We start from the raw sequence: 55170 nt of genomic DNA on the forward strand, positions 1-55170 counted from the left end.
ATAAAGGTATTGTTATTAAAGTAGAAACGTTGAAAGACGGTAAGCAGATAGCAACCAAAATTATTAGATAGTTATTAAGGGCTTTTAGACGTAATGGTGGATGCGCTTAAATGTGTATCCACCATTTTTATTTTAGAATGTTTGTATGCATTAGTCTCTGTCTGTCATTGTATTTTTATGCTGCATTTATTTTGTTCCTTTTGTCCGTCGCTTTTTATCTGTTGATTATTTGAGCATACGAAAAGTTAATACTTTCACATCCTTTTTACCTACATCCTAATTAACAATCTTTTGTTGTAGTTGTATTCATGAAGATTTATATATGTTAATAAAATTATGGGTTTTATATATTTAAATTTTTTATGTATAAAATAATGATTTTGTTTTGTGGAATGTATTTTTTTCGTATCTTTGCAGGCAAAACTATCAAACTTATAAAAACTAATATCAAAAAACAAGGTAATAACAATGTAAATGTTTGTTTGATGAGCCTTTATTATGCGATATAGAGTACGTAAGGGTCCGGCGCTTGGCTGTTTTGGACACGCCATAATTGCGCCCTTTATGGTGGTTTTGTCGTAAGATGAATTTATATTTTTTATTTTTAATTAAATTAATAACATTTATGTCTGGTAATTTGAAAACTTTTCGAATTGTGCTTTTAGTGCTTTTCACTTTTGTGGTGAGCGGTCTTTCTGCACAAACAGTTAAAGGTAATGTGAAGGACACCAACGGTGAGCCGATCATCGGTGTGACTGTCCAGGAGAAAGGTACCAAGAATGTCGCCGTGACAGATCTTGATGGAAATTTCTCTATTAAAACAACCGGCGACGGACAGTTGCAGTTTTCATACATCGGTATGAAGGCTAAGACTGTAAATGCTGCCGGAAAATCAAACATCAACGTTGTACTTGAAGATGAGGCAACAAATCTTGATGACGTTGTCGTTATCGGTTATGGTACGGTTAAGAAAAGAGACTTGACTGGTTCTGTTGCATCAGTTAGTGCTGAAGACATCGCAAACATTCCTGTTTCAAGCGTAAGTGAGGCTATGACAGGTAAAATGGCCGGTGTTAACATCACAACAACAGAAGGTTCTCCTGACGCCGACATCAAGATTCGTGTGCGTGGTGGAGGTTCTTTGTCTCAGGACAACTCACCTCTTTATATAGTAGACGGCTTCCCTGTTGAGAGCATCAGCGACATCGCACCCAGCGAAATTCAGAGCATCGACGTGTTGAAGGATGCTTCGTCTACTGCTATTTATGGTGCGCGTGGTGCAAACGGTGTAATCATCGTTACAACAAAGAGCGGTAAAGAGGGTAAGACTCAGGTTAACTTCAATGCATCTCTGGGATGGAAGAAGGTTACTAAGCTTATCAAGACAATGGATCCTTACAACTATGCATATTATCAGTATGAACTTGGTAATGATGCTTACGGAAACTATGATGACCTTGATATCTGGAAGTCAATCGAAGGACGTGACTATCAGGATGAACTTTTCGGACGTACTGGTTTGCAGAAACAATACAATGTTAATGTTAGCGGTGGTTCAAAAGAAATCAAGTATAACGTAGGTTTCTCTCACAACGATGAAAAGAGCATCATGCTCGGTTCTGGTTATGCAAAGAACAACGTTAACGCAAAAATCAATGCTACACTTAACGAATGGTTGACTCTTGACTTCAACGGCCGTATGGCTTTCACAAAGCTCAAAGGTCTTAATGGTGGTGCTGACACCAACGAAAGCAATGCAGCAAACTCTGCTGTAGCAAACTCTGTTAAGTGGAATCCTGTTGAGGCTTTGGTTTCTGTAGATGATGACAGCGAAAACAGTTCTAATACACGACGCAATCCGGTTGAGCGTATCAGCGATACATATAAGTATCAGGAGCGTTTCTCTCAGAACTATAATGTAGGTTTGAACTGGAAACCTTTCAAGAACATTACATTCCGTACTGAATTCGGTTACGGCTGGAAATATAATGATACAGACCAGGTTTGGGGCGCAAGAGCCGTTACAAACTCTAAATATGGATATAACGGACAGCCGCAGGCTATGTTTGTAAGACTGGAGAATAAGAACTGGCGCAATGCTAACACTGTTACTTACGATAACAAAAATTGTTCGGTGGCCGTGATCATATTAACGTAATGATCGGTCAGGAGTGGAGCAGTTCACGTGATATTACACGTACAAATGTTTCTGTTGCATTCCCAGAGGAAATGACAATCGATGAGGTTCTTGCAAATACAGCAGCAGGTACAGCTCTTCCAAACGAAGGCGATATTGAGGCACAGGAAAACATCCTTTCATACTTCGGCCGTATTAATTATACAATGGCTGACAAATATCTTGCAACATTCACTCTCCGTGCTGACGGTTCAAGTAAGTTTGGCAAGAATAACCGTTGGGGCTGGTTCCCTTCACTTGCATTGGCATGGCGTATGTCAGAAGAGAACTTCATGAAGGGTGCATCTGACTGGCTCTCTAACTTGAAGCTTCGTCTGAGCTTTGGTACAGCAGGTAACAACCGTATTAATTCAGGATTGCTCGAGCCCTTATATTCAATGGCTTCTAATACATCAAAGGCTCCCGAGTTCAACGGCGTTACAGGTTCAATGCTTGAGCATGGTAAATATCTTTATAATCCTGACTTGAAATGGGAAACAACCATAACACGTAACTTGGGTATTGACTTCGGCTTCTGGAATAACAGAATCAGCGGTACTTTGGATTTCTACTGGAATACAACAAAGGATTTGCTTATGGAAACAGTAATTCCTTCAAGCACAGGATATGAAACTCAGTTCCAGAACTTTGGTAAGACATCAAACAAGGGTGTTGAACTTGCAATCAACGCTGTACTTGTTGACAAGAAGAACTTTGGATTGAACTTTAATTTCAATATTTCTTACAACCGCAACAAGATTGAAGAACTTAACAGCGGCAGCCCATGGCAGAGCTCAAGTTGGAGTGGTAAGACTCTTGAGCAGTATGAGGACTTCCGTGTTGTTGCCGGTGGTCGTCTGGGAGAACTTTGGGGATACAAGACAAATGGTTACTATACCGTTTATGATCCTGCCACAGGCACAGGTGACCTCGTGCTGAATGCAAATGGAACATGGTCTTTGCGTGAAGGACTGAAAGACAACAGCTATACTTACTTTGGCGGTCTCTATCCCGGCGTTCTTAAAGTGCAGGTTGACGAAAATGGTGATCCTATAAAGCAGCGTCTTGGCAATACTGTTGCTCCTACAACAGGTGGTTTCGGATTTGACGGTCGCATAGGTAACTTTGACTTCAACGTATTCTTCAACTATTCTCTTGGCAACAAGCTGGTTAACGGTACAAAACTTGCAAACTCTTTCTATGCAGGTTCAAGCAAGAACTACAACCTGGTTGCAGACTTTAATCTTGAGAACCGTTATACATGGATCGACCCTGAGACAGGTCTTAACTTAGGCCGTCCTTCAACAAACACAATTGCTGCTTATGGTAGCGCTGAGGCTGTTATGGCACGTCTGAACGAAATCAACCAGGGTAAGGTTATGTATAACCCTGCAGGTGTTTCAAAGATGTACCTTATTGATTATGCAGTTGAGGATGCTTCATTCTTGCGCGTACAGAATATTACAGTAGGATATACACTTCCTAAGAAGTGGGTTAAGGCTATGAATATTGAGAATATCAGACTCTATTTCACAGGTTATAACCTCTTCTGTATCACAGGATATGATGGCTATGATCCTGAAGTTGATACAAGCAGTAAGAAGACTCCTATGTGTCCTGGTATAGATTATGCGGCATATCCTAAGAGCCGTACATTTGTAGGAGGTATTAACGTAACATTCTAAATTTTAAGAATATAGAAATTATGAAAAAGATATTTTCAATGATGATTCTTTCTGCGGGAATTTTGGGACTTTCATCTTGTTCTGATTTCCTGGATCAGAATTCTCCTTCGGAAATGAATCAAACAACTGTGTATAACTCAACATATTACACAAGTTTGCGTGTGAATAAACTTTATGGTGGTATGGGTCAAGACCGTACTTATTCACAGGATTGGAGTATTACAACCAATATAAACAGTGATATCGAGCTTGTAGACGGTCTAGGAAACGGTGCTTATGAAGCAGGTAACCGTGGTGCCGGAAACTATAATGTTTCTACAGGATGGAGCACTCTTACAGATGAGTGGACAGCAATGTATGGAATCATTGAGGATGCTAATGATATTATTGAAGGCATTCGCCAAAGCCCACTTTTTGTTGAAGGCAATGATTCATACCAGGAAATGGGCCGTTATCTCGGTGAAGCTTTGACTATCAGAGCTATGGTATATTTTGACATGTTGCGTTACTGGGGTGATATTCCTATGAAACTCGAAACATCTCAGCCTGATTTGAGCAATGCGTTCATGGCCAAGACTGACCGCGATGTTATTATGGACACATTAATGGTTGACCTTGAGGAAGCTACAAAACTTTTGCCTTGGGCTGGTGAGAATGGATATACCACAGAGCATGTAACAAAGGGCTATGCTCACGCCCTGTTGGCACAGATAGCCATGACACGTGCAGGTTATGCTATACGTGAGAAGGCTAAGGACGGATATGAGACAGCTAGTTATTCAGATCCTGTGTATCCGACACAGCGTCCTGGTGCAGAGGAGCGTAAGGCTCTTTATGAGAAAGCATTGAAGCATCTTACAGCCGTTATCGTATCTGGCAAGCACCAGTTGAATCCTTCGTTCGAAAATGAGTGGTATCTTATCAATCAGCAGACATTGGATTTGACATATCAGGAGAACTTGTTCGAGATACCTATGAAGTATAACGTTACAAGTGAGCTTGGTTATACAATTGGTGTGCGTATTACAAAGGATAATGCTACATTTGGTAATGGTAACTCTAGCGGTAAAGTTAAGTTGACAGCTCCTTTCTTCTATTCTTATAAGCAGAACGATACACGCCGTGACGTAACTGTTGCTCCTTACGAAATCACTACTACAAGCGGTAGCGACAATAGAGCTGAGCAGGCTGTTGAAAAGATGCTTAAGAATGCTCCATTTGGACTTTATGTAGGAAAATGGAATCCAAGATGGATGTCTGAAACATGGCTTTCTGACAACCAGAAGATTGACTCAAAGCACATGACTGGTATCAATCCTGTTAAGATGCGTTATTCTAATGTACTGCTTTTCTATGCAGAGTGTATGAACGAATTGGCTGGAGGTCCTGATGCAACATATCCTGATAATGCTGGCTTGACAGCCCGTCAGGCTTTGGCTCTCGTACATGAGCGTGCTTACGATGACGAGCATAAGGCTGAAGCTCAGGCTTATGTGGCTTCTCTGCCGTCAGATAAGGAAGGATTCTTCAACGATGGTATCGTACAGGAGAATGCATGGGAGTTTGCAGGTGAAGGCTTCCGCAAATATGATCTGATTCGTTGGAACCTGCTTGTTCAGAAGATTTATGAGTTTAAGCAGACATATCTGCGTCAGCTTGCTGATGGAACATATCCTGAAAAAGTGTTCTTCAACTATACAGATGACTCAAAGAGTCGTATCGATTTCTCTTCTGTGACATGGTATACACCTGTCGAGGAAGTTAATGAGGCAGATTATCAAGACAGCTGCGACTGGTTCGGAAAGGCTGATCTTGAATCAGGAACAGATACTCAGGTAAATACAAACCTTCCTTCTATATGTAGCGGACTTGTTGGCAATGATGTAAATTCGATGGATGCAGGTGTTGCAGTTAAGAATCGTTATTTGATGCCTATAAGTTTGACAACAATCTCTGACTCACAGGGATACTTAAGTAACTCATACGGTTATTAATTTACAGTAAATTAAAAAAGGATGAAAACTATTAATAAATTTTTCAGTTCAATACTGATAATGTTTTTAGGTCTCTCTGTGGTTTCTTGTACAGACGGAAACGACTGGGGCTTGGACAGTGCTTTTGACAGATTGTTTGGAGTTGGAGAGGACGACATTACTGTTGAAACAACTGCAACAACTGCAACTGTTACTTTCTCGGCAATGTCTGCCACAAAGGACTCTTTATATTTTGTTATCGAGGTCAGCAAAGACTCTTTGTATGACGAAATCGCAATGGGCGGTGAGCGTGCCAAAGTTTTTGGACTGAACAAGGAAATCAGAAAGTCTCCTGTTGTTCTGACAGGTCTTGACGGTGACTCTAAGTATTATATGCGAATAAAGACAATGTCTGATACAAAGGCAGAGTCTAAGTGGGTTTATTATAAGGAAGGCGAATCTTTTAAAACTCAGGCAGAGCAGATCTTTGATGAGGTGCTGGCTGATGACTATACAGATTCTGAGGTTACATTACGTTGGAATGCACCGGCTGATTCTGTAACAAACATCCTGGTTGTTCAGGGCACTGACACAACTGACTATGTGTTGACTGAAACAGATAAGGCAGAACAAACTCATACGTTTACAGGTCTGACTCCTCTGACAACTTACACCTTTATAATATATAATGGTGAGGCTAAGCGTGGTACACAGACTGTTACAACTTCTGCTGCACCTCCTGCTGCAAGTTATACAGAGTATCTTGATGCTGACATTGAAAGATTCAACCAGGCTCTTATGGATGAAATCCTGTCAAAAGCTCAGGCTGCAACAGGTTCTGGTAATGTAAGCGTTACAATTGTATTCCCGGCAGACAAGACAATTGAGGTTATTGGTGATGATACTCAGAGCGATCCGGGTGCACTTACAGTTCCTGACGGAATGTCTGTTAACTTCTTTGGCCGTGGTGGTGGTGAAACACCTGTATTGCGTCTGCTGAAGAGCATTGACATCGCTGGTTCACATAACTTCATAACATTCCAGCATCTGAAGATTGTTGATGACGGTTCTGGCGCTAACTATCTGATTAACCAGAGCAAGGCTTGTACTGTAGACAAGATTGAATTCACTGACTGTGAAGTTTCTGGTATGAAGAATACTTTCTTCCGCCTGCAGGGTAGCGAGGCTAAGGTTATCAACAATCTGGTTATCGATAACTGCTTGATGCATGATCTTGGCTCAGGATATTCATTCATACATGTTGATGACAATGGAAACCAGGCTGTATATGTTAACAACATTAAGATGACAAACAGCACTTTCTGGAATATCTGTGTTACGGGTAAGACCTTTATCTATAGTGAGAAAGTGAACATGAACTCAATCTACATGGAGTATTGTACTTTCTATAACAACAACGGTAGTGGTCAGTACTTTATCGATTTCAACGATAAGACCTATGGTCCTGAGACGTTCTCTGTATTTAACTGCGTATTCGGTAAGACTCCGGATGAGGCAACAAACAAGAACATCAGAGCAAAGATTGAACCTGAAGTTGTGAACTCATATTGCGCAAGCGACTTCTATAAGTCTAAGGGCTTCCCCAACATAACAATTCTTGATTACACATCAGATAAGTTGTTTGTTGATCCGGCAAATGCAGACTTCCACTTCATTTCAGGAACATTAGATAATTCAGGTGCTGGTGATCCAAGATGGTGGCCCGCAGCAGAATAATCATTCATAAAATCAAAGAGGGGCAGGGCTTTTCTGCTCCTCTTTGATTTTCGTTTATTAGCATAGTTGGGTATAATATTATAGATAAATTTTTTTACTCATCTCACGGGCTTTATCAGTTCGTTGTTTTAATAATAAAGAAACTATTTTTCGTTGTTTACATTTTATGTATAAAACAAGTTTTATTTTTAAGGTATTATCATTATTGTTGTGCTTGTCTTCTTTTCAGACAGCATACTCGCAGGATAAGCCGATAGCCTTTCCAGGTGCTGAAGGTTTTGGACGTTATACCACAGGTGGACGAGGTGGTGCTGTATACCATGTAACCAATCTTAATGACAGCGGTACAGGATCATTTCGTTGGGCGTGCGAACGTAGTGGAATTAGAACCATCGTTTTTGATGTGTCTGGCACAATACATTTGAAGAGTGAACTCAAACTGCGTAACGGTAACGTGACGATTGCCGGACAGACTGCTCCTGGTGACGGTATATGCATTGCTGATCATCCTTTTGTAATAGCTACGGATAATGTTATTATGCGTTTTTTGCGTTTCCGACTTGGAAACAAATATGTAGATGACCATGAAGGCGATGGTCTTGGAGGTACTGACAACAAGAATATAATTGTCGACCATTGTTCTGTAAGCTGGAGCATAGATGAGTGCTTGTCTGTATACGGAAGCGAGAACACAACAGTTCAGTGGTGTATTGCTGCGCAGAGTCTTCGTGAGTCCGGCCATTCAAAGGGTGCTCATGGATATGGCGGTAACTGGGGAGGTTCTGGTGCAACTTATCACCACAATCTTCTTGCTCACCATGAGTCACGCGCTCCGCGCCTTGGCCCGCGCCCTGATACACAGACAGACGAGCGTATGGATATGCGCAACAATGTTATATACAACTGGGCCGGAAATGGATGTTACGGCGGTGAAGGCATGAATGTTAACATTGTGAACAATTATTATAAGCCAGGACCTGCTACAAATACAAGGAAGACTGATATGCAGAAGAGGATAGCAGGAATCGGCATCCGTACTTCTGAATACACAGATCACGATACAGACAAACCTAATGAATGGGATGTAATGTGGCACGTCTGGGGCGACTTTTATGTAGACGGAAATGTAAATCCTAAATACTCTGATGTTACTAATGACAACTGGACATACGGTATTTACAATCAGATAAGCAACAGCGGCAACGACAATACGTTCACACAGGAAACCCGCGACACGATGCGCTTGTCAGAACCATTGACGTTTGAGGCCGTAACAACACATTCGGCTGAGATGGCTTATGACAGGGTGCTTGCCTATGCAGGAGCGTCACTGCACAGAGACTGGGTTGACGAACTAGTTGTAAACGATACGCGTAATGGCGGTGCGTCATGCACAGGTACATCCAGTGCAACAAGCAAGTTGCCGGGCATTATTGACAGCCAGGACGACTTGAAGCAGGCTTTCCCTGATGCAGGAGATGATTGGAGCGCATGGCCTGAACTGAAATCTGAGGCAGCTCCGTTAGATACCGATGGCGACGGTATGCCTGATGCATGGGAAGACGCAAACGGACTTGACAAGAATAATGCCAGTGACGGAAAGACCATAGGAGCTGACGGATATTCAAATCTTGAGAGATACATGAACAGTATTGTTGCCGAGATAATGGAGGCTGGCAATGAAGGCGGAACGCTTCTTAGCGGCAATCAGATTTATGATGATGACAACGACCCGTCAGATGGTGATACTGTTGTTTATGAACTTTCATCAGATACATATCTTAATTCTGATTCTGGAAATTCTGCTTTATGGATTTTCAACAACGGTTTCAGCATTTCTAATGATGGCGGTAAAGGCTATTCGAAAGGCGAGCAGGGCTGTGTCAAGTATTCAAGCGGAGTGCAGTTTACTGTGAACATTCCTTCAGGCAAGAAGGTTACAAAAGTAGGCATCTATGGATACGACAACTATGCTGACGGCGACAGCTATCTCGCAGAGCTTAACGGCATGGAATATTCAGAGACTGACTATGTGTTCCCTGCAAAAATAGGCACAACTCCGGTGTATAAGTCTTATGATATAGAACTTGTTTCACCTGCCGAAGGCACACTTACGTTTAAGGCAGCCGGCAAGCAGTGTGTATGGAAACTTTCTCTCACAACAACAACTCCAACCGGCATCTCTGAAATCAATACTGATGAAAAGAATGCAGGAAAGATATATAATCTGCAGGGTGTAGAAATGAAAGGTTCATTGCAGCCCGGAATATATATCCGTAACGGTAAGAAGTTTGTTGTTAAATAGAATGTTTAAACAGCAGATAAAATAATTATTAAGGCAGAAGTCATTATCATAATGGCTTCTGCCTTTTTGTTTTAATAAGCGTTTGTAGGAAGTTCTTATTTTCTGTTTTGTCAGAATTATTCAGACTGATTTTGGGTTAGTAGACAATAATCCGTTCAATATAAAGCACCATTTTGGCTTGATTATGATGACTGACTTGAAGCCAGTTGATTAGGCTTGGTTCCCTGTTTTGGTTCATTTGCATTTTGTTTTGTATATAAACAGATGAACCATATAAAAAACATTTTGTGATATTTTTACTTTTCTTTGGTTTTAAGTATCTTTGCATATGTGATAAATCGTGACTTTATTTAAAGTCTTTTTGAGTTCTTGTAAACTGTTTAAAATCTATAATACCAAGAAAACGATGAAAAAGCGAAATCTATTTGTTGTAGCGGCTGTCTTTTGTTCTGTTGTTTCTGGTGCTCAGACTCTTCCTTACCAGAATCCTAATCTTTCCGCAAAGGAACGTGCTGCTGATTTATGTTCAAGGTTGACGCTTGAGGAGAAAGCCAAGCTGATGCTCGATCTGTCAGAAGCAATACCCCGATTAGGCATACCCGGATTTGCATGGTGGAGCGAAGCCCTTCATGGCGTCGGACGCAACGGTTATTGCACGGTGTTCCCTTCATGTATCGGAATGGCTGCGTCTTTCGACGATGTGTTGCTCGAGCGTATATATACGGCGGTGAGCGATGAGGCACGTGCAAAGAATACGGCACAGAGAAAGAAGGGCAGCGTGGGCCGTTATCAGGGTCTTTCGTTCTGGACTCCAAACGTAAACATTTTCCGTGATCCGAGATGGGGACGCGGGCAGGAAACTTATGGGGAGGACCCATATATGAACGCGCGCATGGGACTTGCCGTGGTGCGTGGCCTGCAGGGACCGGCCGGACATAAGTATATGAAGCTTTATGCCTGCGCAAAGCATTTTGCCGTGCATAGCGGTCCTGAGAAGACGCGCCATCATTTTGACATCGAAAACCTGTCGCCACGTGATTTGTGGGAGACTTATTTGCCGGCCTTCAAGGCGCTTGTGCAGAAGGGAGGCGTAAAGGAGGTTATGTGTGCATATCAGCGTTTTGAGGGAGAGCCCTGCTGTGGCAGCAACAGGCTGCTTAGGCAGATCCTTCGTGACGAATGGGGATTTAAGGGGCTTGTGGTGAGCGACTGCGGCGCCATCAGTGATTTTTGGACTCCTGGCTGCCATGAAGTTTCACCCGATGCTGCTTCAGCCTCAGCCAAAGCCGTTATAAGCGGCACCGACCTCGAATGCGGAAACAGCTATAAGGCTCTGCCTGATGCCGTAAAGGCCGGAGCCATAACGGAGCAACAGATAAATACAAGTGTAGAACGGCTGCTTGAGGCACGTTTTGAACTGGGCGACTTTGACCCCGACTCCCTTGTTGAGTGGACCCGCATTCCTGAAAGTGTTATAGCGAGCAAGGCCCACAAGAAGCTGGCGCTCGACATGGCACGCGAGCAGATGGTGCTGCTGCATAACAAGAACAACACTCTGCCGTTGGCAAAGAACGCTTCTGATATTGTAGTTATGGGACCTAATGCTGCCGATTCGACAATGATGTGGGGCATATATTACGGTCAGCCTACACACACCATCACGGTGCTTGAGGGAATGCGCAACAAGCTTGGCTCTGGCGTAAGATATGTCAAGGGATGCGACATAACGTCAATGACCGAGAGTGAGAGCATTTTTGGACGCATGACAGGACTTGACGGCAAGGCCGGAATGACAGCAAAGTTCTGGAATAACACCGATATGGATGGACAGCCTGTTTATGAAGGCAATTATTCGAGCCATCCTCAGTTTGACACCGGCGGCAACACCGTATTTGCTCCGGGAGTGGAGCTGAAAGATTTTTCTGTCAGGTTCAACGGAAACTTTACGGTTGACAAGACAGAGACGCTGTGTGTGAGATATCTGAATGACGGACGCATACGCCTTATTGTCAACGGAGACACTTTGGTAAACAGAAATAATAAGAACGAGGTGAGGCTTAATGAACGCCGTATTAAGGTTAAGGCCGGCGCCAACTATTCTGTGCAGCTCGACTATATCCAGTTTGGCAATGGCGCTTCGCTGAGTTTTGACGTATCAAGAATGCAGACACTCACAGTTCCCGGTGTGCTCAAGTCTGTTGGTGATGCATCCACTGTTGTGTTCGTTGGCGGTATATCGCCCAATCTGGAGCGTGAGGAGGCTAAGGTTACGGAGCCGGGATTTGACAATGGCGACCGTACCAGCATTGAACTTCCCTTAGTTCAGCGCGAACTTATCAAGGCTCTTCATGATGCAGGCAAGAAGGTTGTGCTGGTCAATTGCAGCGGCAGTGCGGTTGCGCTTACACCAGAACTCGAGACATGTGATGCAATTCTGCAGGCATGGTATCCCGGTGAACAGGGCGGTACGGCTGTGGCAGATGTTCTGTTTGGCGATTACAATCCCGGCGGCAAGCTTCCTGTTACATTCTATAAGAACGACAGTCAGCTGCCTCCGTTTGACGATTACAATATGGCAAACCGCACCTACCGCTATTTCAAGGGCGAACCGCTGTTCCCCTTTGGATACGGATTAAGCTATACGACATTTGCTGTAGGCGAGCCGTCTTATGACGCCTCAACCGGTAAGATAAAGGTGAAGGTTGGCAACACCGGCCGTCGTGACGGAGTAGAAATCGTGCAGGCATATATGCGCAACACGGCAGATGCAGAAGGACCGCTGAAAACATTGCGCGGATTTGCGCGTGTTGAGCTTAAGGCAGGCGAGACGAAGACCGTAGAAATAGATTTTCCGCGTGAAGCTTTTGAGGGCTGGGATGCTCAGAGTAATGCCATGAGAGTGGTGCCGGGCAGGTATGACATCATGGTCGGAACATCGAGCGCTGACAAGGATCTGAAGCGTATAAGCGTGGATGTGAAGTGATAAAACAGAAAACTCGTTTGGCAACACGACATTTTCTCGAGTAAAAAGTCATGACATTTTAAAATAGCGAAATAGCGATTCAGATGGCTGTCATTGGCCTAAAAACATTCAAAATCTATGGCTTTTAGCAGCCTGAAAGGTGAGTTTTGATATGAAAACCATAGACTTTTGGCTATAAAACAAGCCTTTTGACACTGCAAAACATGCCATTTTATGTTATAAAAGCATACCTTTTACACGCTGAAAGGTATGCTTTTGCTTTTATTATACAGTGTGAATTAATGCCCGAATGTTATAAAGTATTGATAACCAATGTTTTATCTTGTATACTGTAAAATGCAGGATTTTAAGGCGGGGATGTCTTTTATTTTCGCGACGGCCTTTCTGCGCACGTTAAAGGTTTTGATTTTAGAAAACTTTTGCATCCCTTCATTTAGTTTTATGTGTTGTAACAAGACGTAATTCATATAGACTACTCAGTCTGTTTCATTCCGGTTGAATATATTAAAATAAAAGGGATGCAGCCATGACAGCTGCATCCCTTATGATGTATAATCTGTTGTTTAAGATTATTTGTTAACGAATTTCTTGCCGTTCTGAATCAGAATGCCCTTTGTGTTCTTGCTTACGCGCTGACCTGCGAGGTTGTAAACAGGAGCATTTGCGTCAAACTTCTCAACTGTTGTGCCGCTGATGCTTGTGCCTGTTTCGTCTTTTACATAGAGATAAGGCATTATACCCTGCTCATCTGCATAACTTCCGAATGATTTATAGTTTACAGAATACTGAACGTATTTGTTTACACTAACGTTAGTAATTTTAAATGTTCCGTCTGCATTAGCGTCTATAGTCCAAACATCTCCTTCTGTTGATGTGTCAGAAACGTTGAAACTGTTATATGAATCTTTCTGATAGAGATATTTTCCATTGTTCTGTTTGATTGTGTAACCGCCGTCAGTAGCTTCAATAGTGAAAGCATTTGTATTGTCTTCAGAAAGTTCGATAACACCATTTTCTTCCTTTGCGCTTTCAACATAAAGGTAACCGTATGTTGAAGTTATCTGCTGTGCCACATTATAGACACCGTCATTTAAAGCAACAATCAAATATTCTTTTCCGCTTTCAATTTTGTCAGCCTTTTTATATTTTGCTGTTACAATAGGTTCAGGTGTATCGCCTTCAATGTAAACAACAATAGATTTAATCTGTGTATTACCACCGATGTTTAAAACAACACTGTTTGATGAACCTGTCCATGTTGCGCTATTACCAACGACGCTGAGTTCACCATTGTCAACTGTATTGTTGGCATTCCATTTACCTGCGTTAAATTCTATGCCTGAAAGTTTTTTACCTTCTGGGGCAGTGATGGTCAGTGTTCCTGTATACATACGAAGACGTGGGCTTGATGACCAAATACGATTCTCGTTATTGCCGCTTGTTTTTGCTGAAACTGTTATTGATATTCCGTCGATAGAACATGTTGTTGCTTCTGTGAAATCGCCATCGTGAGAGTCATTGCTTGATGTTCCTGGCAGGCTCGGGAACAATGTCGCATAGTCATTATCAAAGTCGAATGTAGTTTGCGCAAATCCTGTTCCGCATATAAGGGACAGGATTGCAACTAAAGATAAGCGTAAAATTTTCTTCATAATCATAATTTTTTTAATTATTAATGTTGTTATATGTTTTACAAAAATAGAGATTTTATTTGTATTGGACAATTCTTTTTATGTTAAAATGTGGTTAATATTCTTTATCAAAAAAAGAGTGAGCAACATTAATGTCCTCACTCTTTTCATAAAGGTCTAATAAAACGAATCTTATTTTATAACTTTATCAGTCTTTGTCTTTCCGTTTTCGTAGGTTATCTTTCTGATATTTATGCCTTTAGCTGGTGCATTTAACTTGGCTCCGCCAAGTGTGAAGTATTCAATCTTCTTTATTTCAGAAGTGGTAACTTCATTGCTTATGCCTGTAGATACACACGAAGGATAATACTCGTCAACGGTATTTATGGCATCCGTGTTCTGAGATTTCATGATATTCTCAACGATAGAGTTGATATAAACCTCAACGTTGGTGTACCATCCTTTCTGTGTGTCTATAGTATACAGACTTGCATCTGAGGCATCGTTGGGATTAAGGCCGTTGGCAATTTCCCATTCGTCGGGCATTCCGTCGTTGTCGCTGTCATAGCCGTCAGGGCGCTGACCGGTGGGGAAGTTGGCTTCGGTGTATCCGTTAACATCAGAAACAAGGTCTACAAGACCTTCCTGCTTGGTTACAGAGCCTGTATATGTAGCCGTACCTGTCTGGGCTTCTTCCATATAGCGGGCGTCAACCTCGTCGCGATAAAGAGATGCACCGCAGTAGAGCATGACCTTGCTGAATGCGTTTTCTGCACTGTGGGTTGTAACCTCGCCCATTGGAGCTGGCTCGTCCATCTTTATTCTGACGCACATTTCGCCGTCGCTGTTTGCTACGTGTTCAACTGCATCTCCGTAATAGTTGTTTACGTCCTTAGAATATTCTTCGCCATTGATGGTGTATGTGCCGTCGTCATAGCTTACGCCGCTCCAGTCTCTGTTTTGAGTTATTGAACCTCCGTGAGTTTCTGTTGTGTTGCCTGCAATGTAGTAACGGCTGGTCATACCGAAGATTTTCGGATGTCCTTCAGAGTTTCCATCAGCAGCAACTGAAATTTCTGTAACCTTCTTTGCTTTGCTGTCCGGTGTAGACGGACCGCCCTTATAGTAGTTGTTCACTATATTAATTTGTCCGCCGCCGGGGCCTCCGTAGCAGCCGTTGCTGTTGCCCCAGTTATACATCACACAGTTGCGGAAGTCTACATTTTCGGCCTGAACAGAGTTCTTCCAGTTATATGTGCTGTACAGTTTGTTGCCCGTGTATCCGCTCCATTCATAGCGTGCGCCGTTGAAACGCGGAACGCGGTTGGTTACGTGTGCTATCATGTTGTGGTGAAAGCTTGCCAGCTTACCGCCCCAGATGCCTCCGTAGCCGTGTGCGCCCTTGCCGTGTCCGGCGTTGTTAAGGCTCTCGGCAACAGTACACCATTGCATTGTAAAGTTATTGTTGTCGTAGAATGAGGCAACTTCGTCTATACTCCAGCTGAAAGAGCAGTGGTCAAGAATAATACCTGTTGTTTCTCTTTGCCATGTTGCGTCTGCTCCGTCGTTCTTGTCTTTTTCCTGTCCGCGGCGCACGCGTATAAATCTTATGACATTGTTTGCTCCCGGTCTTACAGTATAGTATCTTAAAGTTATTCCGGGGTAGGGTGCTGTCTGTCCGGCAATGGTGGTGTTTGCGCCGATGCTGATATCAGATTTCAGAGGTATTACTCCGGCAACATCAAATACGACAATCTTCTTAGAAGATCCGCTGACAGCAGATCTGAAAGAACCTGTACCGCTGTCGTTCAGATTAGTTACATGTACAATCTTTCCTTCGCGTCCGCCCGTTACGTAGCGTCCGTGACCTTCAGCTCCGGGGAATGCGGGAGCTTGCGCAGAAACAGCAATGGCACTCGCTGCCATTGCTGTTGTCATTAAGAGTTTCTTTTTCAATTAAATGATGTTAGAATTATCTTTTGTTATATCTGTTTTAATAAATGTCAGATGCTTTTAAGTAGATTTTGTCTTGCTGCTGATTACTGATTGAGCTTGGCAACATCGTAGCCCATACGCTCCATCTCCAGTGAAGCCCAGATAAACGGACCAACGCCTTTTCCGTCGTTGTCGCGTATAGGTTCACTCATGTAGTAGTTGAACGAGCCGTCGCGGCGGCGTCCTTTTGCGTTGTCGGGGCCTAAGCCTGACACTTCGCAGCAGCGTGTAAGTGATACAGTCTTGTCTGCATTCACCTTGATGAACTCTTTCAGTATACCTTTATAGCCTTTCAGTCCGGCTTCTTTCATGTCGTTAGAGAAGTAGCCGAGGCGTGAGCCTTTCAGCAGGACGTATGTAAACATTGAAGAAGCTGTTGCTTCGAGATAGTTGCGCGGATCTTTAACGTCGAGCACATCATACCATAAGCCGGTCTTCTTGTCCTGATATTTTACGGTTGCCTTCATAACGTTGTTCAGCATATCAATCAGTTTACCTCTGTTCTCATAGTTTTCAGGGAGAACGTCGAGTACTTCGAGTATAGCCATTGCAAACCATCCTTGAGCGCGTGCCCATGTATGTTTAGACAAGCCTGTTTCAGGATTAGCCCAGAACATCTTCTGAGTTTCGTCCCATGCATGTTTCCACAGTCCAGTCTTTTCATCGTATGTACGGCTGTATGTCTTTGAAATCTGCTCGAAAGTGTCGTCATAATACTTCTTTGCCTTTTTCTCGCCTTTCAGTATAGGTGCTCCCATTGTGTAGAACGGATGTCCCATATATACACCGTCGAGCCATACCTGGTGTGCATATATAGCCTTGTGCCACCACACTCCGTCCTTTGTGCGAGGCTGCTTTTCGAGCTGTTTGAACAGAGTTTTCAGGGCTTTCTCATTCTTCTTCTCGGGGAAGAGGTTGTTCATGCGCAGGATATAGCGTGCCGGACGTGTGTTGTCCAGGTTGAAGTCTTCATATTTGTATCCTGTGATGTTGCCCTTTTCGTCAATCATCTTAGCCGGGTATTGCTTCAGATAGTCTATGATGCTCTCGTCTTTGTATGCCAGATAGGTGTCGAGCATTGATTCGAGCTCTATTCCTACAACATATCCCCATTTTGGCTTTTTTGCGAAGTCAATCATGCATGGGTCTGGGTTGCGCTGCATTTCAGAGTGTACCATCCACTCGCTGTAGTTCTTGAACGGAGCCTCGGCAAGGATAAGTGAACCGTTGATGAAGAGGTTATCGTAGTTCATGTCGCGGGTTTTGCCCTTTATGTAAACCGGCTTGTCATAAACGCCGTCAAACTTACAGTTCTTCAGATTGATGTTGTATACATTGGTCAGTGAGTCGAATGCTACAACCATGATTCCGTATTTGCTCTTCTGGCAGGTTACGTTCTCCATGTAGACGTTGCGTACTGTCGGGTAGAATCCGCGACGGCCAATTTCTTTCGGCTCATAGTCAAGATTGATCTTGAGCACAGCCTCTGCGCACTGGCCAACTTCAACGTTGCGCATATAGATGTTTTCAATCACGCCGCCACGGCATGAGTTTGTCTTTATTCTGAGAATACGGTCAAGGTTTGGGCTGTCCATTTTGCAGTTTTCAACAAACACATTGTTGCATCCGCCTGAAATCTCAGAGCCGATAACCACTCCTCCGTGTCCGTCTTTCATTACGCAGTTGCGCACAATTATGTTTTTGCTCGGACGTCCTACATAACGGCCCTTGCCGCCTTCGCGTCCGTCCTCGTTGCGTCCGCTCTTGATTGCGATGCAGTCGTCGCCAGTGTCGAACACGCAATTCTCAATAAGAACATTCTCGCATGATTCAGGGTCACAGCCGTCTCCGTTAGGGCCGTCGTTGTGTACGGTTACGTTTCTTACGGTTATGTTCTTGCTTAGCAGCGGGTGCATTACCCAGAACGGTGAGCGTACCATAGTTACGCCTTCAATCAGAATACCGTCACACTGATTGAAGTTTACCATCTGAGGGCGCAGACCTTTTTTCGGGCCGAATATACGTTTTTCGATAGGCACTCCGTTTTCTGCCATTTTCAGCAGGTCGGCGCGTCCTCCTGGATTCTGCTGCTTTTCCTCAACAACAATGTCCTTGCTCTTAGGAGTCTTTCCGCTCATCAGCCACCATGTGTCGTCAGAACCGTTACCGTCGATAGTTCCTTCTCCGGTTATCGCGATGTCTGTTTCCTTGTAAGCATAAATCAGCGGTGAATAGTTTATGCAGTCGAGTCCTTCCCAGCGTGTTTCAACCAGAGGATAAAGGCTTCTGTCAAATTCGAAGAATAGGGTAGCACCCTTTTCGATTACAAGGTTAACGTGGCTCTTCATTCTTATGGCGCCAGTCTTCCATGTTCCTTGTGGGATTACAACACGTCCGCCACCGGCTTTTGAGCAGGCCTCTATAGCCTTGTTGATGGCTTTCTGGTTTTTTGCCGCACTGGCCTTTAGCGATGCTCCATACTTTGTTATGTCAAAAGTACGGTCGGCAAACTTAGGCATCCTGATGCTTTCTTCAATTTGTTTGTACTGCGTTTCCCATACTGATGCCGTCATGGCAAGCGGAAACAGTAGGCATAGCAATAATGTCTGTAATTGTTTCATAAAAACTAAGTTTGTAATGTATACGTAAAGTTAATATATGTTATTATTTTTTTGATTGTTGGTACAAATATAGTGAATATAATTTGAATACGAAAGCTTGTGTGTATTATTTTGTTTTATTTTTGTAATATGCTTTGATTTACAGCACTTTGCAATATGTAATGCAGAATGCCAAAATGTAAAATATTTAACATTTTATGTAGCCTAAATGTTAAATATTAGTTTTTAAATCAAAAAACTTGCAATTGTCATTGAAATGCCTTATATTTGCGACATCTTATTTATGATTTCGAAGTTTTAACGAAATCGTCAGAGGTTGACAGCATCCTGCGTCAACCTCTTTTTGTTTTTGCCCGTGATTGTTTGTCTGTTATGAAAAATATTGTTACTTTTGTATATCGTTAACCAACATAATATATTATGAAAAAAATCAGGTTTATGTTTGTGCTGTTGTTGACAGCATTCTTTTTTTCTGCATGCGACAAACCCTATGATGATTCGGAAGAAGGCATAGATGACGGAACGGAGATTGTCGGCGGAACGGATAAGGACACCGGTTCGGATGATGAAGATGAAGGCGATGGTGAGTATGATGATGATACAGGCATTTCTTTTGGTGATGTTGTGGATGTAGAGACGTTTATCAGTAAGCCTATAGTTGATCAGGTATGGGTGAAGGGCTACATCGTAGGTTCGGCAACTGGCGCCAATGGTAAGAAACGATATGATTTTGAACCTCCGTTTGATCACGATACAGCATTACTCTTGGCTGACGATCCTGCAACAGCAGACCTTTCTCATGTCGTTTCAGTATGCCTCACGTCATGCTCAAAGAAAATACGTGAGGAACTCAATCTAAAGGAACATCCTGAAAATCGCGGCAAGGTGTTGTCTGTGTTTGGTTTCCGCGAGACGTATCTTGCCATTCCCGGAATAAAGAAAATAGATGCTTACGAATTTTCGAATTAGGATGTTGATGTGTCTTATGTTTTCGGCTATTGAAGAATTGTCTATGTCATTTTTGCATCTGATCTTGATAAATCCTTGACTGATAGGGCGATAAAATAATTGACAACGCCTCACGGCGTTGTCAATCTCGGATAAACTTATATAATTAAAACACGATAATATAACGTCTTGTCAAATGTAGCGTCAATGTGTAATACTCACGTCAACTGCATATAGCGATATTACACAGCTATGCAGTGACACGGCATTTATTAGTCTGATATTAATTTTATAAGATTGACCATAGCCCCTTACATCGAGAGAATAGGTCTTACATCATAAGGCAGGTATTCTGACTTTGTTCCACTTTCAAGCACCTTCCCGTTTTCACAGTGGCATGTTACTTTTAAGTTATAAAGGAACTTACAGCTGCGGGACAGTCGGAGATTTTCACCCCGTTCCCTTTTTAATCGAGTCGTATCGAACCTTAATCATCCGCAAAGATACATATAGTTTGTCAAAGTTCAAAAGAAAAAACGTTATTTTTCTAAAATATTTGTGCGTGTAAACATTTCTTCTTATATTTGCACGTACAATATGATTGTTTAATATTAATTTAATTTAGATAAAGCCTATCGAAACACTGTTTACCTAAAATTAAAAAATAAGAATAAAGAAATGGAAAATATAAGTAGGTTGACTGATGAGGAGTTAGCTATTTCTTATGTAAGGGGAAACAACAGGGCTTTTGATGAGCTTTTATCAAGAAATCAGAGCAAATTGTTCTCATACATATTGTTTGTCGTCAGAGACGAGGACAAGGCCAACGACCTGTTTCAGGAAACTTTTGTGAAGGTTATAACAAAGCTGCATCAGGGCAGGTATGTTGACAGTGGAAAATTCGGAGCGTGGATTATGCGCATCGCGCATAATGTCATTATGGATTGGTATCGTGAGCAGCGTTCGCGTAATCTGATTGAGCCTACTGACGAGAACGATCTCTCTAATCTCAGCGGCAATGAAATACTGGACAGCAACGTTGAAAACCGTTATGTAAACGATCAGATAATGGTTGATGTCAAGAATATGATGAATATGTTGCCTCCCACGCAGCGTGAGGTTGTGTTCATGAGGTTTTATCAAGATTTGTCGTTTAAGGAGATTGCCGAGACTACGGGAGTCAGCATCAATACTTCATTGGGCAGGATGCGGTATGCTATCCTCAATCTGCGCCGTATGTCAAAGGAACATAATATAGCGCTCCAGCTTGACTGACCGGTCAGACTTGCGCCGTTCTTAAGATTTAGTCAATATTGAATAACTTTAATAATATAGACAAGCCGATTTAATTCGGTTTTTTACTGTATGATGTTGCGGACAATAGGTTGTCTTAATCTGTTGGCAACATAAAATGGCGCAGACTGTATTATCCGTCTGCGCCATTTTATATTGTATATTATTTTATGCTTATTTTCTGCGTCCAATATTGAGCGTTTAGAGTTGCTTCAGGTCGTGTATGGTGGCAGCCGGATCTTTTGATTTGAATATATAGCTTCCGCTGACCAGAACATCCACGCCGGCTTCAACGAGTCTTGGGGCTGTTTGGCTCTGTACGCCTCCGTCAACTTCGATAAGTGCCTTTGAGCCGGATTCTTCTATCAGTCTTCTTAAACGCTTTACTTTGTCAATGGTGTTTTCTATGAATGCCTGACCTCCGAATCCGGGGTTTACACTCATTATTAGCACCATGTCAACGTCCTTTATGACATCTTCGAGCAAACATACAGGTGTCGACGGATTTAGCGTTACGCCGGCTTTCATGCCTGCTTCATGTATTTCATGTATTGTTCTGTTAAGGTGTGTGCATGCCTCGAAGTGCACGTTCATCATCATGGCTCCTGTCTTTGCTGTCTGCTTTATGTATCTTTCAGGTGCTGTTATCATGAAATGCACGTCAAGCGGCTTTTTGCATGTTTTTGCGACAGCTTCAATTACTGGGAAGCCAAATGAAATGTTTGGCACAAACACTCCGTCCATAACATCAAGATGGAGCCAGTCAGCCTCGCTGTTGTTTATCATATCGATGTCTTTCTGCAGATTAAGAAAATCGGCAGAAAGTAATGAAGGTGAAATTAATGTTGCCATAAATGGTAGGTTTCTAATTCAGACAATAAGCTTCGTTTTTCCGTTAAGTTTTATAGACCTGTAGGTATAAGCTATCTGCTTGATAATGTTTAGCGTATTCTTAGACGGCTTGTTTTCTTCTTTGGTAAAATATTTCATAGGCAAATTATTTTTAATTCTATTATTGTAACGATGATAAATCGTTTTTATTACTCTTTTATATGTCTTTTTTTCTGATTTCGTTTGACAGAAGCTGTTGATGTTTAAAATATTATTGAATTACATTTAGATATTAGGGCTTTTCTGTGTGTTTTATGCTCTTTTGTTGTTGCTCTGGTGTTCTTGTTTTTATATATAAATGTGCTAACGTTGTAAACATAACTTGCCGTATTGTGTTAAAACTGCAACTTTTTTGATAAAAATGTGCCAAAAAGTTTGTTGCTTATAGAATAATGTTTATCTTTGCAATCGGTTAAGCTGGGGTATCCGCTTGATTTGTTGGTGAGTGTGCCTTTGTTTTATGCGGCATACGTATAAATAGATAAAATTTACTGAAAACAATATTTGCATAGTTATGGCTTAATTCACAAAAGCAGAATATAGCGGGCTATTGTACTGTGTGAAGAAGAATTATACATTTTTTGAGGCCTGCCGAAACGGCAGGCCTTTTTTATTAAGATTAGTTTATTAGGTAAAAATTTCGTGGCGTGTATGCCTTAATAGACAGAATATTTGTATCTTTGTTACATGGCAGAATTCATCAGTAATGTATTTAAAGGAATTTGTCATAGCTAATTTATTTATGTCTGAAACGAAACTGTAGTCATGATAATAAAAGTTTGTGGATTGCGCGATCCTGAAAATATACGTGCCGTCATGGGGCTTGGCGCTGATATGATAGGCTTGGTATTTGACAGAAGAAATCCGCGTTATGTCTCTTCGATACCCTCTAATGTCGGCTTGTTGCCTGATTATGCAAGTATACAGGGGCGTGATCTGAATGAGGATGGAAAAGTGGCAAGAGTAGGAGTCTTTGGTAGCGATATGCCCCAGAACATTATAACGATGGCTTATAATTATAAGCTCGATTATGTTCAGCTGTATGGCAAAAACGACGAGATAATGATAAACAATCTCCGGTTGACTCTTAGGGATGAGATATGTCCGGGAATAAAGTTCATTAAGGCTATTGGCATTGCTGATATGGAAGATGTCGGACTGTGGCGTAAGTATAAAAATGTTGCTGACATGCTGCTCTTTTATCCTAAAAAACAGTATGGCAATGATGTTGACACAAAGTTTGACTGGAGCCTGCTTGACTATTATGACGGAGATATACCGTTTATTATAAGCGGCGGAATAGGACCTGATGACGTGGAGAAAGTGTTTTCGTTGACTCATCCTTGCATGGCAGGAATAGACATTAACAGCCGTTTTGAAACTTCTCCGGCCGTAAAGGATATTTCTTTGTTGAAGCCGTTTATAGAAAGTATAAGAAATGGATAGCAGCATAGCCCTGTTGCTTTTGATATTGTTTTATGTCGTCGGAGGCGGCAGTCGCTTACAGGCTGTTTTAGCTTTTGTATTAGTTTAGCAGATAAATGTTTTTGACAGAGGAAGGTTATATATAAATAATTTGCAATGACGTTAAAAGATTTTTTAAACGAAAAGGATATATTTGCGGCAAATGCCGGTATGGAACTTGTGGAGGTGAGAGAGGGATATTCACGTGCAGTAATGACGGTTGGCAAGTCGCATCTCAATGCCGGTGGCGTTTGTCAGGGCGGTGCGCTTTTTACACTTGCCGATTTGGCTCTGGCTGCAGTAATGAACAGCCATGGACAGCTGACGCTTAGCATAGAAAGCACGATAACGTTTCTGCACAGTGCCGTAGAAGGTGATGTGCTTACGGCTGAGGCAACAGAAACATGCAATCATCACAAAATACCTTATTGCGAGGTTAAGATATGCAATCAGGACAATAAACTAATTTGTAAGTTTACAGCCATAGCTTACAGGAAAAAGACTGACTTCAAGTTTGACGCTTTGATGTAAAGCGTCAGACTGATTGCTTTGATTATTGCTTGGCAATCAGTCTTCAGACAGGTCTGCCACCATCTTTCTGTACATGGTATACATGTGTGTGCGTGATATGTAGCCCAATAGGTGGTTCTCATTGTCGAGCACAGGCAGCATGGCAGAGTCGGTCTGGTCAAACTTTTTCATCACAATCTCCATTGTGTCGTTCACGCTTAGCGTTGCTTCTGGCTGAGACATCAGTTGCTTGACCTTGAAGTGATGATACAGCTCAGTCCTGAACACAATGTGGCGAAGCTTGGTTATGTCTATTTCGCCAAGCAGGTTGCCCGCATCGTCGAGCACAGGCAACACGTTGTTGTGGCTCTTGCTTATTGCGTGTACGAGCGAAGCCAGGTTGAGCTCGGGAGACACGGCCGTGAAACTCTTGTCAATCACGCTGTCAAGGCTCATAAGCGTAAGCACGGCCCTGTCCTTATGGTGCGTTATCAGTTTTCCCTGACGTGCCAGTCGCATGCCGTAGATGCTGTGAGGCTCGAATATTATGATGGTAAGATATGCACAGATGCTTACAATCATCAGAGGAATGAACATCTGGTAGCCACCGGTTATTTCGGCAATGAGGAAGATACCTGTAAGCGGTGCGTGCATCACTCCAGCCATTACGGCCGACATTCCGAGCAGTGCAAAGTTCTTCTCAGGCAAGTATATTCCTATTTCATAAATGTTCCATACTCTTGCAAAGAAGAAGCCTGCAAATGCTCCTATAAACAATGAAGGAGCGAATGTTCCGCCGCATCCTCCTCCGCCGTTTGTGGCAGAGGTGGCAAACACCTTGGTGAGAAGAACCATTCCGATGTATGGCAGGAGCATTTCGCTGTTGCCGTAGAACGGCGAGTTGTGCAGGATGGTTTCCCATTCGGCTTCAGTCTTTCCGTTTAGCAGGATGTTTATGCTGCCGTATCCTTCACCGTAAAGTGACGGAAACAAGAATATCAGCGGGCTTAACACCATCGCGCCGAGCAGAAGCTTTAGCATGGGGCGGTTCTTTATGCGGCCGAAAACAGACTCGCAGGCGGTCATGGTGCGTATGAAGTAAAGGCTTACAAAGCCTCCGAATATACCTAGCAGAATGTTTGCCGGCACGCGTTCAACGGGCCATGCGCTGTCAAGATGGAAGAAAAACAGCGGGTCGCTGCCAGTGAATATATACGTGAAACATGTGGCTGTTACGCTTGATATCAGTATTGGCAGCAGCGATGCCATGGTAAGGTCTATCATCAAGACCTCGAGCGTGAACACAAGTCCGGCTATCGGGGCCTTGAATATTCCGGCTATCGCTGCGGCGGCTCCGCATCCTACAAGCAGCATCAGTGTTTTGTTGTCCATGTTGAACAGCTTGCCGAGATTGCTGCCTATTGCCGAACCTGTAAGTACGATAGGTGCCTCGGCTCCTACGCTTCCGCCGAATCCGATAGTTATGGCCGACGCTATCACCGAGCTCCAGCAGTTGTGTCCTTTCAGCCTGCTGCGCTTGCTGCTGATGGCATAAAGAATGCGGGTGATACCGTGGCTTATCTCGTCTTTGACGATGTAGCGGACAAAAAGTGAAGTAAGGTAAATACCTATCACCGGATATACAAGATACATCCAGTTGAATGTGTTTGCATCAAATTTAGATGTCAGCAAAAGGGCAATTTCCTCAATAATCCAGTGCAGGATGAATGCTGCTATGGCAGCAAAAAATCCTACAAGAAAGCTTAAGAACAGCGTGAATTGGCGGTCTGTTATATACTGCTTGCGCCATGATATGATACGCTCCATCAGTGTCTGTTCGCCTGAAGCCCCTTCTGCAATTCCGTTAATACGACTCACTTTGTGTCCTTTTATTTCAGATTATAAAAACTTATTTTCTTATTATATCTATCTCTCCGTTGTTCTTTATCTTTATTATGCTCGACGGAGTGTGCGGCTTATGTTCCTGTCTGCGGCTGAAGCATACGTAGTCTACAGCGTTAAGCAGCTCTTCAGAAATGTCGCAGTAGTTTTGCGCTGCCGGCTGGCCGCTGATGTTGGCGCTTGTAGACACAATGGGCTTTTGGAATCTGTAGCACAGTTCTTTGGAGAATTCTTCGTTGGTTATGCGCATTGCTATGCTTCCGTCTTCTGCAATGAGGTTGGGCGCCAGGTTGACAGCTTCGTCAAAGATGACTGTAGTTGGCTTTGTGGCAAGCTCCATCACGTTCCATGCCACTTCAGGTGCATTGCGTACATATCGTTGAAGCCTTGCGTCTGAGTCTACAAGGCAGATGAGAGCCTTTGAGTCGTCGCGCTGTTTTATCTTATATACCTTCGCCACAGCCTCGGCATTGGTAGCGTCGCATCCTATGCCCCATACGGTGTCGGTGGGGTAGAGAATCACTCCGCCGTTTTTCATTACTTCAACTGCTTTTTTTATGTCGTCCTGTCTGTTCATTGCCTTAAATTATTTAAATGTTTTTATTGCTGTTCATCAAGTTGTTTTCAAACATTCCGGCGTGTTCGCCGGTGTTTTTACAAACTGCAAATATACATAAAAATACGATACACATAAAATATTACGTGCTTTTTTACTTTTTGTATTATATATTTATTGTGATTGGTCAATAAATGAAGTTCAGACAGCTGCAATGTCTGTTTTATTGTGTCTTTATTATATTAATTAAGGTGTTATTTTTTTGTTTGTCGTCTTTTGGATGATAGTTGTCGTCTTTTAGACTGCTGTAAGGCTGCTATGCAATACAGACGAGTGGAATATATACGGATAAGCCGTGAACTTTTTGTTCCGAAAGTTCGTCAAATTCTTATGTAGAAAAAGTAATGTCGTTTTTGAGACGCGAAAATCGAAAGCAAATCGTGTGTTTTATGTTTAAGGAAGTGCCAAATCTTGATGTGTGCGGCTTAAATTGTAAGTAAAATCTTGTGTATTGGTTTCAAATCATTAACCTATTGTTTTCAGGTCGTAACTCGGCCACTTTTGCATCGAAAGTGGCCCGTTTTCGTCACCTAAACAATAGGTTTTTCATTGCCAATCCGGCATATCATAAAGTCGGATGCTTTTATGCTGTTGTATGTATCATCCTTTTTCACTTAAATATGCAACAAGGCGGCTCAATGGTTTAGCCAAATCCATTATATGAATGCAATAAAAAAGGCCCACAGGCAAATAACCTGCAGGCCCATTGATATAATATCAAATTATGTTTTAATGTTACTTTCTGAGTTATTCCTGGATATCCCATCCAATGGCACTTGCGCCGAGCACGGCTGCTGAAGAACCGTCGAGGCCGCTTATAAGGAACTGTGCCTTGCCTCTGAATGTGTGGAACACGTGTTCATCGTAGCTTTTCTTGATCGGGTCCATAATCAGGTCGCCGGCTTTAGTGAGTCCGCCGAAGAAGACAAAGGCTTCGGGTGAAGCGAAGGCTGCAAAGTCGGCGCAGGCCTCTCCGAGCATCTCGCCTGTAAAGTCGTACACTCTTTTTGCAAGCTCGTCACCTTTTCCTGCTGCAACAGAAACGTCAAACGATGTTATGTCTTCCGGTTTCATGTCGCGCAGCAATGAAGGCTCGTTTGATGTTGACAGAAACTCGCGTGCTGTGCGTGCAACGCCGGTGGCAGAGCAGTATGCTTCAAGACATCCCGTGCGTCCGCAACCGCATAATCTTCCGTTTTCACGTCTCATTATGACGTGGCCAAGTTCTCCTGCAAATCCGTCGCATCCGTAAACAAGCTGTCCGTTGATTACTATGCCTGAACCAACACCTGTGCCGAGTGTAAGCATGATGAAGTTTTTCATTCCGCGTGCCACTCCGTATGTCATTTCGCCTATGGCTGCGGCATTTGCATCGTTTGTTATGGCTACGGGAATGCCTAATTTCTGGCTGAACATCTCTGCCAGCGGAACTACACATTCATGTCCCCATACGAGGTTAGGTGCGTATTCTATTGTGCCTTTGTAGAAGTTGGCATTGGGGGCGCCTATGCCCATTGCCTTAATTTTGTCGATGCCTCCGACTTGGTCGATTATTATCTGCAGTGCGTCTATTGAAGCGTCGACGTATTCGCTCACTTGCGAGTACGATTGTGTTTTTATTGCTGTTGTTGCCTTAATGTCACCACGGCTGTCGACGATGCCGAAAACAGAGTTCGTGCCACCGAGGTCGAGGCCTATGACGTAGGGCTTTAATGCTTGTGAAATCATGATATTTTATTTTAAATAATAATTCTAGCAATGCAAAGTTATCAAATTTATTATACGTAGCAAAGTTTTGTATATAAAATTTGTTCCTTTCATAAAAAATTAGCAATTTTGCACCCGTTATGCCGTTTCAATTTCATCTTGACATACTTGACTGGATTTTCAAGGGTATACTCATAGGCATTGTAGCGTCTGCGCCTATGGGGCCTGTCGGGGTTCTTTGCATTCAGCGCACGCTGAACAAAGGGCGTTGGTATGGCCTTGTTACCGGTATCGGAGCCACAATCAGCGACTTTATCTATGCGCTGATAACGGGTTTTGGCATGAGCTTTATTGTAGACATAATCAACAATAACCAAAATCGTTTTGTCTTTCAGATACTTGGCAGCATAATGCTCATGGCGTTTGGTATATACTGCTACAGGTCTGACCCTACGAAGAAAATACATATCAGCGGCAGCAAAAAGGGCAGTCTTATTCATAACTGCGTAACGGCATTCCTTGTAACTTTTTCAAATCCGCTGATTATATTCCTGTTCATGGCAGCCTTTGCCCAGTTTGCCTTCGTAATGCCAAAGCATCCGCTACACATGTGTGTAGGCTATCTCAGTATTATATGCGGAGCCCTGTTGTGGTGGTTTGGTCTTACATGGCTTATTGACAAAGTCCGCAATAAGTTCGACAACAGCAGCATCGTTATAATCAACAAGATTATCGGCAGTGTTGTCATTATCTTCTCGTTGCTGGTGCTTATCGGCACTGTGTTCAATCTGTACACTTTCCACTATTAGTGTGCATGAGCCGTAACCGTTAATTGCCGGCGCAACAGTTTTGTGTTGAACTTTATTTTATCTAAAACATGTTTATATCACAAGAATTAAGAAAAAAGAACATAGCCGAGTATCTGCTCTATATGTGGCAGGTGGAAGACATTATCAGGGCATATGGCTGCAGCCTTAGCGCCATACGTCATGATTATATCGACAAATTCAACTATGACGAGGAACAGAAGGAGGAGATGACCGACTGGTATGGAAACCTGGTTAGGATGATGAATCAGGAAGGATGCCGCCAGAAAGGACATTTACAGATAAACAAAATCGTAATGCAGCAGCTTGTCGAGCTTAACGCGCAGTTGCTGCAAAGCACAAAATTTCCGTTCTATACTACGGAGTATTATAAAGTCCTGCCGTTTATTGTTGAGCTGCGCAAGAGGGGAGCAGACAACGAGGAGAATGAAATTGAAACCTGCTTTAATGCCCTTTATGGCGTGATGATGCTCAGACTGCAGAAAAAAAAGATAAGTCCGGACACGGAGCATGCAATAAAAGAGATAACGACATTCATCGGGATGCTCTCGGATTATTATATCAAAGACAAGAATGAGCCCCTTGAGTTTGACTGACAGTCAGCTTAGCTTTTAACTAAAGAAACTTTTATACTATGAATATATTGATTACAGGTTGCAACGGACAGTTGGGCAACGAGATGCAGCTGCTTGAGGACAAATATCCTCAGCACCGCTTTTATAATACAGACGTAAACGAACTTGACATCACCAATCAGCTGGCTGTGGCTGACTTTATCAACCGCAATGCCATCGACGGTATTGTAAACTGTGCGGCTTACACGGCTGTTGATAAGGCTGAGTCGAATCAGAAACTTTGCACGGCACTCAACACGGAGGCTCCGGCATACCTCGCCATGGAAATAGAGAAGCGTGGCGGATGGCTGATACAGATATCTACAGACTATGTGTTTAACGGAAAGAGCTTTGTTCCTTACACCGAAACAGACACACCGTGTCCTGACAGCGTATATGGAAGCACAAAGTTGGCAGGCGAACTTGGCGTCAGCAAATTCTGTAAGCGCACGATGATAATACGAACAGCGTGGCTTTACTCAACGTTCGGAAATAACTTTGTGAAGACCATGCTGCGTCTGGGACGCGAGAAAGAGCAGCTTGGCGTGGTGTTCGATCAGATAGGCACACCTACGTATGCACGCGATTTGGCTGTTGCAATAATGGCTGTCATTGAGCAGGGCATTAAGCCGGGCGTGTATAATTTCTCTAATGAAGGCGTCTGCAGCTGGTATGACTTCACCAAAGCCATTCACCGCATAGCCGGTATCAGCACTTGCAAGGTAAGGCCACTTCACACAGCCGAGTATCCCACACCTGCGGTACGTCCGCATTACAGCGTGCTCGACAAGACGAAGATAAAGAATGAGTACGGACTGGATATCCCTTATTGGGAAGAAAGTCTTGCCGACTGCATTGAAAAGTTGCTGAATAATAACTGATACGAATTTTTTAAATAATCTGTCTGACGACAGAAATCCTGATTTTAAGTTGAGACGGCAGGCCGCATGACTTGCCATGTTGCATGTGAGCAGTTGCAGCCGGAAAATCGTCTCGTGCTTATTTTCCAATTACAAGATAAAAGTATATGAATAACGAGATTGAAAGAAGAAGAACGTTTGCCATAATTTCTCACCCTGATGCCGGTAAGACTACGCTTACGGAGAAGTTCCTGCTATTTGGAGGACAGATACAGGTGGCAGGAGCCGTAAAGAACAACAAGATACGCAAGACGGCAACTTCAGACTGGATGGATATAGAGAAGCAGCGTGGTATTTCTGTTTCTACTTCGGTTATGGAGTTTGATTATGAAGGTTATAAGGTGAACATTCTCGACACACCCGGTCACCAGGACTTTGCCGAGGACACTTACCGCACGCTTACTGCTGTTGATTCGGCTATCATTGTTGTCGACGGAGCAAAAGGTGTTGAGGCTCAGACCAGAAAGCTGATGAATGTGTGCCGTATGCGCAACACGCCCGTTATAATATTCATCAACAAGATGGACCGTGAGGGACGTGACCCGTTCGACCTTCTTGATGAGCTTGAACAGGAACTCGAGATACATGTGAGACCTTTGTCGTGGCCGATAAATCAGGGCGCGAAGTTCAAGGGCGTATATAATATATATGAGGAGAAACTCGACCTGTTTACACCCGACAAGCAGCGCGTGACAGAGAAAGTTGAAGTTGACGTTAACAGCGAGGAACTTGAACAGCATATCGGTGAGGCTGACGCAAGCAAGCTTCGTGAAGATCTTGAGCTGGTTGAGGGTGTATATCCTGAGTTTAATGTAGATGACTACCGCAATGCAGAAGTAGCTCCTGTGTTTTTCGGTAGTGCGCTGAACAACTTCGGTGTGCAGGAACTGTTGAATTGTTTCGTTAAGATAGCTCCGAGTCCTAAGCCTGTCAAGGCTGAGGAGCGTATGGTTTCGCCTGATGAGCCTAAGTTTACAGGCTTTATTTTTAAGATTACAGCAAACATCGACCCCAACCATCGTTCTTGCATCGCTTTCTGTAAGGTCTGCAGCGGTAAGTTTGAGCGCAATCATCCTTATCTGCATGTACGTCAGGGAAAGACTCTCCGCTTTTCGTCGCCGACGCAGTTTATGGCGCAGCGCAAGAGTACTATCGATGAGGCGTATCCAGGCGATATCGTAGGATTGCCCGACAATGGCATCTTCAAGATAGGTGATACGCTGACAGACGGAGAGATATTGCATTTCAGAGGATTGCCGTCTTTCTCTCCTGAAATGTTCAAGTATATAGAGAATGACGACCCGATGAAGAGCAAGCAGCTCAACAAAGGTGTAGATCAGCTTATGGATGAGGGTGTGGCGCAGATGTTCGTCAATCAGTTTAACGGCCGAAAGATAATCGGCACGGTAGGACAGCTGCAGTTTGAGGTTATACAATACAGACTTGAAAATGAGTATAATGCAAAATGCCGTTGGGAGCCGGTTCATCTGTATAAGGCATGCTGGATAGACTCTGACGATCCTGCAGAGCTCGATGCATTTAAGAAACGCAAATATCAGTATATGGCTAAAGATAAGGATGGCCGCGATGTGTTCCTGGCTGATTCTGGTTATGTCTTGCAGATGGCACAGCAGGACTTTAAGCATATCAGATTCCATTTTACTAGTGAATTTTAATATTCAAGTATAGGCGTGAAATTCCGTGAACGCATACAGACGTTTCCGGCTATTTCACGCCGTTAACCCTTAAAATCTATATCATGCATTTTCCTTTCTTCCGTAGACACAAACGCTCTTCTGTTGAAAAACTTGCAGAGAAGGCAGGTGTCGTTTTTGGTGAGAACAATTCTTTTGCTTCATGTTTTTGGTCTTCTGCCGAGCCTTATCTGATAAAGATCGGTTCCAACTGTCAGATAACGGCTGACGTTAAGATTTTCACTCATGGCGGAAGTAAGGTTGCCCGTACAATTTATCCAAAGTTTGATTGTTTCGGAAAAGTTGAGATAGGCGATAATGTGTATATCGGCAACAATTCGCTCATCATGCCCGGAGTAACCATTGGCAGTGATGTGCTTATTGCTGCAGGCAGTGTTGTCTGCCATTCTGTTCCTTCTGGAGTGGTTGTCGGTGGCAATCCGGCACGCATAATATGCAAGGTGGAAGAATATATAGAGCGCAATAAACCTTATAATCTTGATACAAAGGGACTGTCGAGAAGAGAAAAAAAGAAGGTGATAATGGCGGCAGGAGAAGATATGTTTATTAAGAAGAGAATGATGAAATAATAATTTTTGTACAATTAACGTGATGAGTTACGAACATTTATATGATATTTGTCCTGCAGATGAAGGCAACGGCATGGTTGATAGTATTGAATTGTGGGCGGTATCTGTTTTGGCAAAATTTGCCGATGGTAAGATTTCTTGTGATGATTTTGGTGATGAAATGATGCGTATTGGCGAAGAGCTGAATAAGCAGATGGAAGACTGTGACGGAAATATTGTTATAGACGCAAGTGTTCCTCAGTGGCTTATTATGTTTATGGGAAATAAGTTCTCAAAATGGAATATGATGAGAATGCAGATTAATGCAGCAAGACAGAATCCCAAGATTACGTCTGATCCAAGATGGAGTGAAGTTGAAAAAATGGTGAAACAAGAAAATGACGTGCTGATGCATGCTGTCAGGCATAGCCTCACCTTATGGCAAAATGATTAAACATAATCAAGGCTGACTGTCGGTATACCCTTTGTTTTATGCACATGTGCCTTGTGCGAAATATAATGCCTACAATAGACAAAAATCCATACATATACTAATAGTATGTATGGATTTTTGTTTAATATCACGTGAGTTTGTGAATAATAAGAATTACAGCAAAAGAATTATCCCAATGTGTATTCTTCAATGTTTCTGAAACCGTTGAGGAACATGTTGGCATTCATGCGCTTCTTGCCGCTAAGCTGTATTTCATCGAGCTGGAGCCATGCATTTTTTGTGGCAACTAAGAATTTTCCGTTGAACACCATTATTGTTCCTTCTTTCTTGCCGTTGCATGGAATCATTGTCTTTGTTGACTTGAATATCTTCAATACGTTTTGCTTGCCGTTTTTATCGGTCATGTTTGTCCATGCTCCTGGATATGGCGCCATACCGCGTATGAAGTCGTAAAGACTGTTGGCTGTCTGTTCCCAATTGATAAAGCAGGTTTCTTTAAATATCTTGGGTGCATTATGCATCTCTTCTCCGGTCTTTATCATTTCCTCCTGCGGCATGGAGTCTACATGTCCGTTGCCTTCAATTATTTTGTCTATGGTCTTGATTGCAATTCCTGCCCCAAGATGCATAAGCCCATTATACACATCCTCGGCATTATAATCTTCTTTTATCTCGAATGGTTCTTGCATGATTATTCTTCCTGTATCAATGTCATGGTCTAGGAAGAATGTCGTTACTCCGGTTTGTTTTTCACCGTTTATGACAGCCCAGTTTATAGGAGCTGCACCGCGGTATTGCGGCAGCAGGGCTGCATGCACGTTGAATGTTCCGTATTTAGGCATGTTCCATACAACCTCCGGCAACATGCGGAAGGCTACTACAACCTGAATATCAGCATTATATTTTTTAAGTTCTTCAATAAACAGCGGGTCTTTCATTTTTACAGGCTGCAGAACAGGCAGGCCTTTTGACAACGCATATTGTTTTACGGCAGGAGCCTGGAGCGTGTCTTGGTGTCTGCCTACCGGCTTGTCTGGCTGTGTTACTACAGCTACAACATTGTAGCCGCCTTCAACGAGTGCCTGAAGAGTTTCAACGGCAAACTCCGGAGTACCCATAAATATTATCCTTAAATCTTTCTTTTCCATGTCTTTTACCTTAATCTTTTGCTTGTTGTTACTAAATTTTAAATTATTTCTCCAAGTTTTATATTATAGAGGTTGTCGTTATGACATGTCTGTAAATTTTAAAGTCATGTTATTCTACGGTAACAGACTTTGCGAGATTTCGTGGCTGATCTACGTTCAGTCCTTTTTCAACAGCCACGTGATATGCTATAAGCTGAAGAGGAATGGCAGAAAGAAGTGGGGCTAGCGAGGCTAACGTAGAAGGAACTTCTATCGTTGCTTCTGCAATTTCTTTTACGGCCTCGTCGCCTTCCGTTACGACGGCAATGATGCGGCCGTTTCTTGCTTTTACTTCCTCTATGTTGCTGATGATTTTTTTGTACAGTTGATGGTGGGTTGCCACAAATACCACGGGCATGTTTTCGTCAATAAGAGCTATCGGACCATGCTTCATTTCGGCTGCAGGGTAGCCTTCTGCATGTATGTAGCTTATTTCCTTTAGTTTCAGAGCGCCTTCGAGTGCTACCGGATAATTGAATCCGCGCCCCATGTATAAGGCATTTTCTGCATAAGTCAGTGAGCGTGCAATGTCTTTGATCTCTTCGTCTTTTGCTAAAACGCTTTTTATCTTTTCTGGTATGTTGCCAAGCTCTTCAATAGTGCTTTCATACTCTTCTTTTGAGATTGTGCCCCGTTCGTGTCCGAGAGCCAAGGCAAAAAGTGTCAGAACCGTAACCTGGCCTGTGAATGCCTTAGTTGAGGCTACGCCAATCTCCGGACCTACGTGTATGTATATGCCTGTGTCAGATGCCCTGGCTATGCTGGATCCGACAACATTGACTATGCCGAAACACATGGCTTTGTTCTCTTTGGCGAGCTGGAATGCTGCAAGCGTGTCGGCTGTCTCACCGCTCTGTGATATGGCAATCACAACATCGTCCGGTGATATTACGGGGTTGCGGTAGCGGAATTCAGAAGCGTATTCTACTTCAACCGGAATATTGGCCCATTGCTCAATGAGCTGTTTGCCGATAAGGCCTGCGTGCCATGAAGTACCGCATGCCACGATAATGAATCTTTCGGCTTTCATCAGGCGTTCGCGGTGCATGTTTATGGTACTTAGTACAATTCGCTTTTCGTTGAGCAGCAGGCGTCCTCTCATGCAGTCGGCCATACATCTCGGCTGATCATAGATCTCTTTCAGCATGAAATGTTCAAATCCGCCTTTCTCAAGCGACTCGAGACTAATGTTCACTTCTTTAACCTCAGGCGTTATGTCTTCGTAGTTAAGATTGTTTATTTCTATTTTCTTTCCGATTTTCAGCAGTGCCACTTCGTTGTCGTTGAGATAAACCATCTGTTTGGTATATTCAACAATCGGCAGGGCATCAGATGCAATAAAAAACTCTTTATGATCGGCCCCGATGCCTATTACGAGAGGGCTGCTCTTTCTTGCAACGACAATTTTGTCGGGACAGTTCTTGTCGATAACGGCAATGGCATAGGCTCCGACAACCATTCGCAGCGCCATGATAGTGGCGTTTTCAAGGCTCTTGTCGTATTTTTTTTGCATATATTCAATGAGCTGAACCAGCACTTCTGTGTCTGTTGAACTCTTGAAGGTGTATCCTTCTTTTTCGAGAAGGATTTTCAGATTGCTATAATTCTCAATAATTCCGTTATGGACAAGGGCAAGACGTCCGCTCTGAGACACGTGTGGATGTGCGTTTATGGCTGATGGTTCGCCATGAGTAGCCCATCTTGTGTGAGCAATGCCAATTTGTCCTGAAATATCTCTTTGTGATGTCAGGGCTTCAAGATTACTTACCTTGCCTTTTTCCTTATAAACGTTCATAACTCCTTCGTTGTTTATAAGTGCAACTCCGGCAGAGTCGTATCCTCGGTATTCAAGGCGCTTAAGTCCTTGTATAAGAATGGGATAAGCATCTCTGAAACCTATATATCCAACTATTCCACACATTGTTATTCCTTGTTTGTTTTTATATAAAAGTTCACCGCATCAGATGTCAAACGGTTATATGCGGCAGGTATATATCTGCAAAGATAGTAATTTTAGTCATAAATATACATTTTGCCCTGTCATTTTATATTTTATTTTTGAGTTTTATGTATTGACTGTTACAAATGTTTGACCGGTTACTATAATATTCTGCCATATGGATAATGCGATAAAATATTTTGCCTATGGATTAAATATTCTGTTTTGGCTATTCGTGTTAATTGAATATGGCAGAGGATAAAAGTAGCTGAAGCCATTATATAAAAAGTTCCGCCCTTGTCTTCAGCCATTGGCAAGACAAGGACGGAATGCTTTGTTTTGACTTGTTTTAATCTTAAAGATTTTTTATTTTAGAGCGAGTATTATGATTATTTCAGTTCGTTAATTGCTTCGTTGAGCAGCGCTTTGAGATAATTGTCTTTGCTGCGCTTTTGCATTTCCTTTATGCTATCCATACATGTCACCTTCTCGCTTTCGTTGAGCAGGCTGCCGTATGACTTGCATAGTTCCAATATTTTGTTTACAATTCCCGTGCAGATAGTGAGCTTGTTTGAACCGCCTTCATCCAGAACGGCATAATATGCAACCCTTAGATTTCCGAATCTTTTCAGAAAGTCCATGTCAGTTTTTATTGCGTCATCGCTTGTGTGGATTGTTATATTTGAAAAATCTTTATTATTGTTGTACGATGACGATTGTCCTGATTTATGTGTTATAATATGCCCGTTGTCATTAATAGTAACTATATCGCCGTTGTCTTTCATGGTAATAATTGTTCTTGTGGCGGGGCGATTCACTTTCTGTGGGTCTTTTCCGTATATCTTATATATTATTCCCCATACTTTGTCTTCTTTTACTTTCTCCTTCCATACTATGGCATAAACGTATCTGTAAAGACTGTCGTTGCTGTCATGAAACAACATAACATCATAGTTATGGTCAATATGTTTTCCGAACAAAATCTCTTTGTCAAGATTGCGGCCATAGCTTACTCTCATCAGTGTTGCATCGCTTATTCCGCTTGATCTTTTTGCCAAATTATAGGCATTTGATGCGTCTTTGTTGAATGCAGAGTGTATGCTGTTTAAGGCTTTCGACTTATTTGACGGAAGCTCAAAGGTATATGAATAGCAGTAAGATTTGTCTTTTACGCCGTTTTGCTCCATTGTAACTTCTTTCTTTATGTATTCCTCATAATTCTTATTGTTCACAAAGTCATCAATGGCATTGTCTATATTCTTTTGGGCATGGGCACCAAGCGACATTATTATGCACGCTGCTGTTGTGGCAAAATATCTATATGTCTTCATAATGGTATGTTTTTTAATAATATTCGTTTTCTTCTGTTTCATAGTCAATACCTTCTTCGAGGGTGGCCATAATAAGTTCTATCTTTATATCCTGTCTGTTATACAGGTCGTATATCTCTCTTATTTTTTGTTCTTGTTCGAAACATATCTGGCGCAGCTTTTCTTCTGCCATTTGGTCGGCTACAACATTTATCGAGTCGCGTTCAGACTTTGCGAGATATGTCTTTGGCGGCATCACTTTGTAGACCCTTCTCTTTATTCTGCTCTTTTTCTTATTTGGCTTTACGGCCTCTTTCTTCATAGAGTCAATGGCCAGAGTATCTTTGGATGATATGATATTTTCTTCTGTCGCCAATTTGCCGGCTGCGTTTACTGTTTGTTGTTCTGGTATAATGTCTGGAGTACCAGGACGCATTATCATAACCAATGCTACTATTGCTGCGGCTGCTGCCATGAGCATAGCCACCATTGTGGCTTTACTCCTGTTTTTTACCGTATGCTTTTGTCCGTTGGATTGTAATGGCATTCCGTCTTCAAACCATCCGAACATATCTTTGTATGGCTTCCATTCGTCTTCCACTTCATGTGTGCGGAGATATTCAGCTATGCGGTTTTCTTCGTCAACCGTAGTCTGTCCGTCCATGAATCGCTTTATGAGTTGTTCTATTTCTTTATTCATAGTGTTATATTCCAGCCCTTTTTTGAAATTCTTTCAGTATTTTCATTCTAGCCCTTGATAGTAGAGTTGCCACAGAGTTTTTTTCCATGCCGAGCAGCTTGGCTATTTCCTCGTTGCTTTTATGTTCAACCTGCCTCAGCTTTAGTATCTGATATTCCTTCGGAGGCAGTTCGGCCACCCGTTTCATCAGCCAGTTGTGGTCTTCTTTTATTTCAACACAGATGTCCGGGGCCGGAGCCTTGCTGTCGGCTATGTTGCTATGGCTGTCCAATGGCTGCTGAGGCCTTTTGCGGTGTACGTCTATTGCCTTGTTGCGTGCAATGCATACTGCCAGTTTCTCGGCGTCAGTCTTGCTGCTTATGTCGTTGCGCAATGTCCAGAGCTTTAGCATCACGTCTTGAGCAATGTCTTCGGCTTCATCCTTGCTCATAGAGAGGGCAAGGGCTGTAGCCACAGCTTTTGCTCTTGTTGATTTTGCTATTTGTTCGAACTCTGTCTGCTCCATATATTTTCCTTGTTTAGTGTTATAACGTTTTGCCTGCCAGATTATAAACCGACGTTAACATTTATTATGAAAGCAGCGGCTCGCGCTTATAAAAATCATTTCGCCTTTTAGAGTATTTTCTGTTTATGACTGATATTTCCTTTTATAATAAGGGCGGCTTGTATGTGCCGTTATGTCAGAACGATGTAATTTTTTTTACCTATATATATTGTAGTCAAATGTCTTTTGACTGTTGCTAAGATTTCGCATATTGTATATCATTTTGCCTTGGCCGGAAATAACATTTGTTTTAGATACGCCGTTTTATGAATATTGTGTAATTTTGCACCTTGAAATCATCGATGCAGCAATCTTGATTGATGTCTGCATATTGGTTTCGGCAAGAATCATGTTACAGGTTAGAGTTTTTAAGGTAATTTATGGGTAAGGCAAATATAAATAATACTGCATACGAAGAACGTTTGGGTACAGATAGAATGTTGCCTCTTGTGCTGCGCATGGCTATGCCGTCGGTGGCAGCTCAGATTGTTAATCTGTTGTATAATCTGGTCGACAGGATATATATCGGCCATATTCCGGGCATCGGTACGGACGCGCTGGCTGGTATCGGCGTTACGGGGGCCATAATAATACTTATTTCTGCGTTTTCGGCAATAGTCAGTGGCGGCGGTGCTCCGTTGGCTGCCATAGCCCTCGGTCAGGGCGACAGAAAGAGGGCAGGGCAGACTCTGGGTAACGGTTTTGTCCTGTTGCTTATTTTTACGCTTCTGACCACTACTCTTACATATCTCTTCATGGAGCCGTTGCTGATGTTTACCGGTGCGTCTGAGAATACTGTAGGTTACGCAAAAGATTATCTTTCAATTTATCTTTTAGGTACACTGTTTGTTGAAACGTCGGTAGGACTTAACACGTTTATAAACACTCAGGGACGTCCGGCGATAGCGATGTATTCGGTGCTGATAGGCGCCGTTCTTAACATAATACTCGACCCTATTTTTATCTTTGTGATGGGCATGGGCGTCAGGGGCGCGGCCTTGGCTACTGTTATATCGCAGGCATGCAGCGCGTTGTGGATAGTAAGTTTTCTAACGTCAAAGCGTGCTTCACTCAGATTGGAGTTCAGGTATATGCGCCCTGACAGAAACGTGATTTCTCACATTCTGGCTTTGGGTGTGTCGCCGTTCATTATGGCAAGTACGGAGAGCCTCGTTGGCTTTGTCCTTAACAGCAGCCTTGAAAAGTTCGGCGACATTAATGTCAGTGCTTTGGCCATAATGCAGAGCGCCATGCTTGTAGTTAGTGTTCCCCTTGCAGGCTTTGCGCAGGGCTTTGTGCCTATTGTCAGCTACAACTATGGCCACGGAGACAGAAACCGCGTAAAGGAATGCTTCAAGATTGTGCTGGCAATAATGTTTACGTTTAATTTCGTACTTGTGCTGTTCATGGTTCTGTTTCCGTCTTTGGTTGCAGCAGCCTTTACAACCGACGAAGCTCTTATCAGTACGGTATGCCGGGCCATGCCGGTATTCTTGTGCGGTATGACCATTTTTGGACTGCAGCGCACGTGCCAGAATATGTTTGTAGCCCTGGGACAGGCTAAGGTTTCTGTCTTAATCGCCTTGCTCCGCAAAGTTATATTGCTCATACCTTTGGCTTTGCTGTTGCCTAAGTATATGGGCGTGATGGGCGTTTATGCAGCCGAGGGTATATCTGATGCAACTGCAGCAATACTATGTACGCTGATTTTTGCATATCAGTTTCCACGTATATTGCGCCGCATGTAGCACGTGCTGTTAATCGTTTTTCAAATATTTGGTTTTGTTTCAGCTTTGCATTACCTTTGCAGAATAGAATATTATAAATTATGCTGTTAAGTCGTGAAACTTTTTTTGAGATAATACGTTTTGGCATCGTAGGCGTTATTGCCACGGCCCTGCATTATGGCATATATTGGCTTTTGCAAAGTGTAATCGACGTAAATGTTGCTTATACCATAGGATATTTTCTGAGTTTTGTGGTAAACTATCTATTGTCGGCAAAGTTTACGTTCCGTAAGAAGAAGTCGGTTAAAAATGGTTTTGGCTTTGGCGGAGCTCATCTTTTCAACTATTTCCTGCAGATAGGACTGCTTAATCTATTCCTTTGGCTTGGTGTGAGCAAGGAGCTTGCGCCTGTGCCTGTTTATTGTATTGCAATACCGACAAACTTTTTGATTGTCCGTTTTGTATTCAGGAAAATAGGTTGATGTTTGCTTGCTGGACTGAATATGGCTTACAACTTAATTATAAGGATATCTGATAAAAGCTGATTAAAAGAATATTGAGACATAGGTAAAATATAGTCTGTATTGTATTTTGGACAGCCCGTTTTGTTTAGCTGCAATTAAGGTTCTTTTATAAGCATCGCTAATTTAGAATGCAAAAAATCGAAAGCAAGAAGTCTGTTTGTGGTTGCAAATCGTTGGTACTGTAGTAGAGTTCTGTAAAATGTATAAGCAAAACGACGTGTATTGGTTTTAAATCATTAACCTATTGTTTTTGAGTCGTAACTGGGCCACTTTTGCATCAAAAGTGGCCCAGTTTTTCATTGAAAACAAATGGTTTTTTACGGATAATCCGATGTATTATTACATCGAATTAAATAATTTCGGGATAGGGAGCTAAAAAAGCATCACGCTTTTTGCGCAATGCTTTTATTTATATCTTTTGATTAGAATTGCCACCAATGTTTTTTCTTTGGCCTTTCATCATATGAAACATGGCCCTGGCGTTCCATCATGATGTCTTTATATGTCTTGTTTTCTTTTATCATTCTGTATATTGTTCCCCAATCAGGCAGGCCTCCTATATTGCGGTCGTCAATAAACATGTCAGCTTTAAGCTTGCGTGAGTAGTGGTTGTTGTTTGACGTGCCTTGTTCTTCAGGATAATCTTTATTAACAGCATAAAATTCCACTCCGCGGTCCTTGCACCATTGTACGGCCTCGTCGAGCAGTTCGCCTTCGCGTACAGACCATAATATGAGCTTGTGATGATCAGCAATCAACATTTTAAGAGTATCTGTCGCAAACGGAATCTCCTGGCCAATTTCAGGATATCTGTGTTCAACAATTGTGCCGTCAAAGTCTACTGCAATAGTCATAATTCTATTTCAAAAAATAATGCTAAATATGAATAACTTTATAAGTAATTGAATATAAATGTTTAAAAGTATACGGAAACTTTCTGACGAGAAAGCCGCCGTATACTTTTAGTCAGTTGTTATCTTTTTACAGATGTGTCGTTTTTGTTGCCGTAATGGCTGTTAGAATAATCGCCATAGTTGCCGTATGAGCCATACGACTTACCCTTGCCGTAATGTCCGTATTTGCCATACTTGCCGTATTTGCCATATCCATAATAATAGCCATACTTCTTGTCTGAAAGGTCTATGCCGTTGATAGCGATGCACAGATTTGGCAACTTGTTCTCTGCAGCCAGCTCGTTTATCATGCCGAAGCTGGCTTTCGGAGTGTAGTCTGCACGGCACATATAGATACAGATGTCGGCATGCTTGCCAATCTGCAGCGTATCTGTTACCAGTCCGACCGGAGCCGTGTCTACCAATACATAGTCGTAGTTCTCTCTGAGCAAGTTGAGCACCTGTTCAAGTGCAGGGCGAGAAACAAGCTCTGCCGGGTTGGGAGGAATAGGACCTGCCATCAGAAGATCGAGGTTATTGTTAATCTCTGAAGGTACGATTTGTTTTTTAACGTCGCTCCATTCCGGATTCGTCATTGTAAGCAATGGCGTGATACCGTTATTGTGATTGTTTATCTTAAACAATTCTGCCAATCTTGGCTTACGGATATCAAGACCAATGAGGATTACTTTCTTGCCGAGAAGTGCAAAGCTTACGGCCAGGTTGGCTGCTGTAAATGTCTTTCCTTCGCCGGATGTTGAAGACGTAAACATTATTACGTTTTGCTTTTCTTTCAGCATAAACTGAATATTCGTACGCATAGAGCGGAATATTTCCTCCATCTGGTTGTTCTGGTTCTCGTGTACGACAATGTCTGCCCTTGTCTTCGCTGTTTCGCTTGCTACGACAATGTCTGCAATGATTGGCAGCTTGGTAAGGCTTGCAACATCTTCATGGCCTTCAATTCTGTATCTGAAGAAATTAATTACGTATAAAATCAGAGACGGAATGGCTATACCCATTATGAGGGCTATAAGCATTATTATGCTGCCCTTCGGGCTAACCTTGCCGGCGTACTGCGGCATTTCGATAAGTTTTCCTTTGTCTGCTGTTGCTGCTAATGAGATAGAGTTCTCTTCGCGTTTCTGCAATAGCATAAGGTAGAGTCCTGATTTTACTTCCTGCTGTCTTCCGATCTGAGTCAGTATACGCTCCTGTTCAGGGGCTTTGGTTACTTCACCGCTGTATTGGCCCAGCTGCATCTGTATGGCGTCACGTTGTATTGTGAGGCTCTTCTTTGCCTGCTGCAGTGCCTGATGTATGCTTGCCTGCATGTCATCGAGTTGTGATGTCAGCTCTATTACCACCGGGCTGTTTTCTGAAGCCGTGCGAAGCAGTCTGTTGCGTTCGAGGGCTATCTTGTTGTATTCATTGATAAGCGATGTTGACGCTTCGTCTTGAAGTCCTACATTTGACGGCAAAACCTGATGCCTGTTACCTGGACGGTTGGCAAAGTTGATAAGGCTGGTTATCAGAGATATCTGAGTGTTTGCCTCATTGAGCTTCTGCTCGTATACAGAAGTGTTTGTCGATGTCGTGGTGGCATCCAGTTTTAGCTCCATCAGCCTGTTGCGCTTCTTGTAATCTTCGAGTTCGCCATCTGTCGAACTAAGTTCGGCATTGATTTTTGCCAGACGTTCATTGATGAACTCTTCTGTACGTACGGCTATTTCGTTCTTGTCTTCGTTGGCTTGTCTGTTATAGCAAACCACAAGCTGGCGCAGATAATCCATACTGCGGCTTATGTCCTGATCCTGAAGCTGCAGGCTCAATACAGAAGACGTCTTTGATGTCTGTTCAACGGATAAGCTCTTGACATATTTATATGCAGCAATACGGGGTGAATTTAATATAGCAATTTCTGATTCTCCGTCTTCAAGTTTATAACGGCCGTTTGCAGTCAATGTGATAATTCCGACTTTTGTACGTATTACGGCAGGTATGCCATCTATTGTCTTTTCTATTTCGTAAGGACCGTCAAAAGCAACCTCGTTTTCTGGGATATAATATGTACCTTTGACAATGTAGCCATTGTCTTTTCTTGTAATTTTTAGTTTGACCGGAGCATTCAGCTTATCCATGTGGGCAAAATCCATGTCAACATTTATTGGCTGCTCTTTGTATATAAGCTGGTCTTTTACATGCCCCTTTAGATAATAATTGACGTATAATTTTAAGTCGCGTACAGCTTGTTCGGCAACAGTGGTTGATGTCAGGATTTCCTGCTCATTCTCTATACCATAGTTGTTACTTATAATACCAAGGTTAGACATACTCTCCAGTGCCTGAAGGCCTCCTCGTCCAGAGCGTCGGCTGTTGTCGTCGTCCTTAATCAGCAACTTAGCTATTGTGTTGTATACCGGTGTAGTGTAGCGCAGGTAAAGAAAACCAATGCCAACACATATCAGTATAGATAAAATAAACCATTTCCAATTAAGTATAAACGCCTTGTAAATGGTTTGGAAGTTGAAGGAAGATTGCTCTTCTGCAAATTCCTGAACTTCTTGGTTGTTTTTTAATTCGTTCATTTATTTTTATCCTAGTTTATTTGTTTGTTATCCTATTAAACTTATAAGGTATTTTCCGTATTCATTTTTCAACATGGGCTGAGCAACTTCTTTAAGTTTCTCAGAGTCAATCCAACCTTGTTTGAATGCAATCTCTTCAAGGCATGCAATTTTCAGACCTTGACGTTTCTCTATAACCTCAATGAAAGTTGATGCCTCGCTCAGGCTGTCGTGTGTGCCTGTGTCGAGCCATGCGAATCCTCTTTGAAGTGTTTGAACTTTCAGAGTCTGTCGTCTGAGGTATTCTTGATTGACAGATGTTATTTCCAGTTCGCCTCGTTTGCTTGGCTTGATGTTCTTTGCAATCTCAACAACGCTGTTTGGGTAGAAATATAAGCCGACAACGGCATAATTGCTCTTCGGATTTTCAGGCTTTTCCTCTATGCTGAGACAGTTGCCGTTCTTGTCAAATTCAGCCACTCCGTAACGTTCCGGATCGTTGACATAGTATCCGAATACAGTTGCGTTTCCGTTCTTCTCTGCCTCTTCGACACTTGCGTGCAACATTGCAGAAAATCCTGCTCCGTGAAAAATGTTGTCGCCTAATACAAGGCATACGCTGTCGTCGCCGATAAATTCCTCGCCGATGATAAATGCCTGTGCAAGTCCATCAGGCGAAGGCTGTTCGGCGTATTCGAAATGTACGCCATAGTCGGAGCCGTCTCCTAGCAGTCTTTTGAATCCAGGCAGGTCGTGTGGTGTTGATATTATCAGAATGTCTTTTATGCCAGAAAGCATAAGTACTGAAATGGGATAATATATCATCGGCTTGTCAAAAATTGGTATCAATTGCTTGCTGATACCTTTAGTGATTGGATATAAACGTGTGCCAGAACCACCGGCCAATACAATACCTTTCATCTTGTTTTGCTGTTAAATTAAATAATACTTAACCTGTTGAATGCCTGTTTTGTCAGGTCTTTGTGATGTTGTTTAAAAAATTATACATCAATTGCAATAATCGCATATGCTTTGCAAAGGTATAATAAAAGTTGATAATAATCAAATTTTATTTTGATTTTTGATGTATTTGATGTAATTTTGCATTTATATTTTAATTGCCGTGATATTGTTCATGGCTCGTTAGTTTAAATTATATTGATTAAAGACATGGGATTTTTAAGTAAATTATTTGGAAAAAGCAATAAAGAAGAACATAAGACTGGAGGCATGGAAGATTATATGACACTTGTGCGTGTCTATCTTCAGGCTGCAATCGCTGAAAATGCCGGCATAACTAATCTGGCGATGCTTCCTGACCTGAGAATGTTCAAAACCACTCTTCACGTTCCGACATTGAACAACAAACTTGGAGTGGGGGAGAAAAAGCATTGTAAAAAGATGCTTAAGGACTTGTATAATACAGAAGATGACTTCTTCAAGGAAGTTGACCAAAGCATCCGTAAGAATTGCCGTAAGATACAGGACGTGCAGACATATCTTATCCAGTTCCAGAATTTTACTCAAGATCTCATGATGCTTATGGGTAATCTGATGAAGTTTAAGCTTCGTATGCCTTCGTTCATGAAAAAGGCTATATACGGAATGACCGAAAAGACCGTAGCTGACATTTTCCATAAGAACGACTTTAAGGATATGGGCGTTATGAAGACGGTGGTAGCCATCCGTAATTACGATAAGCGGTTGGGCTTCAGCGAAAAATGGATAACCGATTTTGTGTTCCAGGTCGTAATGCTGGCTAAGAAGGAACCGCGTCCCGCTGATGATGACAACTTGAAAAATAATTCGAAATAGTAAGTCTGCTTATATGCCGTAATGAGTTTGCCTCCGCAGTCTCGTTATGGCATAATTTGTTGATTTATGTAAAATCGGATGAATAAATTTTGCAAGTTGATAAATTTGTGCTAAATTTGTAGGCAAAACTTTTTGTGATGGCTGACAATGACAAAATAATGACGCTGTTTACCACACGTGTAAGGCAGTTGATTCTTCAGTACAACCAATTGAAGAAAGAAAACGAGGAGCTTTATGCGATGCTTGATGCACAGGAGGAGGAAATGAAGCGTCTGAAATCAACTTTGGAACAGGCACAGAAAGACTACGAAAGCCTCAAGATGGCTAAAATGATGGAGATATCTGACGGCGACATTGAGTCGGCAAAGCGCAGACTGTCAGGCCTTATACGCGAGGTTAATAAATGTATCACGCTGCTTAGTGAGGAATAGTGACGTAGTGATGGCTGAAGGAAAAGATAAATTAAATATAAGACTGCACGTTTATGATACAGAGATACCGGTTTATAATATAATACCGGAAGAAGAGCCTTTTTATCGTAATGCGGCCAAGCTTATAACAGAAACGGTAAATACATATTCAGAACGCTTTAGGTCAACTAAAAGCGAGAAAGAAATCTTGTATATGGCGATGATTAATATCGCACTGAATCTGGAGTTTGAAAAAACTAACAACGACACAGCACCCTATGACGATATTCTCACAAAGATAACCAATGAGATCGAAGATGCTCTTGGCGTGTCTGAAACAGGCATGCGTGCAGCTACGGATAAAAAATAAAAGTGAGAATATTAACATTATTAAAATAAACAAATGATATTAAATATTATTATTGCCGTCGTAGCACTTGTTTTGGGTGGACTATGCGGATATTTTATATTCAGGTATGTTCTTACCGGGAAATATAATGAAATGATTTCTGCAGCTCAAAAAGAAGCTGAAGTGTTGAAGGAAAAGAAGAAGCTCGAGGTTAAGGAGATTTTTCTTAATAAAAAGTCTGAACTCGAAAAGGAGGTGCAGAGCCGTAACCAGAAAATTCAGCAGAGCGAGAACCGCCTGAAGCAGAGAGAGCTCTCTTTGAATCAGCGTCAGGAAGAACTGGGCCGCAGAAAGCAGGACGTAGATCAGCAGCAGCAGCGTGTTGATAATGAAAAGAAACTTTTGCAGATTAAGCAGGAGGAACTCGATAAGATGCAGCTTCAGGAGCGTGCAAAGCTTGAGGAACTTTCCGGTCTCAGCGCAGAAGAGGCAAAGAACCGTCTTGTTGAGAGTCTGAAAGACGAAGCCCGTACAGATGCAGCAAGCTACATCAACGAGATTATGGACGAGGCTAAGCTTAACGCCAATGCTCAGGCTAAGAAAATCGTTATACAGACAATACAGCGCGTTGCCACTGAAACCGCGATAGAAAACTCTGTCAGCGTGTTCCATATCGACAACGATGAAGTGAAAGGACGTATCATCGGCCGTGAAGGACGCAACATCAGAGCTCTTGAAGCAGCAACAGGTGTCGAGATTGTTGTCGACGACACTCCTGAGGCTATTGTCATTTCTGCTTTCGATCCTGTCCGCCGTGAGGTTTGCCGTCTGGCTCTTCATCAGCTTGTTACTGACGGACGTATCCACCCGGCACGTATCGAGGAAGTTGTTGCTAAGGTTAAGAAGCAGCTCGACAACGAGATCATTGAGACAGGTAAGCGTACAGCCATCGACCTTGGTATACATGGTCTGCATCCTGAACTTATACGTATCATCGGTAAGATGAAGTATCGTTCAAGCTATGGTCAGAACCTCTTGCAGCATGCACGTGAGACAGCCAACCTCTGTGCTGTAATGGCTTCTGAGCTTGGTCTTAATCCTAAGAAGGCTAAACGTGCCGGATTGTTGCACGATATAGGTAAGGTGCCTGACGAGGAGAGCGAACTGCCGCATGCTCTTTATGGTGCAAAGATTGCTGAAAAGTATAAGGAGAAGCCGGATATCGTTAATGCCATTGGCGCTCACCACGATGAAATAGAGATGAACACACTGCTCGCTCCAATCGTTCAGGTCTGCGATGCTATCAGTGGAGCCCGTCCTGGCGCACGCCGCGAAATTGTAGAGGCTTACATCAAGCGTCTTAATGATCTTGAGGCTATTGCTATGAGTTATCCAGGCGTTACAAAGACATACGCCATTCAGGCTGGCCGCGAGTTGCGCGTAATCGTCGGTGCGGATAAGATGGACGATAAGGAAACAGAGAATCTGTCTGGCGAGATAGCAACTAAGATTCAGAACGAGATGACTTATCCGGGACAGGTTAAGATCACTGTTATCCGTGAAACAAGAAGCGTGGCATACGCTAAGTAAAATCAGAAAATACATACTTCTATATAAAAAGCGTGAACATTTCTCTGTTCACGCTTTTTTATTTTATGTTTACACCGCCTATACATAATTATATATGTCGGTTGTATTTTATGTTAAATGATGAAAGATCATGATGCATTTTGGGCTTTTGGCATCCATATGCCAACTTTGTCTTTCCGGGGATCTGTCGAAGCCGTATTCTGCCCATAATGGCTGCATATCATGCGCAGGCATGCTAAACCGCACTGCATCGCGTCGTGCTGAAGGTAGAGTTTAAAGTTTCTCATTTATTTTATAATACCCGAAAATCAAACTAATATTTACGGTCCATCAAGTTGAGGTCATCCTGAATATCTTTCATGATGTCCTTGTCCAAGTCAATTTTCTTATGGTTCTTTCTTGCTTAAGATTGACATTTCATATAATTCTTTCTAAGAGGGATATCAGTGAATCTGTATAGATAATGGCGTTAAAAAATAGAAGTACTACCAAGAATCTTTTCATAATTTATGAATTTATATAGCATTTAATATTCTGATTTTTATTAATTATTGCCTTGTTCTGTCTATCACATCGTTGTTATTTCTTGATGAACTTACTGTTATGTCTTGATTAAACAAACTGAGCGATGCTGACAATGTGATACCTCTCATGTCATTAGTGCCGTAGGTTCCGTGTTGGGTGTTGATGTATCTGATATCAATATTGTTATAATTTGCACGGTGCAAGATATCTGATACACTGAGTGTGAGTGTTAATTTGTCTTTTATCATGTTCATCTGTACACCTGCGCTCCAGTTGTTTGCGGGACGCTGGGATATATTTGTGTCTTCAAGATAACTTTGGAATGTGAATGTTGTGTATGCCGTAATTTTGTTGTTCAGAAAATAATACAAATTCATGTTTCCTGAATAAAACGGGCGGTGTATTTTTATTGTTTTATTTAGGAATATGTATTTATATTTCGGAAAGTTTATGTAAAGGTTTCCACTGAAGTATAGTTTACCTGAAAACATTCTTCTGTTGTATCCAAGCATTGTGTAAAATGATTCAGAACGTTTAACGTTTATCGGTGTCTCGCATACTATATCTGTGGACGGATCCTGATTGTATACAACGCTTTTTATAAGGTTGCGTGTGTGAGTATATCCGGCAGTCACGTATAATCCTTTCCATCCTGCGTAAATTGAGATATTGTCGTTCACGCTGGGTTGCAGATCTCTGTTACCTGCTGAATACGACAAAGAGTCCTGATAAATAGGATAAGGGTTAAGGCCGGTGTATTTCTGCCTATTTACGCTTCGTCTGTAATTAAGCTGGAAAGTCAAGTTTTTCCACGGGAAGACGGTTAATGTACCCGATGGCAGGAAGAAAGAAGTATGTCGGGAGTTGCTGATTGTTTCCGACAGAGTGTTTATCCAAACCTTTGTATCAGAATATTCGTAGCGCCCACCCAATGATAAGTGAACTTTTTTCCATTTTTTCCCGAGGCTTAAATATGCGGCTGTAACATTGTCTTCCGTCTTCTGTCCGTTTGAGCCCAATGTCTCAGGCTGCCATTTGCTGTCAGACAGATAGCCGTATCTGTCATTTACATTATAATAACGTGCCCCTGCTTCCGAACTGATATTGAAAGGCAGATTAAATGAATAAGTGGCATTAAGTGTCATTATTTTATATTTGTTCGTAGTTTTCGTGAAGTTATTGTTCCCGTTATCATTATTTTTGTTTTTTCTGCAATATCTGTTCGCGAATTGTTGCTTATTATAGAATAGTCTCCGCCCAGTGACAGGAGTGATTTTCCTATTTTGCTTTTGTAATATAGAGTTACATTATGTAGGTTACGATTGTCTATTGTTTGTCTTCTGATATTCTTGTCGTTGTATTTTTCTGTATCAGAATATTTCATATCAGCATTACTTATGTCGTTTTCTTTTTCATGCTGGAAGTAATAAGCCAGACTTATTGTGTTGTTTTTGTTGATGTCGAAATTATTATTCCACGTTATGTCGTGATTGTGAGAACCCATGAATAATTCGTTGGCTTCATCGCTTCGGAATGTACGGTCGGGATGAAAAATCTCTGTATAATATGTTTCTTTGTTGAGAGACATCCAAGCTCCGTAATCATATCCTATAGATGAATTCCATATACCATATTTCATGCGAAGCTCAAATGATGGATTTTCTGAGAATTTCCGTCTTACAGTGGTCGTATTATAGACGTCAAGTGCAATGAAGTCTTTTAGTGGTTTTATTGTTATTATGTTTATCACAGCGTTGGTTCCTGCCGGATATTTGGCTGAAGGTTCTCTTTCAATTTCTATCTTTGCAATGTCTGATGTTTTCAGTGTTGTGAATATGTTTTGATTGGTTACTTCTTTTCCGTCAACATAGTATATTGGCTTTCCTTTTCCAGCCACGTCAAAGTTGTTGTTCCCTTTTGCTATTATCCCGGGTGTGACACTCAGCATATTTCCAAGGTTTACCATCTTGCTTAGAAAAGTTCCTTTAACGGTTACAGTCTGTCTGCTTCCTTCTGTTTTTACTATAGGTCTGTAAGCTTTCACTTCAATAGAACTCAGTCTGAAATCTTTACTTATGCTGTCTTGTTGCGCATAAATATCAGTGGTGGTATGAATATACAGTGCTAATATTAATAAAAAAGTCTTCATATGTTTGTTCTTTTAGATTCGACTTAAATTTAACGTTGGTATTTAATTATAATTTACTATTTCTCTTTTTTGTTCCCATAAATTAAAGGTAACATCTCTTCAATATGTTTTTATAAATGGAGCAATAGCTTCTGTGCCACTGGATATATAATGTATTGCCACAAGAGCTTATTGACGAAGTGTCGACAGATTGCGCCAATGTGTGTGCTGTAAATGCCATAACGGCAAACATTATTAATAGTATTTTTTTCATAATATTTTGGTTTTAATTTCAATCTCTGTTCACGCTTTTTTATTTTATGTTTACACCATCTATACATAATATTATATATGTCGGTTGTATTTTATGTTAAATGATGAAAGACCATGATGCATTTTGTGCTGTTGGCATCCATATGTCAGTTTTGTCATTCCGGGGATCTGTCGAAACTGTTGTCTGCTCCATAGTGGCTGCATATCATGTGCAGGCATGCAATGCAGTAATGCATCGCGTCGTGCTGAAGGTATATCTTAAAGTTTTTCATCGTTTAATATATTGTTAAAGAAAATACTCGTCAGAATCTGTTAAGCTCAGAACTGCCGGTTCCTATACCTTTATATTTCTTTTGTTTTTACTGTTGAACGAATAGGTTACAGACAGTTGTATTAGTTGCGAAGCACCTTTACGGTATTCAGTTACGTTAACTCCGTTTGTGCGTGTGAGGTGCTTTTGCTTCTGTGTGCCGAAGATGTCGTTTGCCAAAAGAGAGAACGACCAGTTGCCTACGCTTTTCAACAAATAAACATACACCGAGGCGTTGTCGTACATATAATAAGTGTTGTTATTGCCTTTGCTCGACCACCATCCCGTAAGGTATGCATATATCCCCCAAGGCAGGTCGAAACGGTTCTGAAGGCTTATGCTTCCTATGGGCTTGTTGTAGCTCTCTTCGGGCGAGCCGTATTTTAAGTCACAGATGGCGAGCTGGCCTTGTATCATCGGATGCCAGAAGCCGATATCCATGCTGTGCGACAGCACTATGTTTAGTTTGTTGAAGTCAGGCAGGTTTATCGGCTTGCGTATGTTGAGGTTATAGTCAGGCATGTGCATGTAGACATACTCTATCTGTCTTTTCATTCTTATATATGTTACGTTAAGCATGGTCTGTTTCCATGCCATGCTCAGGTTAATATTGTGTGGCGTCGATGAACTCAGCAGCGGGTTGCCTGTCTCCCATGACGTGTGCGACACGTATGTCGAATTGTTATTTAGCATGGAATAGCTCGGCCTGTATACGTTGGTGTTGTACGAAAGTCCTATTCTCAGGTCTTTTACGGCATAGCTGATTGTGAACCTCGGCAGCCAGTCGGTGTACGACTTTGACTGACCGTCTATTCGTTCTCCGTTTTTATAGTAAGTGAAGTCTGTCGCTTCAGCCCTCATTCCGGCTGTCAGCGTCAGGTTGTTAAGCGGTCTGTATGTTGCGTTGACATATCCGACTGCAAGATTCTGTTTAATAAAGTCGTTTGCCTGTGAGCCTGTGCCGTCAATGATGTTGCCAAAATCAGTCCTGTCTGACGTGTACGAATATTCGCCTCCCACGTCAAAGGACAGTTTACCGAAAGCCATGTTTAAGTTTGCCTTTGTGGCAATCAGATGATACGATGCCCTGTTTGAGGTGTTCACAATGCTGTATATCCCTTTGCTGTCCTCGGTGGTGTTCTGATTGTTTTTGCTTTCTCCGTACAGGTAGTCGGCGTCAGCCGTAATCTCAAAGTTCTTTTTTGCGCCGAACTTAATCGTGGCATATCCGTTAAGATAATGCTGCATGCTCTGCGATAACGATTCGTTTGCCGAAGCAATGCTGCTTTCCTGTCCGTCAGCGTTGGTCTTTATGTTACTGTCCGTGTTGTATTTGCTTGACGGTGTTCTCGAGAATTCGTACCTTACTCCTGCCGAATTGCTTTCTCCGAAGTCAAAGCTGCTTCCTGCCTGCAGGTTCATTGATTTGCTGCGGCTGTTATATTCGCCTTCTGTTAATGTATAATTTTGGTTGTTGTTGAATTTCTCGTCATACGTCCTGTCCTGTTTGAATCCGCTGTCGGCAACAGAGCCTCCGACAAAGAATCCTAATCCGTTCTTCAAGACATACGAAAAGTCGGCGTTTACGTTTCCCGATGCAACTTCAGACATTGTTCCGGAGCCTGTTATAACTCCTGCCAGGCCATTGTCGCATTTCTTGGTGTGTATTATTATCACCGACGTTACGCTTGAGCCGTATTTAACGCTCGGGTCTGTAATGATGTCTACGCTCTTTATGTTTTCCGGCGACAGCTGGCTCAGTTCGCCGCTGTTCCTTACGCGTCTGTTGTTTATGTATATTTCAGGCGTTCCCTTGCCGAGTACTGCTATTCCGCCGCTTGTTGCGTCAATCATTGGCATCATTCTTATGGCATCATTGACCGACGGCAGTTTGGCGAGCGGGTTGCCTTCCATATCAACTGTAAGTCCTGAAGCGTTGTGCTTTATGAATTTTCTCACTCCCGTTACTGTTATGCCTTCAAGAGCCTTAGCCTGAGGCTGCATGCGTATTGCTCCGTTTAGCGGAATGTCGGCATAGGCGGTTTCATAGCCCAGCGATGTTACCCTTACGGCCAGAGTCTTGCAGTGTGTTGTGTCGTTTACAACGAATTTGCCTTCTTCGTCCGTAAGCCCTCCTGATATCAGACTTGAGTCGGCAGTGTTTATCAGTGCCACGCTGGCATATTCCATTGGCATGTCTTTTTCGTTCATCACCTTGCCGCTTATCTGCTGTGCATAGGCCTTTGTAAGTGCAAGGAGCATGATGATTAGTATTGTAAGTTTATTCATATTTATAATTTTATTGTTCTTTCTGTCAATATTTTTACATACTGTTTCCCATGTCGTATTTTTGAAGGATATGGGTTACATATTATCTCGTCTGTTGTCGGTACGCATACGGCGACTCAGGCCAGACCGCCTGTCGGCAGATACTAAGGTTGTGCTTTTATGGGCAATTTTATAATTTGTACGATATTATAATTGCCAAAACCGTGCCATAAAACGTATTTTGTTGTATATCAGAGAGATAGACTAATATCCCATTCGTATGCATGTCTAATATTTGGACAGTGGTGTATAAAAATTAGACAGTATGTATACCTGGAAAAAAGAGAATAAGACATTTAGGAGTTAAAGGAGCATGTTTAAGTGAAGAATTCGCTTGTGTAACCGATATGAATCAACAAAGTTAATGTTCCGGCAGATTTACAATTGTCGTGTAAGCGGGAGCAGAAGCAAATTATATTTGGTTATGCCGAGCGCAGCCGACAATCAATAGAAATAATCTGCCGGAATTGAGTATAAGGATTTTAATCCGCCTACTTCCTATTTTTTGATTAATAGGTATGAGTTTCGGATTACAG

The 55170-nt window shown here is 42.2% G+C and carries 39 protein-coding genes, 1 pseudogene and 1 riboswitch (1 of these 41 cut by a window edge); of the genes and pseudogenes, 22 read left to right on the forward strand and 18 right to left on the reverse strand.

Annotated elements, in window-relative coordinates; genetic code table 11:
* The 6 genes and pseudogenes from ACU52_RS06250 to xyl3A all read left to right on the forward strand — a co-directional run.
* On the forward strand, positions 1-71 hold the 3' end of the coding sequence (locus ACU52_RS06250; protein ID WP_147630794.1) for a pectinesterase family protein. It extends 3118 nt beyond the left edge of the window; 71 of the gene's 3189 nt are visible here — the last part of the coding sequence; the start codon falls outside the window, past its left edge; the stop codon is at positions 69-71.
* 554 nt (positions 72-625) lie between these two features.
* Positions 626-3861: pseudogene (locus ACU52_RS06255) on the forward strand (SusC/RagA family TonB-linked outer membrane protein).
* 20 nt (positions 3862-3881) lie between these two features.
* On the forward strand, positions 3882-5855 hold the full coding sequence (locus ACU52_RS06260) for a RagB/SusD family nutrient uptake outer membrane protein (RefSeq protein WP_021853972.1): 1974 nt from the start codon (positions 3882-3884) through the stop codon (positions 5853-5855).
* Between the two features lie 21 nt (positions 5856-5876).
* Positions 5877-7571, forward strand: coding sequence for a DUF5123 domain-containing protein (locus ACU52_RS06265; protein ID WP_053398159.1), 1695 nt, complete (start codon positions 5877-5879; stop codon positions 7569-7571).
* 166 nt (positions 7572-7737) lie between these two features.
* Positions 7738-9876, forward strand: coding sequence for a pectate lyase family protein (locus ACU52_RS06270; protein WP_239684882.1), 2139 nt, complete (start codon positions 7738-7740; stop codon positions 9874-9876).
* A gap of 406 nt (positions 9877-10282) precedes the next feature.
* Complete coding sequence (gene xyl3A / locus ACU52_RS06275; protein ID WP_053398186.1) at positions 10283-12859, forward strand: xylan 1,4-beta-xylosidase; 2577 nt, start codon at positions 10283-10285, stop codon at positions 12857-12859.
* 569 nt (positions 12860-13428) lie between these two features.
* Here xyl3A and ACU52_RS06280 read toward each other — a convergent pair.
* The 3 genes from ACU52_RS06280 to ACU52_RS06290 all read right to left on the reverse strand — a co-directional run bounded on the left by ACU52_RS06280 (position 13429) and on the right by ACU52_RS06290 (position 19106).
* On the reverse strand, positions 13429-14511 hold the full coding sequence (locus ACU52_RS06280; RefSeq protein ID WP_147630795.1) for an RICIN domain-containing protein: 1083 nt from the start codon (positions 14509-14511) through the stop codon (positions 13429-13431).
* A 171-nt stretch (positions 14512-14682) separates the two neighbouring features.
* Complete coding sequence (locus tag ACU52_RS06285) at positions 14683-16428, reverse strand: pectate lyase (protein ID WP_239684883.1); 1746 nt, start codon at positions 16426-16428, stop codon at positions 14683-14685.
* A 101-nt stretch (positions 16429-16529) separates the two neighbouring features.
* Positions 16530-19106, reverse strand: coding sequence for a glycoside hydrolase family 88 protein (locus tag ACU52_RS06290; RefSeq protein ID WP_053398162.1), 2577 nt, complete (start codon positions 19104-19106; stop codon positions 16530-16532).
* A 420-nt stretch (positions 19107-19526) separates the two neighbouring features.
* Here ACU52_RS06290 and ACU52_RS06295 point away from each other — a divergent pair, with 420 nt between their 5' ends.
* Both ACU52_RS06295 and ACU52_RS06300 read left to right on the forward strand, forming a co-directional pair.
* Complete coding sequence (locus ACU52_RS06295) at positions 19527-20075, forward strand: DUF6359 domain-containing protein (protein ID WP_053398163.1); 549 nt, start codon at positions 19527-19529, stop codon at positions 20073-20075.
* Positions 20076-20379: 304 nt separating this feature from the next.
* Positions 20380-20559, reverse strand: a riboswitch (cobalamin riboswitch).
* A 173-nt stretch (positions 20560-20732) separates the two neighbouring features.
* Positions 20733-21329, forward strand: coding sequence for an RNA polymerase sigma factor (locus ACU52_RS06300; RefSeq protein WP_021853963.1), 597 nt, complete (start codon positions 20733-20735; stop codon positions 21327-21329).
* A gap of 219 nt (positions 21330-21548) precedes the next feature.
* Here the strand turns inward: ACU52_RS06300 and rpe are convergent, their stop codons facing one another.
* Complete coding sequence (gene rpe / locus ACU52_RS06305; protein WP_053398164.1) at positions 21549-22199, reverse strand: ribulose-phosphate 3-epimerase; 651 nt, start codon at positions 22197-22199, stop codon at positions 21549-21551.
* An 804-nt stretch (positions 22200-23003) separates the two neighbouring features.
* On the opposite strand from rpe, the gene ACU52_RS06310 reads away from it, so the two are divergent.
* Together ACU52_RS06310 and ACU52_RS06315 are read left to right on the forward strand one after the other, a co-directional pair.
* Positions 23004-23684 (forward strand): phosphoribosylanthranilate isomerase, encoded by a 681-nt coding sequence (locus tag ACU52_RS06310; RefSeq protein WP_082335187.1) that lies wholly within the window; start codon positions 23004-23006, stop codon positions 23682-23684.
* Between the two features lie 135 nt (positions 23685-23819).
* Complete coding sequence (locus ACU52_RS06315) at positions 23820-24233, forward strand: PaaI family thioesterase (RefSeq protein WP_021853959.1); 414 nt, start codon at positions 23820-23822, stop codon at positions 24231-24233.
* 36 nt (positions 24234-24269) lie between these two features.
* Here ACU52_RS06315 and ACU52_RS06320 read toward each other — a convergent pair whose 3' ends face one another.
* The 3 genes from ACU52_RS06320 to ACU52_RS06330 form a co-directional block, all read right to left on the reverse strand.
* Positions 24270-26039, reverse strand: coding sequence for a chloride channel protein (locus tag ACU52_RS06320; protein WP_053398166.1), 1770 nt, complete (start codon positions 26037-26039; stop codon positions 24270-24272).
* An 82-nt stretch (positions 26040-26121) separates the two neighbouring features.
* A complete protein-coding gene (locus tag ACU52_RS06325) occupies positions 26122-26691 on the reverse strand; it encodes an L-threonylcarbamoyladenylate synthase (RefSeq protein ID WP_021853957.1) in 570 nt (189 codons plus the stop codon).
* Positions 26692-27477: 786 nt separating this feature from the next.
* A complete protein-coding gene (locus ACU52_RS06330) occupies positions 27478-28458 on the reverse strand; it encodes an ROK family protein (RefSeq protein ID WP_021853956.1) in 981 nt (326 codons plus the stop codon).
* A gap of 119 nt (positions 28459-28577) precedes the next feature.
* Here ACU52_RS06330 and ACU52_RS06335 point away from each other — a divergent pair, with 119 nt between their 5' ends.
* From ACU52_RS06335 to ACU52_RS06360, 6 genes are all read left to right on the forward strand, one after another.
* Positions 28578-29246 carry a LysE family translocator gene (locus tag ACU52_RS06335; protein WP_053398167.1) on the forward strand — a complete coding sequence of 223 codons (669 nt, stop codon included), beginning with the start codon at positions 28578-28580 and terminating at the stop codon, positions 29244-29246.
* Between the two features lie 68 nt (positions 29247-29314).
* Positions 29315-29860, forward strand: a complete 546-nt coding sequence (locus ACU52_RS06340; RefSeq protein ID WP_053398168.1) for a DUF4924 family protein — start codon at positions 29315-29317, stop codon at positions 29858-29860.
* A 38-nt stretch (positions 29861-29898) separates the two neighbouring features.
* On the forward strand, positions 29899-30759 hold the full coding sequence (rfbD, locus tag ACU52_RS06345) for a dTDP-4-dehydrorhamnose reductase (RefSeq protein ID WP_053398169.1): 861 nt from the start codon (positions 29899-29901) through the stop codon (positions 30757-30759).
* A 146-nt stretch (positions 30760-30905) separates the two neighbouring features.
* Positions 30906-32474 carry a peptide chain release factor 3 gene (locus ACU52_RS06350; protein ID WP_053398170.1) on the forward strand — a complete coding sequence of 523 codons (1569 nt, stop codon included), beginning with the start codon at positions 30906-30908 and terminating at the stop codon, positions 32472-32474.
* 83 nt (positions 32475-32557) lie between these two features.
* Positions 32558-33082: an acyltransferase gene (locus ACU52_RS06355; protein ID WP_053398171.1), complete on the forward strand. Its 525-nt coding sequence runs from the start codon at positions 32558-32560 to the stop codon at positions 33080-33082.
* A 22-nt stretch (positions 33083-33104) separates the two neighbouring features.
* Positions 33105-33515 carry a hypothetical protein gene (locus ACU52_RS06360; RefSeq protein WP_147630796.1) on the forward strand — a complete coding sequence of 137 codons (411 nt, stop codon included), beginning with the start codon at positions 33105-33107 and terminating at the stop codon, positions 33513-33515.
* Positions 33516-33682: 167 nt separating this feature from the next.
* On the opposite strand, the gene fmt is transcribed toward ACU52_RS06360, so the two are convergent.
* The 5 genes from fmt to ACU52_RS06385 all read right to left on the reverse strand — a co-directional run bounded on the left by fmt (position 33683) and on the right by ACU52_RS06385 (position 39156).
* Entirely contained in the window at positions 33683-34663 is a 981-nt protein-coding gene (gene fmt, locus ACU52_RS06365; RefSeq protein WP_053398173.1) for a methionyl-tRNA formyltransferase, read from the reverse strand.
* 109 nt (positions 34664-34772) lie between these two features.
* Entirely contained in the window at positions 34773-36623 is a 1851-nt protein-coding gene (gene glmS / locus ACU52_RS06370; protein ID WP_021853948.1) for a glutamine--fructose-6-phosphate transaminase (isomerizing), read from the reverse strand.
* A gap of 407 nt (positions 36624-37030) precedes the next feature.
* The gene (locus ACU52_RS06375; RefSeq protein ID WP_147630797.1) at positions 37031-37972 is read right to left on the reverse strand and encodes a hypothetical protein; all 942 of its coding nucleotides are present in this window, start codon (positions 37970-37972) and stop codon (positions 37031-37033) included.
* Positions 37973-37985: 13 nt separating this feature from the next.
* Positions 37986-38651, reverse strand: a complete 666-nt coding sequence (locus ACU52_RS06380; protein ID WP_053398175.1) for a hypothetical protein — start codon at positions 38649-38651, stop codon at positions 37986-37988.
* 4 nt (positions 38652-38655) lie between these two features.
* Positions 38656-39156, reverse strand: a complete 501-nt coding sequence (locus ACU52_RS06385) for an RNA polymerase sigma factor (protein ID WP_053398176.1) — start codon at positions 39154-39156, stop codon at positions 38656-38658.
* A gap of 419 nt (positions 39157-39575) precedes the next feature.
* Here ACU52_RS06385 and ACU52_RS06390 point away from each other — a divergent pair, with 419 nt between their 5' ends.
* Positions 39576-40943 (forward strand): MATE family efflux transporter, encoded by a 1368-nt coding sequence (locus ACU52_RS06390; protein WP_053398177.1) that lies wholly within the window; start codon positions 39576-39578, stop codon positions 40941-40943.
* An 80-nt stretch (positions 40944-41023) separates the two neighbouring features.
* Positions 41024-41404 carry a GtrA family protein gene (locus ACU52_RS06395; RefSeq protein ID WP_021853942.1) on the forward strand — a complete coding sequence of 127 codons (381 nt, stop codon included), beginning with the start codon at positions 41024-41026 and terminating at the stop codon, positions 41402-41404.
* Positions 41405-41868: 464 nt separating this feature from the next.
* Here the strand turns inward: ACU52_RS06395 and ACU52_RS06400 are convergent, their stop codons facing one another.
* The 3 genes from ACU52_RS06400 to rfbA form a co-directional block, all read right to left on the reverse strand.
* Entirely contained in the window at positions 41869-42300 is a 432-nt protein-coding gene (locus tag ACU52_RS06400; RefSeq protein WP_021853941.1) for a BT0820 family HAD-type phosphatase, read from the reverse strand.
* A gap of 119 nt (positions 42301-42419) precedes the next feature.
* Positions 42420-44927, reverse strand: coding sequence for a GumC family protein (locus ACU52_RS06405; RefSeq protein ID WP_053398178.1), 2508 nt, complete (start codon positions 44925-44927; stop codon positions 42420-42422).
* Between the two features lie 27 nt (positions 44928-44954).
* Complete coding sequence (gene rfbA, locus ACU52_RS06410; RefSeq protein WP_021853939.1) at positions 44955-45827, reverse strand: glucose-1-phosphate thymidylyltransferase RfbA; 873 nt, start codon at positions 45825-45827, stop codon at positions 44955-44957.
* A 249-nt stretch (positions 45828-46076) separates the two neighbouring features.
* Between rfbA and ACU52_RS06415 the strand changes: the two genes are divergently transcribed.
* From ACU52_RS06415 to rny, 4 genes are all read left to right on the forward strand, one after another.
* The gene (locus ACU52_RS06415) at positions 46077-46721 is read left to right on the forward strand and encodes a hypothetical protein (RefSeq protein WP_021853938.1); all 645 of its coding nucleotides are present in this window, start codon (positions 46077-46079) and stop codon (positions 46719-46721) included.
* 137 nt (positions 46722-46858) lie between these two features.
* Positions 46859-47152: a hypothetical protein gene (locus tag ACU52_RS06420; RefSeq protein ID WP_053398179.1), complete on the forward strand. Its 294-nt coding sequence runs from the start codon at positions 46859-46861 to the stop codon at positions 47150-47152.
* 10 nt (positions 47153-47162) lie between these two features.
* Complete coding sequence (locus ACU52_RS06425; RefSeq protein ID WP_053398180.1) at positions 47163-47501, forward strand: cell division protein ZapA; 339 nt, start codon at positions 47163-47165, stop codon at positions 47499-47501.
* A 33-nt stretch (positions 47502-47534) separates the two neighbouring features.
* A complete protein-coding gene (rny, locus tag ACU52_RS06430; protein ID WP_021853935.1) occupies positions 47535-49070 on the forward strand; it encodes a ribonuclease Y in 1536 nt (511 codons plus the stop codon).
* A 128-nt stretch (positions 49071-49198) separates the two neighbouring features.
* On the opposite strand, the gene ACU52_RS15890 is transcribed toward rny, so the two are convergent.
* From ACU52_RS15890 to ACU52_RS06445, 3 genes are all read right to left on the reverse strand, one after another.
* Positions 49199-49357, reverse strand: coding sequence for a cysteine peptidase family C39 domain-containing protein (locus ACU52_RS15890; RefSeq protein WP_082335188.1), 159 nt, complete (start codon positions 49355-49357; stop codon positions 49199-49201).
* A 261-nt stretch (positions 49358-49618) separates the two neighbouring features.
* Positions 49619-50893, reverse strand: coding sequence for an outer membrane beta-barrel family protein (locus tag ACU52_RS06435; protein ID WP_082335189.1), 1275 nt, complete (start codon positions 50891-50893; stop codon positions 49619-49621).
* A gap of 1437 nt (positions 50894-52330) precedes the next feature.
* A complete protein-coding gene (locus tag ACU52_RS06445) occupies positions 52331-54595 on the reverse strand; it encodes a TonB-dependent receptor domain-containing protein (RefSeq protein ID WP_053398183.1) in 2265 nt (754 codons plus the stop codon).
* Between the last annotated feature and the right edge of the window lie 575 nt (positions 54596-55170).

It is taken from the genome of Xylanibacter rarus (genome assembly GCF_001275135.1).
In the GTDB taxonomy this organism is placed as follows: domain Bacteria; phylum Bacteroidota; class Bacteroidia; order Bacteroidales; family Bacteroidaceae; genus Prevotella; species Prevotella rara.

Coding starts and splice junctions, on each gene's coding strand:
- ACU52_RS06350 (WP_053398170.1), top strand. CDS start 30,906: ATGAATAACGAGATTGAAAGAAGAAGAACGTTTGCCATAATTTCTCAC.
- ACU52_RS06325 (WP_021853957.1), bottom strand. CDS start 26,691: ATGAACAGACAGGACGACATAAAAAAAGCAGTTGAAGTAATGAAAAAC.
- glmS (WP_021853948.1), bottom strand. CDS start 36,623: ATGTGTGGAATAGTTGGATATATAGGTTTCAGAGATGCTTATCCCATT.
- ACU52_RS06315 (WP_021853959.1), top strand. CDS start 23,820: ATGACGTTAAAAGATTTTTTAAACGAAAAGGATATATTTGCGGCAAAT.
- rfbD (WP_053398169.1), top strand. CDS start 29,899: ATGAATATATTGATTACAGGTTGCAACGGACAGTTGGGCAACGAGATG.
- ACU52_RS06395 (WP_021853942.1), top strand. CDS start 41,024: ATGCTGTTAAGTCGTGAAACTTTTTTTGAGATAATACGTTTTGGCATC.
- ACU52_RS06445 (WP_053398183.1), bottom strand. CDS start 54,595: ATGAATAAACTTACAATACTAATCATCATGCTCCTTGCACTTACAAAG.
- ACU52_RS06360 (WP_147630796.1), top strand. CDS start 33,105: ATGAGTTACGAACATTTATATGATATTTGTCCTGCAGATGAAGGCAAC.
- ACU52_RS06405 (WP_053398178.1), bottom strand. CDS start 44,927: ATGAACGAATTAAAAAACAACCAAGAAGTTCAGGAATTTGCAGAAGAG.
- ACU52_RS06385 (WP_053398176.1), bottom strand. CDS start 39,156: ATGGAGCAGACAGAGTTCGAACAAATAGCAAAATCAACAAGAGCAAAA.
- ACU52_RS06390 (WP_053398177.1), top strand. CDS start 39,576: ATGGGTAAGGCAAATATAAATAATACTGCATACGAAGAACGTTTGGGT.
- ACU52_RS06310 (WP_082335187.1), top strand. CDS start 23,004: ATGATAATAAAAGTTTGTGGATTGCGCGATCCTGAAAATATACGTGCC.
- ACU52_RS06320 (WP_053398166.1), bottom strand. CDS start 26,039: ATGGAGCGTATCATATCATGGCGCAAGCAGTATATAACAGACCGCCAA.
- rpe (WP_053398164.1), bottom strand. CDS start 22,199: ATGGCAACATTAATTTCACCTTCATTACTTTCTGCCGATTTTCTTAAT.
- ACU52_RS06425 (WP_053398180.1), top strand. CDS start 47,163: ATGGCTGAAGGAAAAGATAAATTAAATATAAGACTGCACGTTTATGAT.
- ACU52_RS06415 (WP_021853938.1), top strand. CDS start 46,077: ATGGGATTTTTAAGTAAATTATTTGGAAAAAGCAATAAAGAAGAACAT.
- ACU52_RS06375 (WP_147630797.1), bottom strand. CDS start 37,972: ATGAAGACATATAGATATTTTGCCACAACAGCAGCGTGCATAATAATG.
- ACU52_RS06270 (WP_239684882.1), top strand. CDS start 7,738: ATGTATAAAACAAGTTTTATTTTTAAGGTATTATCATTATTGTTGTGC.
- ACU52_RS15890 (WP_082335188.1), bottom strand. CDS start 49,357: ATGAGAAACTTTAAACTCTACCTTCAGCACGACGCGATGCAGTGCGGT.
- ACU52_RS06295 (WP_053398163.1), top strand. CDS start 19,527: ATGAAAAAAATCAGGTTTATGTTTGTGCTGTTGTTGACAGCATTCTTT.
- ACU52_RS06300 (WP_021853963.1), top strand. CDS start 20,733: ATGGAAAATATAAGTAGGTTGACTGATGAGGAGTTAGCTATTTCTTAT.
- ACU52_RS06260 (WP_021853972.1), top strand. CDS start 3,882: ATGAAAAAGATATTTTCAATGATGATTCTTTCTGCGGGAATTTTGGGA.
- ACU52_RS06290 (WP_053398162.1), bottom strand. CDS start 19,106: ATGAAACAATTACAGACATTATTGCTATGCCTACTGTTTCCGCTTGCC.
- ACU52_RS06280 (WP_147630795.1), bottom strand. CDS start 14,511: ATGAAGAAAATTTTACGCTTATCTTTAGTTGCAATCCTGTCCCTTATA.
- ACU52_RS06400 (WP_021853941.1), bottom strand. CDS start 42,300: ATGACTATTGCAGTAGACTTTGACGGCACAATTGTTGAACACAGATAT.
- fmt (WP_053398173.1), bottom strand. CDS start 34,663: ATGGAAAAGAAAGATTTAAGGATAATATTTATGGGTACTCCGGAGTTT.
- ACU52_RS06420 (WP_053398179.1), top strand. CDS start 46,859: ATGGCTGACAATGACAAAATAATGACGCTGTTTACCACACGTGTAAGG.
- ACU52_RS06355 (WP_053398171.1), top strand. CDS start 32,558: ATGCATTTTCCTTTCTTCCGTAGACACAAACGCTCTTCTGTTGAAAAA.
- ACU52_RS06380 (WP_053398175.1), bottom strand. CDS start 38,651: ATGAATAAAGAAATAGAACAACTCATAAAGCGATTCATGGACGGACAG.
- ACU52_RS06340 (WP_053398168.1), top strand. CDS start 29,315: ATGTTTATATCACAAGAATTAAGAAAAAAGAACATAGCCGAGTATCTG.
- xyl3A (WP_053398186.1), top strand. CDS start 10,283: ATGAAAAAGCGAAATCTATTTGTTGTAGCGGCTGTCTTTTGTTCTGTT.
- rfbA (WP_021853939.1), bottom strand. CDS start 45,827: ATGAAAGGTATTGTATTGGCCGGTGGTTCTGGCACACGTTTATATCCA.
- ACU52_RS06330 (WP_021853956.1), bottom strand. CDS start 28,458: ATGATTTCACAAGCATTAAAGCCCTACGTCATAGGCCTCGACCTCGGT.
- ACU52_RS06265 (WP_053398159.1), top strand. CDS start 5,877: ATGAAAACTATTAATAAATTTTTCAGTTCAATACTGATAATGTTTTTA.
- rny (WP_021853935.1), top strand. CDS start 47,535: ATGATATTAAATATTATTATTGCCGTCGTAGCACTTGTTTTGGGTGGA.
- ACU52_RS06335 (WP_053398167.1), top strand. CDS start 28,578: ATGCCGTTTCAATTTCATCTTGACATACTTGACTGGATTTTCAAGGGT.
- ACU52_RS06285 (WP_239684883.1), bottom strand. CDS start 16,428: ATGACAACAGCAATGGCAGCGAGTGCCATTGCTGTTTCTGCGCAAGCT.